This window comes from Acinetobacter tibetensis (assembly GCF_023824315.1).
GTDB classification, from domain to species: domain Bacteria; phylum Pseudomonadota; class Gammaproteobacteria; order Pseudomonadales; family Moraxellaceae; genus Acinetobacter; species Acinetobacter tibetensis.
Genome location: NZ_CP098732.1, coordinates 2189493 through 2247163 on the forward strand (window position 1 = coordinate 2189493; position 57671 = coordinate 2247163).

47 protein-coding genes and 1 tRNA gene (2 of these 48 cut by a window edge) are annotated in these 57671 nt (G+C 39.9%); 22 read left to right on the forward strand and 26 right to left on the reverse strand.

Translation table 11 applies throughout. The features are described 5' to 3' along the window. On the forward strand, positions 1-443 hold the final stretch of the coding sequence (locus M5E07_RS10730; RefSeq protein WP_252219158.1) for a sensor domain-containing diguanylate cyclase. 508 nt of this gene lie to the left of the window's left edge; the window shows 443 of its 951 coding nt (coding positions 509-951); the start codon falls outside the window, past its left edge; its stop codon occupies positions 441-443. Here M5E07_RS10730 and tsaA read toward each other — a convergent pair. Beyond that, entirely contained in the window at positions 429-1145 is a 717-nt protein-coding gene (tsaA, locus tag M5E07_RS10735; RefSeq protein ID WP_171304962.1) for a tRNA (N6-threonylcarbamoyladenosine(37)-N6)-methyltransferase TrmO, read from the reverse strand. The genes M5E07_RS10730 and tsaA overlap by 15 nt on opposite strands. Before the next feature lie 105 nt (positions 1146-1250). Here tsaA and M5E07_RS10740 point away from each other — a divergent pair, with 105 nt between their 5' ends. Beyond that, positions 1251-2030 carry a ferredoxin--NADP reductase gene (locus tag M5E07_RS10740; protein ID WP_116761667.1) on the forward strand — a complete coding sequence of 260 codons (780 nt, stop codon included), beginning with the start codon at positions 1251-1253 and terminating at the stop codon, positions 2028-2030. A 458-nt stretch (positions 2031-2488) separates the two neighbouring features. Here M5E07_RS10740 and M5E07_RS10745 read toward each other — a convergent pair whose 3' ends face one another. Continuing rightward, complete coding sequence (locus M5E07_RS10745; protein WP_252219160.1) at positions 2489-3055, reverse strand: TetR/AcrR family transcriptional regulator; 567 nt, start codon at positions 3053-3055, stop codon at positions 2489-2491. 259 nt (positions 3056-3314) lie between these two features. On the opposite strand from M5E07_RS10745, the gene M5E07_RS10750 reads away from it, so the two are divergent. Together M5E07_RS10750 and M5E07_RS10755 are read left to right on the forward strand one after the other, a co-directional pair. Beyond that, on the forward strand, positions 3315-4154 hold the full coding sequence (locus M5E07_RS10750) for a hypothetical protein (protein WP_252219164.1): 840 nt from the start codon (positions 3315-3317) through the stop codon (positions 4152-4154). Positions 4155-4261: 107 nt separating this feature from the next. Continuing rightward, a complete protein-coding gene (locus M5E07_RS10755; protein WP_252219167.1) occupies positions 4262-5050 on the forward strand; it encodes a DUF2071 domain-containing protein in 789 nt (262 codons plus the stop codon). 33 nt (positions 5051-5083) lie between these two features. Here M5E07_RS10755 and M5E07_RS10760 read toward each other — a convergent pair whose 3' ends face one another. Then, the gene (locus M5E07_RS10760; RefSeq protein WP_252219169.1) at positions 5084-5722 is read right to left on the reverse strand and encodes a cation efflux transmembrane domain-containing protein; all 639 of its coding nucleotides are present in this window, start codon (positions 5720-5722) and stop codon (positions 5084-5086) included. A 63-nt stretch (positions 5723-5785) separates the two neighbouring features. On the opposite strand from M5E07_RS10760, the gene M5E07_RS10765 reads away from it, so the two are divergent. The 3 genes from M5E07_RS10765 (at position 5786) to M5E07_RS10775 (ending at position 7917) form a co-directional block, all read left to right on the forward strand. Continuing rightward, positions 5786-6190: a Cd(II)/Pb(II)-responsive transcriptional regulator gene (locus M5E07_RS10765; RefSeq protein ID WP_044739419.1), complete on the forward strand. Its 405-nt coding sequence runs from the start codon at positions 5786-5788 to the stop codon at positions 6188-6190. Between the two features lie 80 nt (positions 6191-6270). Next, positions 6271-7665 (forward strand): prephenate-dependent tRNA uridine(34) hydroxylase TrhP, encoded by a 1395-nt coding sequence (gene trhP, locus M5E07_RS10770; protein ID WP_252219171.1) that lies wholly within the window; start codon positions 6271-6273, stop codon positions 7663-7665. 3 nt (positions 7666-7668) lie between these two features. Then, entirely contained in the window at positions 7669-7917 is a 249-nt protein-coding gene (locus M5E07_RS10775; protein WP_116761679.1) for a YfhL family 4Fe-4S dicluster ferredoxin, read from the forward strand. Between the two features lie 145 nt (positions 7918-8062). Here M5E07_RS10775 and ahpF read toward each other — a convergent pair whose 3' ends face one another. The 4 genes from ahpF to M5E07_RS10795 all read right to left on the reverse strand — a co-directional run bounded on the left by ahpF (position 8063) and on the right by M5E07_RS10795 (position 12655). Further along, positions 8063-9628: an alkyl hydroperoxide reductase subunit F gene (ahpF, locus tag M5E07_RS10780; protein WP_252219174.1), complete on the reverse strand. Its 1566-nt coding sequence runs from the start codon at positions 9626-9628 to the stop codon at positions 8063-8065. 138 nt (positions 9629-9766) lie between these two features. After that, complete coding sequence (locus tag M5E07_RS10785; RefSeq protein WP_252219177.1) at positions 9767-10696, reverse strand: hypothetical protein; 930 nt, start codon at positions 10694-10696, stop codon at positions 9767-9769. Positions 10697-10728: 32 nt separating this feature from the next. Further along, positions 10729-11847, reverse strand: a complete 1119-nt coding sequence (locus M5E07_RS10790) for a toxic anion resistance protein (protein WP_252219179.1) — start codon at positions 11845-11847, stop codon at positions 10729-10731. A 13-nt stretch (positions 11848-11860) separates the two neighbouring features. Then, entirely contained in the window at positions 11861-12655 is a 795-nt protein-coding gene (locus tag M5E07_RS10795) for a tellurium resistance protein (protein WP_252219182.1), read from the reverse strand. A 293-nt stretch (positions 12656-12948) separates the two neighbouring features. Here M5E07_RS10795 and M5E07_RS10800 point away from each other — a divergent pair, with 293 nt between their 5' ends. Continuing rightward, entirely contained in the window at positions 12949-15003 is a 2055-nt protein-coding gene (locus M5E07_RS10800) for a TonB-dependent receptor plug domain-containing protein (RefSeq protein ID WP_252219184.1), read from the forward strand. Between the two features lie 223 nt (positions 15004-15226). On the opposite strand, the gene M5E07_RS10805 is transcribed toward M5E07_RS10800, so the two are convergent. Both M5E07_RS10805 and hrpA read right to left on the reverse strand, forming a co-directional pair. After that, positions 15227-16342 carry a beta-ketoacyl-ACP synthase III gene (locus M5E07_RS10805; RefSeq protein ID WP_252219188.1) on the reverse strand — a complete coding sequence of 372 codons (1116 nt, stop codon included), beginning with the start codon at positions 16340-16342 and terminating at the stop codon, positions 15227-15229. Between the two features lie 30 nt (positions 16343-16372). Next, positions 16373-20296: an ATP-dependent RNA helicase HrpA gene (hrpA, locus tag M5E07_RS10810; RefSeq protein WP_252223789.1), complete on the reverse strand. Its 3924-nt coding sequence runs from the start codon at positions 20294-20296 to the stop codon at positions 16373-16375. Positions 20297-20799: 503 nt separating this feature from the next. On the opposite strand from hrpA, the gene ahpC reads away from it, so the two are divergent. Both ahpC and M5E07_RS10820 read left to right on the forward strand, forming a co-directional pair. Then, positions 20800-21363 (forward strand): alkyl hydroperoxide reductase subunit C, encoded by a 564-nt coding sequence (gene ahpC, locus M5E07_RS10815; protein ID WP_116761693.1) that lies wholly within the window; start codon positions 20800-20802, stop codon positions 21361-21363. A 198-nt stretch (positions 21364-21561) separates the two neighbouring features. Then, on the forward strand, positions 21562-21768 hold the full coding sequence (locus tag M5E07_RS10820; protein WP_016167443.1) for a KTSC domain-containing protein: 207 nt from the start codon (positions 21562-21564) through the stop codon (positions 21766-21768). Between the two features lie 59 nt (positions 21769-21827). Here the strand turns inward: M5E07_RS10820 and M5E07_RS10825 are convergent, their stop codons facing one another. From M5E07_RS10825 to M5E07_RS10840, 4 genes are all read right to left on the reverse strand, one after another. Continuing rightward, positions 21828-22430, reverse strand: a complete 603-nt coding sequence (locus tag M5E07_RS10825; protein WP_252219191.1) for an O-methyltransferase — start codon at positions 22428-22430, stop codon at positions 21828-21830. A 61-nt stretch (positions 22431-22491) separates the two neighbouring features. After that, entirely contained in the window at positions 22492-22713 is a 222-nt protein-coding gene (locus tag M5E07_RS10830) for a DUF1653 domain-containing protein (protein WP_131263751.1), read from the reverse strand. Positions 22714-22889: 176 nt separating this feature from the next. Further along, positions 22890-23984, reverse strand: a complete 1095-nt coding sequence (locus M5E07_RS10835; RefSeq protein ID WP_116761701.1) for a fatty acid desaturase family protein — start codon at positions 23982-23984, stop codon at positions 22890-22892. A 14-nt stretch (positions 23985-23998) separates the two neighbouring features. Continuing rightward, the gene (locus M5E07_RS10840; protein ID WP_252219194.1) at positions 23999-25066 is read right to left on the reverse strand and encodes a ferredoxin reductase; all 1068 of its coding nucleotides are present in this window, start codon (positions 25064-25066) and stop codon (positions 23999-24001) included. A gap of 138 nt (positions 25067-25204) precedes the next feature. Between M5E07_RS10840 and fabR the strand changes: the two genes are divergently transcribed. Beyond that, positions 25205-25900, forward strand: a complete 696-nt coding sequence (gene fabR / locus M5E07_RS10845) for an HTH-type transcriptional repressor FabR (RefSeq protein ID WP_116761705.1) — start codon at positions 25205-25207, stop codon at positions 25898-25900. A 76-nt stretch (positions 25901-25976) separates the two neighbouring features. Here fabR and rapA read toward each other — a convergent pair whose 3' ends face one another. The 8 genes from rapA to M5E07_RS10885 form a co-directional block, all read right to left on the reverse strand. Continuing rightward, positions 25977-28814 carry an RNA polymerase-associated protein RapA gene (rapA, locus tag M5E07_RS10850; protein WP_252219196.1) on the reverse strand — a complete coding sequence of 946 codons (2838 nt, stop codon included), beginning with the start codon at positions 28812-28814 and terminating at the stop codon, positions 25977-25979. 144 nt (positions 28815-28958) lie between these two features. After that, a complete protein-coding gene (locus M5E07_RS10855; protein WP_116761709.1) occupies positions 28959-29600 on the reverse strand; it encodes an RluA family pseudouridine synthase in 642 nt (213 codons plus the stop codon). A gap of 612 nt (positions 29601-30212) precedes the next feature. After that, a complete protein-coding gene (locus M5E07_RS10860) occupies positions 30213-30632 on the reverse strand; it encodes a GlcG/HbpS family heme-binding protein (protein WP_252219198.1) in 420 nt (139 codons plus the stop codon). A 64-nt stretch (positions 30633-30696) separates the two neighbouring features. After that, positions 30697-31998, reverse strand: coding sequence for a glutamate-1-semialdehyde 2,1-aminomutase (hemL, locus tag M5E07_RS10865; RefSeq protein ID WP_044739405.1), 1302 nt, complete (start codon positions 31996-31998; stop codon positions 30697-30699). A 41-nt stretch (positions 31999-32039) separates the two neighbouring features. Further along, the gene (gene thiE / locus M5E07_RS10870) at positions 32040-32660 is read right to left on the reverse strand and encodes a thiamine phosphate synthase (protein WP_131325766.1); all 621 of its coding nucleotides are present in this window, start codon (positions 32658-32660) and stop codon (positions 32040-32042) included. 136 nt (positions 32661-32796) lie between these two features. After that, entirely contained in the window at positions 32797-33201 is a 405-nt protein-coding gene (gene rnk / locus M5E07_RS10875; protein ID WP_252219200.1) for a nucleoside diphosphate kinase regulator, read from the reverse strand. A gap of 167 nt (positions 33202-33368) precedes the next feature. Beyond that, a complete protein-coding gene (gene glyA, locus M5E07_RS10880) occupies positions 33369-34622 on the reverse strand; it encodes a serine hydroxymethyltransferase (RefSeq protein WP_116761717.1) in 1254 nt (417 codons plus the stop codon). A gap of 156 nt (positions 34623-34778) precedes the next feature. Continuing rightward, entirely contained in the window at positions 34779-36005 is a 1227-nt protein-coding gene (locus tag M5E07_RS10885; RefSeq protein ID WP_252219202.1) for an alpha/beta hydrolase, read from the reverse strand. Between the two features lie 231 nt (positions 36006-36236). On the opposite strand from M5E07_RS10885, the gene M5E07_RS10890 reads away from it, so the two are divergent. The 3 genes from M5E07_RS10890 (at position 36237) to M5E07_RS10900 (ending at position 38231) form a co-directional block, all read left to right on the forward strand. Further along, positions 36237-36935, forward strand: a complete 699-nt coding sequence (locus M5E07_RS10890) for an exonuclease domain-containing protein (RefSeq protein ID WP_252219204.1) — start codon at positions 36237-36239, stop codon at positions 36933-36935. An 87-nt stretch (positions 36936-37022) separates the two neighbouring features. Next, positions 37023-37673: a hypothetical protein gene (locus tag M5E07_RS10895; RefSeq protein WP_252219206.1), complete on the forward strand. Its 651-nt coding sequence runs from the start codon at positions 37023-37025 to the stop codon at positions 37671-37673. A 213-nt stretch (positions 37674-37886) separates the two neighbouring features. Beyond that, entirely contained in the window at positions 37887-38231 is a 345-nt protein-coding gene (locus M5E07_RS10900) for a hypothetical protein (protein WP_252219209.1), read from the forward strand. A 375-nt stretch (positions 38232-38606) separates the two neighbouring features. Here the strand turns inward: M5E07_RS10900 and M5E07_RS10905 are convergent, their stop codons facing one another. The 4 genes from M5E07_RS10905 to M5E07_RS10920 form a co-directional block, all read right to left on the reverse strand. Then, on the reverse strand, positions 38607-39956 hold the full coding sequence (locus M5E07_RS10905; RefSeq protein ID WP_252219212.1) for a metal-dependent hydrolase family protein: 1350 nt from the start codon (positions 39954-39956) through the stop codon (positions 38607-38609). A gap of 60 nt (positions 39957-40016) precedes the next feature. Further along, positions 40017-40814 (reverse strand): trimeric autotransporter adhesin/peptidogylcan-associated protein TpgA, encoded by a 798-nt coding sequence (gene tpgA / locus M5E07_RS10910; RefSeq protein WP_252219215.1) that lies wholly within the window; start codon positions 40812-40814, stop codon positions 40017-40019. Between the two features lie 63 nt (positions 40815-40877). Then, complete coding sequence (locus M5E07_RS10915; RefSeq protein ID WP_252219218.1) at positions 40878-47642, reverse strand: YadA-like family protein; 6765 nt, start codon at positions 47640-47642, stop codon at positions 40878-40880. Beyond that, a complete protein-coding gene (locus M5E07_RS10920; RefSeq protein ID WP_252219221.1) occupies positions 47642-47761 on the reverse strand; it encodes an ESPR domain-containing protein in 120 nt (39 codons plus the stop codon). The genes M5E07_RS10915 and M5E07_RS10920 overlap by 1 nt, the downstream gene beginning before the upstream one ends. A 515-nt stretch (positions 47762-48276) precedes the next feature. Here M5E07_RS10920 and aspT point away from each other — a divergent pair. After that, positions 48277-49962, forward strand: a complete 1686-nt coding sequence (aspT, locus tag M5E07_RS10925) for an aspartate-alanine antiporter (RefSeq protein WP_252219226.1) — start codon at positions 48277-48279, stop codon at positions 49960-49962. Between the two features lie 54 nt (positions 49963-50016). Continuing rightward, entirely contained in the window at positions 50017-51621 is a 1605-nt protein-coding gene (locus tag M5E07_RS10930) for a bifunctional aspartate transaminase/aspartate 4-decarboxylase (RefSeq protein ID WP_252219229.1), read from the forward strand. Positions 51622-51921: 300 nt separating this feature from the next. Here the strand turns inward: M5E07_RS10930 and M5E07_RS10935 are convergent. Beyond that, positions 51922-51998: transfer RNA gene (locus tag M5E07_RS10935), tRNA-Arg, on the reverse strand. Between the two features lie 178 nt (positions 51999-52176). On the opposite strand from M5E07_RS10935, the gene M5E07_RS10940 reads away from it, so the two are divergent. The 6 genes from M5E07_RS10940 to mltB form a co-directional block, all read left to right on the forward strand. Beyond that, positions 52177-53112 (forward strand): ABC transporter ATP-binding protein, encoded by a 936-nt coding sequence (locus M5E07_RS10940; protein ID WP_252219232.1) that lies wholly within the window; start codon positions 52177-52179, stop codon positions 53110-53112. Continuing rightward, positions 53109-53882 (forward strand): ABC transporter permease, encoded by a 774-nt coding sequence (locus tag M5E07_RS10945; protein WP_116759293.1) that lies wholly within the window; start codon positions 53109-53111, stop codon positions 53880-53882. Before M5E07_RS10940 ends, M5E07_RS10945 begins: the two co-directional genes overlap by 4 nt. Beyond that, positions 53882-54697: an NADPH-dependent 7-cyano-7-deazaguanine reductase QueF gene (queF, locus tag M5E07_RS10950; RefSeq protein WP_252219235.1), complete on the forward strand. Its 816-nt coding sequence runs from the start codon at positions 53882-53884 to the stop codon at positions 54695-54697. The genes M5E07_RS10945 and queF overlap by 1 nt, the downstream gene beginning before the upstream one ends. 27 nt (positions 54698-54724) lie before the next feature. After that, on the forward strand, positions 54725-55375 hold the full coding sequence (locus tag M5E07_RS10955) for a hypothetical protein (RefSeq protein ID WP_252219238.1): 651 nt from the start codon (positions 54725-54727) through the stop codon (positions 55373-55375). 135 nt (positions 55376-55510) lie between these two features. After that, on the forward strand, positions 55511-56653 hold the full coding sequence (gene rodA / locus M5E07_RS10960; protein ID WP_252219240.1) for a rod shape-determining protein RodA: 1143 nt from the start codon (positions 55511-55513) through the stop codon (positions 56651-56653). A 19-nt stretch (positions 56654-56672) separates the two neighbouring features. After that, positions 56673-57671, forward strand: the 5' portion of a protein-coding gene (gene mltB, locus M5E07_RS10965; protein WP_116759297.1) for a lytic murein transglycosylase B. It continues 3 nt past the right edge of the window; 999 of the gene's 1002 nt are visible here — the first part of the coding sequence; it begins with the start codon at positions 56673-56675; the stop codon falls past the right edge of the window.

Below are 57671 nucleotides of genomic sequence, written 5' to 3' on the forward strand. Positions count from 1 at the left end.
TCACAGGTCTGTATAACCGTCGGGCTTGGGATCAGTTTATCCTTGCTGAAGAAGAACGCTGCCAACTCTATGGACATCCCGCCACAGTATTTATGTTAGATTTAAACGATCTCAAATTCATAAATGATATGCACGGACATGCGGCTGGTGATGAACTCATTCGTCAAACAGCGGTCGTTTTAACTGAAAGTTGCCGTAATACCGATATCATTGCACGTCTGGGTGGAGATGAATTTGCAATATTAACCGTAGAAAATGACTTAGAATCTTCCCAAGCTCACCAAAAACGAATCCTTCAAAACCTACAGGCAAAACAAATTAGTGCAGCAATTGGCTTCGCGCAACGTGACCCAAGTGATGGCATTCTTACTGCCTGCTTACAAGCCGACAAAAACATGTACCAAGATAAACTCAAGCGCAACTACGGCCTAAATGGACTCTAAGGTAATCACCTCTAAGCTTTGACCTTGAATGACAAAACTTACATCTAGCTGAGCAAATTTCATTTTATAAATTCGCTCACTATCTTCCTGATAAGCTGGTCTTGGGTCTAATGACAATACCTGATCTAATTCTTCAAATCGTGCTTGAGTTGTAAACTGCTGTGCCAACAATCGCTGCTTTTCTAATAGGGCTAACTCGGACCAATGTACGTTCATTCGTGTTGGTTCTTGTTGCGCATAACCACTTTGCGCCTCAAATACAGCATCAGAATAATGAATATAGGGTTTAATATCTAGAATGGGGGTTCCATCTAACAAATCACTCCCTGTGAGATAAACTCTGACAGACTTCCCCTCTTTTTTTACCGCTTGTAACTGTACAACAGATAATCCTATCGGTGCAGGTCGATACATGCTACGTGTCGCAAAAACCCCTATTTTCTTATTTCCCCCCAAACGTGGTGGACGAACTTGCGCACGGAACTGGTCTTTTTTATGCTGATTCTTATTGTCATGAAACTGCCAGACTAGCCATAGATGACTAAATTCTTCAATCCCTTCAAATGCAGCCAGATCATTATAAGGCGCTTGCATCTCTATATAAGACTGCACTTGAACCAAATTGGGCTGTCGTGGAATTCCAAATTTTTCCTGATACGGTGAGTGCATAATTCCAATAATGGGGAGCTGAATTTCAGACATAATCACTTTTTCTGATAAGTTCAATTAAATATATTCAGTTTATCGAGAATGATTTTAGATTAGAATAGCAAGCTGTTCTAATTTGATAATTTATTGAGACCTTTCATGGCTGCTTTTAACGTCGAAAAGATTACTCACGTACACCACTGGAATGACACGCTCTTCAGTTTTAAGACGACACGTGACACCGCATTACGTTTTAAAAATGGTCAATTTGTGATGATTGGTCTTGAAGTCAATGGTAAGCCACTTATGCGTGCTTACTCTATTGCAAGTGCAAATTATGAAGAAGAGCTTGAGTTTTTCTCAATTAAAGTACCCGATGGTCCTTTAACTTCTATTTTACAACAAGTCAAAGTTGGTGATGAACTTTTAGTTTCTAAAAAACCAACAGGTACATTGGTTCTTGATGACTTAAACCCAGGTAAGAATTTGTATCTTCTTTCTTCAGGTACAGGTCTTGCACCATTCTTGTCGACTATTCGTGACCCTGAAACGTACGAACGCTTTGAAAAAGTCATTGTTGTACACGGTACACGCTTCATTTCTGAATTGGCTTACCAAGACCTTATTCTGAATGAGTTACCAAACAACGAATTTTTCGAAGAACTTGGCATTAAAGACAAGTTAGTGTACTACCCAACTGTGACTCGCGAAGAATATCCAAACCAAGGACGTGTTACCACAGTCATTGAAACTGGCGAAATTTTTGAAAAGATTGGTTTACCACGTTTCAATCCAGAAACTGACCGTGCAATGCTTTGTGGTAGCCCAGCATTCCTTGATGATGTCGCTGCACTTTTAGATCAACATGGTCTTAAAGAATCACCACGTATGGGTGTTCTTGGTGATTATGTGATTGAACGCGCATTTGTTGAGAAATAATCCTCTTTTCAAGTTAAAACCGAGGAAATCCCTCGGTTTTTTTTATTTTTCAGTAAGTTAATTTTTACCTAAAATGTACAATTTTTAACCCAAAGCGCAAAATTTCGTCATAAACTCCAATAAATCGACTAAAAAGTGTTGTCGAGATCAACAAAAGTACCTATAATTCGAATCAAGAACAGACAGGTCTGTCTAGTTCTATATGTGACTTTGTTGAGCTGATGTAATTTATAATCAATCCAGAGGGTACTTTATAATAATTATAATAAACGATATAAGAAAGGAGATTCTAAGCTCCTCTAAAACATTAATATTTTAGACAGCTTCTGCTCGGGGCCGGCTAAAATATTAATATCAGGGAACTATCAGCGAGGCGTGAATACCATTTATGGTATTCACGCTTTTTTATTTAGATGCCTGCTCTAATTACTTCACTTATCCGTTAAATGGAAGTCTATTTAGACTTCCATAAGCTCAAGCTGAATCAGCTTATAGACTCGTTTCCAATACTCATCAATTTTAACTAAATTCTTGTCCATTTGAGCTTGTATGGTCATACCATCCAAAATACTTGCCAATAGGCTAGCAAGCTGAAAAGACTGGGTGATCCCTAATTTTTCCAGTGCAACCCGGATACGTTCAGTCAACCACTCTTTGTATTCCATTGCAGGTTGCATGGTTGAAGGATAAACCTTGGAAACCTCCTCAACTGCTTTTTGAAACATACATCCATTAAAATCGTCCATCTGAAACCAAGCGTGGTACCAGTAAAAAATGGTTTTAATATGGTCTAAATATTCTTCAGCCCGACACTGAGCAATTGCTGCATCTAAAGATTCTTGTAAGTTCATATTTCTACGGTGTAAGCACTCTTCAATTAGTTTCGCTTTAGAAGGAAAATATTTATAGAATGTCATTTTAGCGACACCCGATTCACTAATAATTCGATCAATCCCAATCGAGTTATAGCTATAAGAATTGAAAAGATGAAGCGCAGTACTAATAATGTCGTCTTTTTTGGACATGCTATTTACCTACCAAACTTATCTTTAAGCAGAAGTGGGTCAAAATGAAATAAAAAAAGGGCATCTTTTTTAAATAAAAAACATATGAGTTACATTATATCATTATTTAAATGTGATGACTGAGTTGATACGTAAAGTTTCGTATGTGTCTATTCTATAATAATAAATCAATAAAAGTGAAGCATGCTGTGTAAATCTTTATAGCATATTTAACTTTTTTTTAATATGATTAAATCATTCAAAATCTGACATCTCGAACATGAGTACACTTGCTTTTACACAATCAGAAAATGCGCGATTGGAAGCTTTAAATTTTATTCGGCATTCGGTGGAACCATCTCTATGGCATCGGCATATCGAGCAAGTGAACACACTCAAACAGTACAGTCTTCAACATCCATTATTTCAACAAAAAATTCTAGAACGCTTACATAACCAAGCGCTTTCACTTGAGCAGCTCAAGTTAATTCATATCAATTATTTCGCCGCAATTGTCAAAGTCTTTACCGATGCATTAAGTATGCTCATCTATCAAGCGTACCAACTAGAACAGCACCCAAACATTCATAGGCAGCAGCGTATTCATGCGAAGGCCTATGCACGTTACCTATTGTCGTTAAACCTGATTGATGAGTTAGGTTTTAACACCTATCAATTACCACTCAGTTCTCCAAGTAAATCGCATTTGGTTTATTTCATGGAATTACTTCAAGCTTTAGAGATTGATCCATTTAATGAACAAGAAGTATGTAATGAAGCGTACGAACTTGATCAGTTTATTCAATCACATTTAGACTCATACGAGCACTTGCTATTAATTTTAGCCTGTGCAGAATTACAAGTGATTAAATATAGCGAAGCATTACGTATCAATTTAGAGAAATATGATTCGCGCTTAACTGAAGGTTATTATGATTGCCACGGTATTGTTGATCATACAAATAGATTAGCCAATGATGATAATCATGAAGATGATATTTGGTCGCTTTTCACCCAAAGTTACCAAGGCATTCAAAGCAACGAATATCAGACTGTGGTACAGGAATATCTAGATCTTTGGGCAAAGTTTTGGAACAAAATGCATCTACTCAGTACATAATTTTATCTTGCCATGTTCACATCGACATATCTTTGGTCGATGGCTTTACGGCATAAGCGACTTTACTTAGAATAACCACAATTACAATAAACTTTCTAAAAAAATCAATGGTTTTTCCCAATCTAAAATTTGAAGATTTTTTACATCCACGCCCGAAACCGACTGGCATTGATGTGCAATGTAAATTACAACATTTTGCAATCATTACCTATGCCATTGACCCAGCATGCTTTAACGACATCATCCCGCCTCGATTTAAGCTTGATACCATCGAATATCAAGGTAAAGAGCAAGTACTCATGTCAGTTGTGCCATTTATCAATGTGGATTTTAGCTCTGCTGTTTTTCCTTTTCCCAATTTCAGCATGGGACAAACCGATTACCGCGTCTATGTTATAGATCAGCACACGCAAGAACGTTGCGTTTGGTTTTTAGGAACCACGTTAGATTCATGGACACTCATTGTCCCTCGCTATTTATGGCAACTTCCTTGGCAGTCCGCAGTATTCAATTTTGAATGTCATCAAGATGAGTACGGCTACTACAAGCAATATAAGATGCAAACCCAGTCGGCATGGGCAAATGCTGAATTACAACTCACACAATCCAAAGATGACCCTTGGAATTATACAGGCTTCCCAGATCTAGAAAGTCATTTGGTTTATCTGACTCATCCTCTCGCAGGTTTTTATCATCGTCGTGATGGTAAATTAGGGACTTATCGCGTTTGGCATGATCGTCTACAGTTAAAACCAGCTCAATTGCTTCATGCAAAATTTGACTTACTTGATCGACTGAATTGGGTTTCCTTTGAAGATCAACTGAATCCTTATAGTGTACTAATTGAACCGATCAATGAATTCACCATTTATCTGCCGCCACAAGTCATTCAGTGAAATAAAAAGAGAGCATAGCGCTCTCTTTACTCATTAACACTCTTCTAAGTTACTCACAGTTTTACTGCTATTACGCTCTGCCAATGCCTGTTTAATGACACGATAACCGCCTGTTAAACCGAGAATTGACATAATTAAAGCCACAATTAAATCAGGAATTAAGCTGCCTGTGCCAAACACACCAATTGCAGCAAAAATCACGGCAATATTACCAATCGCATCATTACGGCTACACAACCAAACCGATTGCATATTGGCATCGCCATCACGAAAAGCATATAAAATAAAAGCTGAAATCACGTTCGCAATTAAAGCTAAAACACCAATCATCCCCATCGTAATGGCTTCGGGAGGAATACCTTGAATATAGCTATACGCTGTTTTTGTGATAACGATTAGGCCAAAACTCGCCATCGTCAAACCTTTCAGTAACGCAACAGTGGCACGCCAATATAAACTTGCACCCAACACCGCTAGTGAAATGGCGTAATTGACTGCATCACCAAAAAAATCGAGTGAATCTGCCCAAAGTGCTGAAGAGTGCGCATACGCCCCACCGATCAGTTCAACAAAAAACATTGTCAGGTTAATAATCAGTGCAATCCATAAAGCTGTTCTAAATTTACTATTGGGTTTGACTGGTGCGGGTTCATGACTACAGCTACAAGCCATTTCCATACTCCTTGATCTATATTATGCTTATTTAAAACTATGGACTCGCTCTAAGGTCAAGCCATGCAGCATTATTTAATCCACCAACTCGCAAAAAAAACGCAATTACCTGTTGATACAGTACGCTTTTATGAAAAAAAGCATTTGATTATTCCTAGCTACCGTGCCGAAAATAATTATAAATATTATGATGAAGCAACCTTAAAACGGCTGCAATTTATCAAACAGTGCCGCGGCTTGGACATGTCACTTGCCGAAATTCAACAATTGATTGATCTCATTAAACAACCACAACAAGGGTGCCAAGTTGTCGATCAAATGATCGAACAGCATATTTTACAAGTGGAAAAAAACATTGCCGAATTGATCTCATTTCAAAGCCAGTTACAGGAACTACGTCAATCCTGTTCCAGCAATACCACCATTGATCACTGTCAGATTTTGAAAAATCTAGGTTTATCAGAATAAAACCGACTAATTTACTGGGTTGAATCCTTTTTTTATATCCATACAATAAAGACATATTATTTGTATGCCTTTATTTTGTCATGAGCATTCACCACGTTACCGAACTTCTCTCTCCTGCTGGATCTTTAAAAAACATGCGTTACGCATTTGCTTATGGAGCCGATGCGGTCTATGCAGGACAACCACGTTATAGCTTACGTGTTCGTAATAATGAGTTTGATCATGACAACCTCGCCATCGGGATTCAAGAGGCACATGATTTAGGTAAAAAATTTTATGTTGTGGTGAATATTCAACCGCACAACAGCAAGCTCAAAAACTTCATTCGTGATTTAGCACCTGTGATTGCCATGCAGCCAGATGCACTGATTATGTCGGACCCTGGCTTAATTATGATGGTACGCGAGCAATTTCCAGACATGCCAGTACATCTTTCGGTACAAGCCAATGCTGTGAATTGGGCAACCGTGAAATTCTGGAAAAATATGGGGCTGACTCGCGTGATTTTGTCACGTGAATTGTCCCTAGAAGAAATCGAAGAAATTAAAAATCATGTTCCAGACATGGAAATTGAAGTATTTGTGCATGGCGCATTGTGCATGGCCTATTCTGGACGTTGCCTCCTTTCAGGCTATATGAATAAACGCGACGCCAATCAAGGCGCTTGTACCAATGCCTGCCGTTGGGATTACAAACTGCACCAAGCTCAAGAAAATGAAACAGGTGATGTGATTCCTGTGCATCAAGTCAATGAAACCCAGTGCTGTAATAGTGATGCAGATGAACAACATGCTATAGCGCAAAATCAATGCACAGAACCTGTTTTACTACAACGTAATGAAGAAGATATGTTTGCCGCAGAAGAAGATGAACACGGCACGTATTTTATGAACTCTAAAGACTTACGTGCAGTACAGCATGTCGAGCGTTTGACCCAAATGGGTATTCATTCCCTCAAAATTGAAGGTCGTACCAAATCTTATTTCTACTGCGCGCGTACCGCACAAATTTATCGTAAAGCCATTGATGATGCGTTGGCAGGCAAACCCTTCGATCCATCGCTGATGTTACAACTGGAAGGCTTGGCAAACCGTGGTTATACCGAAGGTTTTTTACGTCGCCATGTGCATAGCGAATACCAAAATTATGAAACAGGTTCTTCACGTTTTGATCATCAACAGTTCTGTGGTGAAGTGTTAGAACGTCACAGGGACTACATTAAAATTGATGTGAAGAACCGCTTTGTGGTGGGTGACTCATTGGAACTCATGACCCCTCAAGGCAATATTCAATTTGTACTGACCGAAATTTTGGATAAAAAAGGCAATTCTATTCCAGATGCCAAAGGCTCAGGTCATATTGTTGATATTCCTATTCCTGCCGATGTCGATATGCAATATGCCCTGCTGATTCGTAACCTGCCAAACTCAGAAATCGATATTTCGGCTTCTTCACTGGCTTACGTGGCAGGTTAAGTCATGGCTTTGAGAATTACGGATGCTTGTATCAATTGTGATATGTGCTTACCAGAATGTCCGAATGAGGCGATTTTTGAAGGACAAAAAGTTTATGAGATTGATGTAGCTCGCTGTACAGAATGTGTCGGTTTTTATGAATATCAAACCTGTATGGCAGTCTGCCCGATTGATTGCATTGAAGTTCATCCTGAACACATTGAAAGCAAAGCAGTATTAGAGGAGAAATTTAAAGCGCTCAATATTATTTAAAAATAAAACTGTTTTGACCAAGTTATTGGGGGAAAACAATAAACAATAAAAAAAGGAACATCGGTGTTAGCGTCCTCAGTTCCTATAAAAAGTAAAAAGTTTAATAGCAAGCCAACATAACTCAGTGTATGTTGGCTCTTTTTTATTATTGACCAGAACGGATCATGTAATCAAAAGCAGATAGAGACGCTTTTGCACCTTCACCCGTCGCAATAATAATTTGCTTGTATGGGACAGTAGTACAATCACCCGCAGCAAATACGCCTTTCGCATTGGTCTCATTGCGTTCGTTAATCACAATTTCACCACGTGGAGTGAGTTCAACTGCGCTTTCTTTTAGGAAGTCCGTATTTGGTAATAAACCAATTTGTACGAAAATCCCAGATAACTCAACAGTGTGCTCAACATCGGTTGCACGGTCTTTATATTTCAGGCCTGTCACTTGAGCACCATCACCAATCACTTCAGTAGATAATGCATTCATGATCACAGTGGCATTTGGCAAGCTATTTAACTTGTCTTGCAACACTTGGTCAGCACGCAGTTTAGTATCAAACTCAACCAAAGTCACGTGCTCAACAATACCTGCCAAGTCAATTGCCGCTTCTACACCAGAGTTACCGCCACCAATCACGGCCACACGTTTGCCTTTGAACAAAGGGCCATCACAGTGCGGGCAGTATGCAACACCACGGGTACGGTATTCTGCTTCGCCTGGTACATTCATTTCTCTCCAACGCGCACCAGTCGAAAGAATCACTGTTTTCGATTCCAGTTTGGCACCATTTTCAAGTTCAACTTCAACCAAACCATTCGCTGTTTGATCTGCACCAGTAATTTTATTCACACGTTGCAAATTCATGATGTCTACACCGTATTCACGAACATGTGCTTCCATATCCTGTGCGAATTTCGGACCAACCGTTTTCTGTACAGTAGTAAAGTTTTCAATATCCATGGTATCCATTACCTGACCACCAAAGCGTTCAGCCACAATACCTGTTTTAATCCCTTTACGTGCTGCATAAATTGCCGCTGTACCCCCCGCAGGTCCACCACCGATTACCAAGACATCAAAAGCATCTTTAGCATTTAACTTGGCTGCTTCTTTCTCAGCAGAGTTGGTATCCAGTTTGGCAATGATTTCTTCCAACGTCATACGACCTTGACCAATATGCTGGTCATCTTGGAACACCATTGGGACAGCCATAATTTTGCGTTGTTCAACTTCTTCTTGGAAGAATGCACCATCAATCATGGTTGCAGTTGAACCTGGATTATAGATGGCAATCAAGTTCAAAGCTTGCACGACATCTGGACAGTTGTGACAGCTTAAAGATACAAACACATCAAAGTTAGATTTAATATTTAAACCTTTAACCTGATTTAACACCTCTTCAGAAACTTTTGGTGCGTAACCTGATACTTGTAACAATGCCAAAATTAATGAGGTAAACTCATGCCCCATTGGCAAGCCCGCGAAGTGTACACGGGGTTGCTCCCCTGCTTTGGCAATTGCAAAGCTTGGACGACGTGAATGTTCACCATCAAAGCGTGCGATCACTTGGTCTGATAACAGTGCAATTTCAGTCACCAGTTCTTTAATTTTTTCAGATTTTTCTGAAGCATCTAAAGACGCGATAATTTCAATTGGGCTTTCAAGACGTTCTAAAAGTGTTTTTAATTGAGCAGAAGTATTTTGATCTAACATTGCTAACGACTCCAGTGGAGAGAATTAAGTTGATGAAGACATCATAGTGAAAAACATAAAATTGGTAAAACAGTTTGTATTTATAAATACAATCGCTTTATTAGATAATAAATAAAAATCTTAAATAACATGAATTACTTATCTGACATTTTTTAAATTTTGCTCAATTCTACGTGTTCTTGCAGCAAAGTACCGCGAAAATGAATAGAGAATTAAGCTCAAAATAACATTTACTATAAATGCTGAAATAATCACAACTTGTAAAATATTTCCCCACTTTTGAGCCTGTTCAATTTTTGGAGAAATAGATTTTGCTAAAGGCGTTATCGCCTTACCGTAGAGTTGCTGCTGCATCGACCATAATTGTGAAGCACTAAAACCATATTGTATAAAATCAGGATCGCTTTTCTCGGCATCGACCAAAGTCAACACATAAGGAATGGCCGCATTTTCATCGGTAGGCGAATGTAACAATGCAATTTGCGCCAGCACGTAGGCTTTAACGGGCGGTGCTAATTGGGTGTGATCTAAATATTGGGCCAATTCACTTTCATGCAAGCTGTTTTTATACTCAATTGCAGTTGCATAAGGATCTGCTGCTTCATCATTCCAATCATATTGAACATAGGTCAGAGTGGACCAAATACATATAAATGCGACTATCCAGCCTACAAATTTCAATATAAAAGACTGAAAACGAATCGCAAAGAAGCGAATTTTCTTAAGAAAATAAATAACAAAAAAAGCGCCAATAAAAGCACTGGTCATTTTTAAAAACAACCAACCAAACCAAGACAATAAATTAAAAAAGTAATTTGGTGCTTGCCCAAACTGTGTCAACTCAGCATCTGCCGAGACAGGAATATGCAGTTGTTTGACCTCTGGGCTGATGCCAAACCAACTGTAAAGCATTTCCTGTTGTAGAAAATAACTGATCAAAGCCACAAGTGCCAAACTGGTTGTGAATATACACCACCCCATCAGATGTGTTTTTCGACGCTTTAAAATCTGCACACCTTGCTGAATATTGGCGGTATTGACTGCATATTCATCTTCTAATTTGGACAAGTGACCTTCCTGTAAAATACTGAAATAAGAATTTAGCGTTGATTTGACTCTAATACCAACTGGCTCAAATTACTTTGTAAATTACGTAACCGCTGTGCCGCCTCTTCTCGCTTTTGCATCCCTTCTTTTTGTACTTGGAGTACATCATTCACCGTTTGGATTAAGGTATTTTGGACGTGCTCAAGGGTGTCGATATCAATCACAGAACGCTGATTGGCACGCGCTGTATCGACAGAATTTTGATGGAGTAAATCGGCATTACGGCGTAATAAATCATTGGTCGCATCATCAATGGTATTTGCCAACTGCACACTATTTTTTTGCTCTTGTAAGGAAATGGCCAAACTAATCTGGTTTTTCCAAGCGGGTAATGTAATGTTTTTGATGGCATAAAACTTATCCACCAACATTAAATTATTGGACTGGATAATCCGAATCATAGGCAAAGTCTGCATTGCAGATTGCTGTAGCACCTGCAAATCACTGACTCGTTTCTCCAGATTATTCGATAGATGATTCAGATCGTAAATTCTCTGGGTAATGGTCTGATCTTGTTCTTGTGTAGTGAGTTGAGCAATTTGCTGCTGAACTTCATGCTGCTTGATCTTGCCCGCAGCCACATAAATGCCTAACTGCTTATATTCATCTTGTACTGAGTCAAACATGTGTTCGAGTGTTTTAACTCGGTCTTTTAAGCCAGATTGTGACGCTTCAATTTCTTTAACCAAAGCATCAATTTGCTCCTTGGTGGTATTAAAGTGCTGATCAAAACTCTGCTTCGCACCTTTGAATTTACTTAAAATACTGCCCAAAAAGCCTGAACTTTTAGACTGATTCAGAATACTGCTGCTATTTAATTGCTGTGCCACTTGTACAACTTGATTCAACTTTTGTCCCGTAGCATCTAAATCTTTGTTTTGCACCAAATTCAGCAATTCATCTGTATACGTCGACGTTTGAGTCGCAATGTGCTTACCGTATTCAGCAACACTCTGATGACTCATATCTTCCAATTCTTTGGTTGCAGTCATCACCTCAGCCAAATCTGAAGGCTGCAAACCTAGCTCTTTTAAATTAAGTTGCTGAAACTGTTGTTCCGCGATTTCTGGTGTCATGGCAACAGTTAAATGATTTTGCTCAGAATTGGTCATAATTCACCTAATTTTATGAAGAGTTCCCCGAAGGTTTCTCTAATGATTTTCTTAAAGTTTTAATCAGTTTTTCACGGCTATTATCTAGCTTTAATAGCTCGGAAGTCGAGTCTGTCTGTTGACTTTGTTTGATATGATATTGCCAAGCTGGAATTAACACCTGTTGCGCTTCGGTAAAACGGTCAAGTAAACCTAAAGACAGTTGCTGAGAAAGCTGTATTTGCTGCATGGCAATATCATTACTGGTCTGCACAGTTTGCAAACTATGTATTTTCTTGGATAAGCGTTCAGAAAATTGATCTAAAGGATGCTGCATACGTAGCATTTTCGGATACTCATGTACAAACTCTTGTGCCGCAACCACATAATTTGCCATTCTTAACCGTAAGCCTAGTAATTGCTGAAATCTTGATTGTGACTTCTGTATTTCTAAGCGTAATTTTTGACTTAAATGCTGGCAACGATCCAACAGTGTATCAAGATTTTTATAGTAATCGATTTGTCCTGAACCATGCTCAATGTCTATGCCAAGCCACTTCTGCAAAGCATTAAATCTGCGTTTTTTTAGGTATTTATTCGATTGAGTTAAGGCTTGAATAAGCTCTTCAATACTTTGCCTGAACTGTTGTGTAAGCAATGGATCAATGCCCTGCAACAACACAGCCTGAGCTTGAACAATCTGTTCAGCGTAATTCACCAATAATGCCGGATTATCAAAAATCGGCACCAATTCATTCCGTTGAATAGCTAAAATGTCCTGTCGATTGACCTCTATTTCAGATAAAGGAATCAGTTCAGTAACTTGCATTGCAATTTAGATCATGACCAGTACATCTCTGTTTTAACATAGCCATTAAAATTATCAACTCTGTATTTTTTATATCAAGGTAAAGCAGCCAATTGTCAGGATCTAAAATAAACAATAAATAAATTACAATCAGTTAAAAAAGCCATTCCCCGAAAATAACAACAAGCTAAACTTATATATTTATCAAACTGGCTAACTTTTTATTCGCCAAGAGAATAATTCAACAACTCCACAATCTTTCTCCATAGTTTTAGTTTAATCTTACGCAACATTACATTTGGAAACATAAAGTTATGGATGCGTTACAGCCTTCTTGGAAGTTTAGTGCACTTACTTTCGCTCTTTTGGGTGTCTCAATTACAGGCTGGGCTGCCGATAACGCACAAGTCGCTACAGCAGAACCTGTACAAGTTCTAAAGACATTAAAGCTCCAAGCAGACTCCTCAGCAAATAAGAATAACGATATTAGTGCCATTGCCAAAACCATTATCAATCGTGAAGAAATGCTGAAATATGGCGATCAATCTGTCAGTGATGCTTTAAGACGTGCGGCGGGTTTTCAAATGCCATCGGCTGCTGGCCCGCGTGGCCCCGGTGGAGCATCAGGTATGCGCTTCCGTGGTGGCGGTGCGCCTATTTTCATGATCAATGGTGAACCTGTACAAGGCGGGCCTCGCGGGGGTATGTCCATGATTGATACCCTTACGCCAGACATGATTGAGCGTATTGAAATTACCAAGCAGCCGAGTGTCACTCAAGCTTCTGTTGCCGCCTCTGCCGTCATTAATATTATTTTAAAAGAACCCTTACAAAGTTCACGTCTTGGCGGAACAGCTCGAGTGAGCTATGGATTTAACCACTCTGGAGCTTCAGAAGAAGAGCGCAAGAATATCACTTTACAGATGGATGGGCGTGATAGCCCTTGGTTATATAGCTTATCTGCCAATCAAAATTGGGATGACAGCACTTCAATAACGGAAACTCAAACAGCAAACCAAACTCGTGTACAAAAAAATGTCGCTGAACGTAAAGGCTCGATGATCAGTCCACGTCTTGAGTATGAAATTGATGACGAAAAGAAAATCGTGGCAGAACTGTTTTACCGCAATTATGAACGGGATGGATCACGTTCAGACCAAGTTCAGCAGGACAAAAATGACAGTATGCGCCTAAATACGCGCTTCGAACGTCAGGTGAATAAGAACTCGGACAAAGTCCGTCTGTCTTATGAAAAACAAAATGAAACTGAACTTACCCGCTCTCCACTTTCGTCCCTGTATATAGATCAGCAGATTGAAGAACTGGGTTTGGCATATGATGGTGTCCGCCAATTTGATGAACATCGTCAAATTAAGTTTGGCTTAGATACACATTCAAGCCGCTTAGAAAGTAATACAGCCGATACATTAGATGAACAGCGTTATGCGCTGTATAGCGAAGGCAGTTGGCGTTTTACCGATCAACAAACTTTGACCGTTGGTTTACGTCAAGAATGGATACATCGTACAGGTTTAGTCGATTATGACGACCAAAACCTTAGCCCAGTCGTTGCACATCGTTATGATTTTGATGATCATTGGTCACTTCAAACCAATATCAGCCAAGCATTTCGTAGCCCGAAAGCTGCCGATTTATTACCCGCAGTATCTATTTCTACAGACAGCGATGCAGGCAGCTTAAATAACCCTGACCGTGGTGGCAATCCATTTTTACGCCCAGAAAAAATCACAGCATATGAGTCCACTTTAGGCTTTAATACACCTGCGGGTGGTGTGAATGTGACGGGCTTCTATCGTCAAATTGATGACTATATTGAGTCGGTCATTCAACAAGAAAATGGACGTTACGTTAAACGTCCACAAAACCAAGATCATGCAACCACCTATGGTGTCGAGCTCTCTGGACGTTATGCATTAAAACAAAATGCTCAAGGGCATTCGTGGATGCTTAACGGTCAACTCTCGACCATTCGTGCCAAAGTTGAAGATGATATTACGCATCAAAATCGTTTAGTCAGTGATGTTGCACCCTATACAGCCAGTATGGGGCTTTCTTATAATTATCAGCCGTGGCAACTTTCGACCAGTGCCAATCTCAGCTATACCCCAGAGTTTACCCGTGCTTTAGAAAATCAAGCTTATGATCGTACCAGTAACGAACGAGTTAATCTGGACATCAGTGCAACTAAACGCTTTAAAAAGGGTTGGGCGACCACATTAAGCGCGCGCAACCTGTTAAGTACTGACTACAAAGAACGCCTGAATTATCAATCCGATGGCAGTCTGTATCAAGCACGTACAAGTCGAGCCATTCCTAGCGTATTGTTCAGCGTAGAAAAGAAATTTTAAATTATTCATTATGTGAATCTAAAAACCATCAAGTGACTGAAACGGCTTGATGGTTTATTATTTTTAAACTTATTTCATTTACTTAAAACACAATTGCTTGTTTCTCTTTTAATTCGACATAAAAAAACATCCTCTCATTATTCAAGCCAATAACCCTGAATATGAAAGGATGTTTTCAAATTTATAAAGCTAAGCCAAAAATGCAGGCTTCTAGGCTACAACATTAAGCAACGTGCTTTTGAACCAAAATTGATCCTACAGAATAACCCGCACCAAATGAACATAGTACGCCATATTCACCATCATTCACTTCGTGTGCAGAACGATGTAATGCAATAATCACACCCGCAGAAGAAGTATTGGCAAACTCATCGAGAATAATTGGAACTAAAGCGGGGTCTGCTTCAGCAGCTTCTTTACCTACAACTAATTTCAGAATTAGTTCATTCATGTTGGCATTGGCTTGGTGTAACCAGAAACGCTTTACTTGACTCGGCAAGATGCTGTTCTTTTCCAACTGAGCTGTAATCATTTTTGCCACAAGTGGACAAACTTCTTTAAACACTTTACGTCCATCTTGACGGAATTGTTTGTCATCACGTGAAGTGAGTTCAGAACCGTTTAAGAAGCCAAAGTTATTACGAATGTTGTTTGAAAATTGTGTAAATAAGTTGGTATCTAAAATTTCAAAGCCTGTTTTTGTCTCGGTATTTTCAATAATTGAAGCTGTTGCAACATCACCAAAAATAAAGTGGCAATCACGTGAACGGTAATCCGTATGACCTGAAGTTAACTCAACGTTTACTAACAACACACGGCGCGCACCCGACTTAATGGCATCATAGGCTTGTTTTAAACCAAAAGTTGCCGCGGAACATGCCACATTCATGTCATAGGCATAACCTTGAATACCCAGTGCCGTCTGAATTTCAATCGCAACCGCTGGATAGGCACGTTGTAAATTTGAACATGCCAAAATCACAACATCGATGTCTTCTGCAGTCACACCTGCATTTTCCATGGCTTGCTTTGCAGCAATCACGCCCCACTCTGCCTGAATAGATAACTCTTCGTCACTGCGCTCAGCTAAACGTGGGCGTAAACGGTTTGGATCAAGTACACCTGTTTTTTCAACCACATAACGGCGTTTTACACCAGACGCCTTTTCAATAAATTCGGCACTAGAACCACGGCGTGCTTCTAACTCGCCTGCTGCAATTTGCTCAGCATGGTCTTGGTTATACTGTTCCACATAAGCATTTAGACTTTCGACTAGCTCTTCATTGGTAATGACGTGTTCTGGGTGGAACAAGCCTGTACCTGTAATACGGATGCCCATGTAAAACTCCTTCTCTGAATTCGCTCAATTTTAACCGATACTAAGACGTTCCCATAGCTTTTGTAGCCGTGTCGCAGAAATAGGCATCTTGGTTTTCATCGGTTGAGAAAACAGCGAAATACGCAACTCTTCGATCATGAAATACAATTCTTTCAAACGAACGTCATTTTTATATTGAAATAATTTATCCATCCACGGATCAATCTGCCCAATGGCAGCAACATCTCGCTGTAGATTATTGGGCAAACGATCCAAACGCAATAGCAAAGCGGCTAAATAACGTGGATACTCAGTCCACACATCTACAGGTTTGCTATAGACAAAATTCGCCAACTGCATTAGGTCTAACTGATCTTCAATATCATCCATACTACGGCCAAAAATATCAGCATCTAGCATTAATAATTTCTGACGTATGTTCTGCCACTGAATAAAAATATCACTCATTATTTTTAACGCCTGTTGACCATGCGTTAAAAAGTTTTGCTTAACCGTTAAGAGTAATTGCTGAAATTCAGCTTGATTAATTGGCAGATCAGTAATCGCCAATTGCAGCGTTGCATAGACCAGCATCTGTTCTAACTGTGCTTTGTCCCCCAATGGCGAATATGCCAATGCCATCGGCTTGGAAATTTGCTTTTTCAATTGACGAACCAAATCCCCCAATTGTAAATGCATCAGATGAATAATCCCCTCACGATGCTGCTTAATCGCTTCATTCTGATCATTAAAGGTCTGTATCACAACGCCTGAATTATCTTTAGCATCTAAATTTGCAAAAACTTTAACAGGAACCAGTGCTTGATATTGTTTGACCACAACCCCTGTGACTTTATGCGAAGCTTCAAACACAAAATCTTCTGGGAAAGTTTGGAATTGTCCTTTGGCTTGCTTGACGGGGCTATGGGTTTCAGTACGGCAGCGTGCTTTTAATTCAGCTAAATTACGCCCCTTCTCAATCACACGCCCTTTTTCATCAATTACTTTAATAAAAGGCAGCAAATATTGATCTATTCTTTCAAAAGAAAAATCTTTTTCGGTAATCTGCTCGCCACGGAGTTGAAATGCCAAGAAGCTAAATAAATGCTCACGTAGGTGTACCGCATCTATACGCTGCATTAATTTTTTTGCAGTATCAGGAATCGGGACTAAATTACGACGTTTATCTTTTGGCAACGCTTTTAATAAGGCTTCAATTAAGTCCTGTCGCCAACCTGGAATTCCCCAAGACCAAATGTTTTCATCCACTTGTGGTAAAGCCTGCACAGGTATTTTAACCGTAGCCCCATCTTCATCATGGCTTGGATCAAAACGATAACTCGCGGCTAAACGCAACTCACCATTATGCAAATAATCGGGGAACTGTTGTGTGGTTGGACGATCATTCAGCCACAATGAATCATCTTCTACATACAAGAAACGAGGTTGTGTGGGCTCAATGGTGGCACGCCAATCTTCAAAACTACGACGACTGGCAATTTCAACAGGTACTTTTGCTGCATAGAACTGATAAATCGTTTCTTCATCTACGACCAAATCACGTCGACGCAATTTGTCTTCGACCCGCTCTACCTCTTCCAATTTTAATAAATTATGTTTTAAAAATGGCGGAAGTATGCCCAGATTACCTGTCGTCAAAGCATCTCTAAGAAAAATTTCATGCGCCGCAAGATGATCAACCTTTTCATAATTGATCATTCGTTTTGGCTCAATAATCAAACCAAACAATGAAATCTGCGCATAAGCATTCACAATGCCCGCTTTCTTCGACCAATGCGGTTCAAAATAATGGTATTTCAATAAATCACGAGCAGCCAAAAGAATCCATTCAGGTTCAATTTTGGCTAAGGTACGCAAATAAACCTGTGAGGTTTCCACCATTTCAAACGCCATAATCCACGGCGTATTGCTCTTATGTAAAGTTGAAGCCGGAAATACACGTGCTTTCTGTTGGCGGACTGCCATAAAGACATTACGTTCATCGGTTTTATTGGCAATAAACGACAATAAACCTGTTAATAAAGCACGATGTAAGTTTTCATAACTGGCTTTTTTATCATTAAAGGAAAGGTTTAAGCCTTTGGCCAGATCCAACAATTGTTCATGCGTTTTCTTCCACTCACGTAGGCGCAACCAACTTAAAAAATGTTGATGTGCGAAAGTACGACGCTTGTTCTCACTCATGGACTCAGCAGGATCATGTATCGCTTCCCACAACTTCAAATAAAACAGGAAGTCTGAATCGGCTTCACGGAACAAGGCATGTTTTTGATCTGCCTGCATTTGCTTATCCGCAGGGCGCTCACGAGGATCTTGTACCGCCAAAGCCGCCACAATAATCAACACTTCATTTAAAACGCCAAAATGGGCACCGCCTATAATCATACGGGCTAGTCGTGGATCAATTGGCATTTTTGCCATCATCTGCCCGACTTTGGTCAATGAATCTCCCCCAACCCCTCTTTTAGAAAGAGGGGCATTTTCAAGCCCTCCTTTATCCAAAGAGGACTTAGAAGGATTTTTCTCAGTCATTGCACCCAGTTCAACCAAGAGTTTACGACCATCATTCACAAGCCTGTGATCTGGCGGTTCAATAAAATCGAAGGCTTCGAGCGAACCTAAACTCAGACTTTGCATTTGCAAAATAACAGAAGCCAAATTGGTACGTTTAATTTCAGGTTCAGTAAATTCAGGACGACTTAAAAAATCTTCTTCACTGTATAAACGAATACACACACCCGGTGCGATACGTCCACAACGCCCTTTACGTTGATTAGCTGCTGCTTGAGAAATTGCTTCAATGGGTAAACGTTGCACACGTGAACGATAGTTATAGCGTGAAATACGGGCAAAACCACTATCAATCACATAGTGAATATTCGGTACAGTCAAAGCGGTTTCGGCAACGTTGGTCGCAATAATAATGCGTCGACCACCACCTGAAGAATTAAAAATCTTTTGTTGATCTGCCAAAGCCAACCGCGCATAAAGCGGTAAAATTTCAGTATGACGTGGACCATATTTCTGCAAGGTTTCTTGTAATTCTCGAATTTCCTGCTCGGTACTGGCAAAAATTAGAATATCAGCATGTTCAGGATGACCTTTTTCCTGTGCATCTTGAAAACATTCTTCTACCGCTTGTACTACCGCACGTGGCAGATTCTCTTCAAAATCATCAAATTCATCATCATCACTCCCACCGATGCTTAACTCGGAAATTGGACGATAACGTACTTCAACGGGAAAACTTCGGCCTTCCACTTCAAAAATGGGCGCGCCATGAAAATATTGGCTAAAGCGTTGTACATCTAAAGTTGCGGAAGTCACAATGACTTTTAAATCAGGGCGTTTTGGCAATAATTGCTTCAAATAACCCATAATAAAATCAATATTCAACGAGCGTTCATGCGCTTCATCAATAATGATCGTATCGTATTTACTTAAATAACGGTCATGAGAAAGCTCCGCCAGCAAAATACCATCTGTCATTAAGCGCACAATCGAGTCTTGCGAACCCTGTTCATTAAAACGAACTTTGAAGCTGATGGATTCTCCGAGTTTTTCGCCCACTTCTTCAGCAATACGCTGTGAAACGCTACGTGCGGCCAAACGACGTGGCTGAGTATGGCCAATCATGCCTGTTAAGCCACGCCCTGCTAACATGGCAATTTGGGGTAACTGTGTGGTTTTACCAGAACCTGTTTCACCTGCCACAATAATGACTTGGTGCTGCTGAATCGCAGCCATCAATTGTTCAGCCGACTGCGTAACAGGCAGGTCTTGATTCAGTTTAATTTGAGGCAGACGGGCAAAACGCGCACGCACTTTAAGATTGGACTGTTCAAACAGTTCCTGATATTGCTGTGGATCACCATCTTTGCTACGGCGTAGTCGATTTAAACGATGACGGTCGCGGGCCATAACCCATTGATCGATATTTAAATGACTTTGCACAGATGAGTTATCCCAGTAAAAATTTGAATCGTCCATTTTACGCCTTAAGCTGCCATAGAGAAAGCATCTTCAACGTGATCGCCAATCTGGGCATGAAATATGGTTATATTTCACTCCATTTAATCATTTCATGGCTAAAATTAAAGGCTTAATACTAAAGCAGAGTAAAAGCGTCTTACGCATTTTCGTACTTGAATTTGTCAGAAAAATAGACAACTACACCAACATAAAATATCTTTTTTCAATTTTAGCCTTGAAATTCAAGCCAGATGGCTGCATGTTGAATAACGATCTAAATACGACAATTTGATTGTGACGTATTGTCATTTTTTCATCATCAAATTCATTTGTAATAAATGGTGATGCTATTGATTGAAATGGTGTTTAAATTACTCATTCGGTTTTTCCGATGCTTGTGATGTAAAAATACTGTTTCAGCAATAATTAAAAATTCGATATTCTACTTCCAAATTCAAAAACTAACCTCAATCATGGAGACAATGATGAGCTTAATTAATACCGAAGTTAAACCATTTAAAGCACAAGCTTACTTGAACGGTCAGTTCATTGAAGTTACAGAAGCTGATCTTAAAGGCAAATGGTCTGTAGTTTTCTTCTATCCAGCAGACTTCACTTTTGTATGCCCAACTGAGCTTGGTGACCTTGCTGACAACTACGCTGAATTCAAAAAATTAGGCGTTGAAATCTATGCAGTTTCTACTGACACGCATTTCACACACAAAGCTTGGCACGATTCTTCTGCTGAAATTAAGAAAATTGAATACCCAATGGTTGGCGACCCAACTTGGACGCTTGCTAAAAACTTCGAAGTATTAATCGAAGCTGCTGGTCTTGCTGACCGTGGTACTTTTGTGATCGACCCAGAAGGCAAAATCCAAATCGTTGAAATCAACGCTGGTGGTATTGGCCGTGACGCTCAAGAACTTCTTCGTAAAGTTAAAGCAGCTCAATACGTTCACGCTCACCCAGGTGAAGTATGCCCAGCTAAATGGAAAGAAGGCGATGCAACTCTTGCTCCGTCTATCGACCTAGTAGGTAAAATCTAATTTTCTAAATTAGATTGAATCAAAAAAACCACGCCTTAAGCGTGGTTTTTTTACAATTAAATTTCATGTAACTTTATTTAGAAAATATTTGAAGTCCCTGTAATTTCTGCTATACATTGAAGTAAGCCTTTTGTTTTATTTACGTTGAATTAAACAGAAAGGCCCATTGAGTTTATTCACAAATTCAAGGAGGTATGTATGGGAATAATGCTTGCCGTGACTTCTTGGAAATACAATGCGACTTCAAGATACTTAAAAATTTTTTATAATAATGGTTCTGGAGAACTCTACCATCCTGTACCCCAATTTGTTTACGCCAATATGCTACGTTGTAGTGATAAAGCCGCTTTTGTACATAAATATCTAGAATACGACTTGCACTTCACACGCATTACCATCCAATAAATAACAATAAAAAAAATCAGGGTAAGCCCTGATTTTTCATACGAAGTCTGCGTATGCGCTTAAACATCATAATCTTTAGCGGTAATCACCAATAAACCCGCACCTAAAGACAAAGTCGATAACAAATAATTGCCCTCTTCTTTTACCAAATGGGTAAATGCTTTCACTTCTTCTGCATGTGAAATGACATTATCAACAATCAACACTCCGCCTTGTTTAGACAATAACCGTTTTAAATCTGACCAATAGTCCACATAGGCATCACGTTCTGCATCAAGTAGAATCAAATCATATTTTTCGGTACATTCTGCTAAATAATCTTTGGCATCTCCCACCCAAAACTGGATTAATGAGTCCAAGCCAAATTCTTGCGCAAACTGCTGTGCCTGCTGACTGCGCGTAGCATCAATTTCTAAGGTGGTGAGCTGTCCTTGCGTGACTTGTAAGGCATCTGCCAGCCACAAGGTGGAATAACCTGTCGATGTTCCAATTTCTAAAACTTTCTTCGATTTCTGGATCCGAATTTGCATCGCTAAAAACTGGGCAGAATCTGGTTCAATATTGCGGTAACGCTGTAATCGATCTTTTTGAGTGTCATCATGCTTTTTAAAAGAAACATATAAATCATTTATTCTTGCTTTAAATTGTTGGCTCAAACTCATCGAGACATTCCATTTTTAAATTGGCTATACGTTAAATTTCATTATTTATTTCATGTTCTATTCATATAGCAGTTTTTTGTATCAAATTAAAGCGAGGAACCGTTTTCCCATCGTCTAAAGTGACTTGCTCGGTAAACATACTTAAAGGACGCACCCATAAAGAATAATCGCCATATAAACATTGATAGACCACCAACTTTTCTTCAGTTTCACTATGTGTTGCGACAGAAAACACCTGATACAACTGACCTTTATAGTGCTGATAAATACCACGTTCTAACATCGCTGGACTCTACAATAATCTGTGATGTCTCATGCTAAATCATTCAATCTGATTTGGAAATTCAATCTATTGAAGATATTGTATTTTTATTCTGATCTAATCCAAAACTATCCAGTAAAAAACTGGACTTGAGGAGACATAAAAAAACCACTTCCGAAGAAGTGGTTTTTATTCAATTATTTCTTGAATGGAAATGCATATTTCACGATACGTTTAATCACACTGCCGTATTGTTTTACCAAACTGGCATTATTGTAATTCAAACCATATTTCTCGCACACTGCTTGTACTTTAGGCGCCATTTTACGGTAACGACGCGCAGGTACATCAGGGTACAAGTGATGCTCAATTTGATGACTTAAATGTCCTGTTAAGATATGGAATGCTTCTGAACCCGTTAAGTTTGAAGAACCACGAATTTGACGCATATACCAGTGACCACGGCTTTCATTTTGCAAAACTGTTTTCGGGAACACTTCTACGTCTTTAGTAAAATGACCACAGAAAATCACACTAAAAGTCCAGATATTACGAATCCCGTTTGCCACAAGGTTCCCTGTAAATACAGGCAATGCTGCTGGACCTGCAATCAATGGAAAGAATACATAATCCTTGAACAATTGCTTGCCAATTTTGCGTTGTAACGGCTTCCACTCTTCTTTCAGTTCTTGTTTAGATTTACGTCCAAACCAAACTTTACCAATTTCAAGATTCTGAATGGCGACGCCCCATTGGAACAACAAACAAAATGGAATGCTATACAAAGGCTGTAATAAAAAGCCTGGTTTCCAACGTTGTTCTGGGAATAAACGTAATAAACCATAACCAATATCATCATCCATACCTTTAATGTTGGTATAAGTATGATGTTTATAATTATGGGTTTGACGCCAGTTGTCAGCGGTTCCAACAATGTCCCACTCGTAATTTTGACCACTAAATTTAGGATCATTCATCCAGTCATATTGACCGTGCATGACATTGTGCCCTAATTCCATATTTTCCATGATTTTGGCAAAGCCCAATAAGCCTGTACCCAAAATCCATGCTGGCGGGAACCAACCTGCAAATAAGCAGGCACGACCAGCAATTGAAGCATACTGTACCGTTGAATAAACACGGCGGATATATTTGGCATCTTTTTCGCCAATATCATCCAAGACTTCTTGTTTAATCGCGTCTAATTCACGCGCCAATTCATCTAACTCAAATTGAGTAAGTTCACGATTTTTTGGGTTCTTAAAATATTGTGCTTTTACAGGCATATTCATGATATTGAACTCTCTTATAAATCAATCACAAGATCTGTTTTGGCAGAACTTACACACAGTTTTAATGGATTACTTGGCTCGCTATTCTGTTGACCATTCAACATGTCTTGGGTTGAGCCTTGTACTTTATTACATACACATTTATGACAAACACCCATACGGCAACCATAGGTTGGTTTGACATTGGCGTGTTCCAATCCCACCAAAATGGATTGTCCGCGTGGAATTGCAACCACTTTGTTGGATTTGCTTAAAGTCACATTCACAAAGCCCGTATCATCATTTGCTACAGGCGTCATGCTAAAGGCTTCGCTTTGGAACAGTTGCGCTTGAGCAAAAAGCTGCTCCGCTTGCTGTACAAAACCTGAAGGACCACAGGCATAGACGATTGACTGATCAATATCTGTCAATGCATCCACCTGAGCTACATTTAAGCGTGCATCTGCATTTTCTTCTTGGGTATAAAACACGTGATAAGAAAATTGCGGATATTGCTTCGCCCATTGTTCAAAATACGATTTGAATGCGAAATCTGCATAATGTTTTACCCAATACATCACATGTACTTTACGCTCACGTAGTTGCTCTAACTGCGTTAAAGCAGTCAATAAACTGTACATTGGGGTAATACCACTACCTGCGGCCAACAAAATCAAGGGTTGATTTTGTGCAGGCAACAACATATCGCCATAAGGTTGGCCAAATTCAAGTACATCACCGACTTGAGCTTGGTTGATCAACCAGTTACTGACTTTGCCTTGCTCCACTTTTTTAACCGTAAGCAATACATGCTGGGCATCAATTTGAGTCAAACTATACGTCCGCTCATAACGTGCACCTTTCACATCCACCATCACAGGATGATGCTGACCCGCTTGACCCATTTTGAAATGACGGTTGACTGCTATCGTCAAACTGACCATCTCTTCAGCAGTATTGTCCTTTTGAACAATCTTGCCGAGGGCTTGGCCAACCGACCAAAGGGGATTGAGTTTTTGTAACCAGAAATTCAACGAGTGCTGATCAACAACACTGTCGACTAAAAAATTAAGGGGAGAATTTGATTTTTTTAGCATGAACATCTTCAAGACCACGCAATTGACTTTTAATTATTATACACGTGTATATATATTTGTATATATATTCGTATTTTTTTATTCATTTCCCATCACAAGCAGTAAAGGCTATAATGCAAAAAAGCATTTAATCTATTGAAAAATATGAACCAGCCTTCGATCAAAACAAAACACGATACTACGACTCATGACCTTAGTACGGCACATGAACCCGTTGTGGTACGTTCTGTCGGTCGTAAAGCTACCATTACGAAAGATGAATTATTCCAAGCAGCACTCAAACTGATTGGACCACAGAAAAGTATTGCCTCTTTAAGTCTACGTGAAGTTGCGCGTGAAGCAGGTATTGCACCTAATAGTTTTTATCGACATTTCAAAGATATAGATGAGCTTGCCATTGAACTGATAGACCGTTCAGGGAACGTATTACGCCAAATTCTGCATGAAGCACGTTTACAAGCGATCAAGCAAAGCAGCATTATTCGTAGTTCAGTTGAAGTGTTTATTGAGCAGTTAAATACCGATGAAGGCAATTTAAGCCTGCTATTACGTGAAGGTTATACAGGCTCTGCCTCGTATAAACTTGCAGTAGATCGACAGCTCAATTATTTCCAGCAAGAACTGAAAGATGACCTGATTCGTCTAGAACGTCTCAATCACAGCAAAATGGCACACCCTGACTTAGCAGCCAAAGCCATTACCCAACTGGTGTTTAACATGGGAGCCAAAGTCATTGATTTACCGAATGAAGAACGTAAAGCAATGGCAGAGCAAACTATGATTATGATTCGTATGATTTTGGAAGGTGCGCGTCATTTGGATGAATCACAAATTCATTAAATACATCAGCAGTTAAAATTCCCAATAAAAAAGCACCCTCAGGTGCTTTTTTATTGGCTAAATCGAAAGTTAAACCTTAAGGTTTAACCACAACCAATACTTGAATGGCATCTGGAGTTACAGATAAACCCTCCAATAAAGCAATGCCTTCTTTTTGCAATTTTTGCAAGCGTGTAATTTCGTCTTCACGGATACTTGGATTAAATTGCTTCAAGTAGCTTAAACGGTCAATTTCATATTGCCATTTTCCACCATAAATTTCTTTGGCTTGCTGCTTCATTTCTGGCAAAGCAGTTTTGGCAATATTCAAAGCTTGTTGATAACGTTCTTCAATCACATCACGACGCGCTTTCACCACCTGACGGCAACTATTACTGTCTAAATGATGTAAATACGGCTTAAGAATGCTTGGTTCAATCTTCATCGATAGATCTTGCCCAGTTTCACTGAGTAATACGCGAATCAATTGCTGTGGCAAGCTTGAAGGTAAGTTCAATGCTTTCGGTGCAATAACATCGACCTTGAACCAAACCTCTAACAGAATTGAACCTTGTTTTAATGCATTCGACTTTAAAATCGCGACATTGGTGCTACCAAAGGCCTGCGTATTGATCATTTCCATAACACTTTCAGTGAATGGATGCTCTAAAGTCAAATATTGTGCATCTTCACGGACTTGAGCTTGATCGCGATAGAACGTCGCAGTCATTCCGTCTTCGTCCAAGGTTAAGCCCTGAACTTGCATTTGATCTGTCGGTTTAATAATGACTGTACCATTGCTTTGCTCATCAAAATCAATGTTGGTTGAAGCCATAAAACGCTTCATAAACATTGGCAAAGTGGTGTTGTCATCATAATCTTCAAGTGCTTGTACAATTTCTTGCGCCACAATCGGACGGCATGAATTGTATTCAAGTAAGCGGTCACGCCCTGCTTGTAATTCCGTTTCTAATGCTTCACGTTGTACGCTGACTTCTTCAAGCAAATCTTCAAACTGTTGGCCCATATCGGTCAGCAAACAGTCTTTTAAATGAACAATAAAGTTTTCTTGTAGCGTTTGTGCCGTCGGTGAAATATTACTAAAAATATTCAGCGCTTCGTTATACCAACGGAACATACGCTCTTGTGCAGTACCTTCTAGATACGGCACATGAATCTGAATACGGTTTTCTTGACCAATACGGTCTAAACGACCAATACGCTGTTCCAACACGTCTGGGTTGGCAGGCAAGTCAAATAAAACCAAGTCCGAAGCAAACTGGAAGTTACGGCCTTCTGAACCAATTTCAGAACAGAGTAAAATCTGCGCACCATAAGAATCTTCAGCAAAATATGCCGCAGCTTGGTCACGCTCAAGCAAGCTCATGCCTTCATGGAACATGGCGGTACGAATGCCTGCATGTAAACGCAACGCATTTTCCAAAGCTTCTACCACAGGACCGCTACGCGCAATCAACAACACTTTTTTGTGTTTTAACTGGGTACGTAGCATTTCCATGAGCCAACCCACACGTGGGTCGAATTCCATCCACGAACCATCAAGCTGTGCTTCTTCAGGCCACATTTGCTCACGCAATTTGCCATCTTTCGACCAGTTTTCTGGTGCAGGTAATGGTGCAGGCTGACAGTCACGACCTGGGAAGCCTTGAATCGCTTCACGGGTATTACGGAATAAAATACGACCTGTACCATGACGGTCAAGTAGTTCATGAATCGCACGGAAACGTTGTTCTGGTTCATCCGTAATACGGTGACCCAATAACTGTTCAATTGCCGTTAAATGACTGTCTTCTAGCGGTAAATCAGACATCAGCACTTCTGCAATTTTTGCAGTATGTTGATACTTTTCCTCTTCATCCAAGAAGCGCTCTAATGAGCTAAAACGTTGCGGATCAAGCAAACGTAAACGAGCAAAGTGGCTTTCAACACCCAGTTGCTCTGGTGTTGCCGTTAACAATAATACGCCTGGTGTTTGCTCAGCCAACTCTTCGACCAGATCATAACGATCATTGCCACCGTCTTCCTCATTCCACATTAAGTGATGAGCTTCGTCCACAACCAACAGATCAAAACCAGCTTCCAACGCCTGTTCGCGCAAGTCGTCATGGTCAATCATCAAGTCAACGCTGGCAATAATACATTGCTCAGTCAAGAATGGATTGAGTTCAGGGTCGTGTTCTTTAATAGACGCGGTACGGGCCAAATCAAAAATAGAGAATGCCAGATTGAAACGACGGCGCATTTCAATCATCCACTGATACTGTAAAGAATCAGGAACTAAAATCAGAATACGTTCAGAACGGCCTGTTTTTAGTTGTTGATGGATAATTAAACCCGCTTCAATGGTTTTCCCCAGACCTACTTCATCTGCCAGTAAAACACGCGGTGCAAAACGCTTGCCTACTTCGTGTGCAATATAAAGTTGATGCGGAATTAAACCGACGCGCGCACCGACCAAGCCTCGTAATGGGCTACTTTGCATATTGGCTTGCATGAGCAATGCTTCAATACGTAGGTCATACCATTCTTTATAGTCAATTTGGCTTGCCAGTAAACGATCTAAAGGCTTAGATAATTGAATTTGAGCGCCAATACGGGTTTCATTCAAGGTTTTACGTTCTTGCGTACCATCTTCTAAGCTACGCACGACAGCGTAACGTACCACACCATGATGATGCTCCAATGACTCGACCAGCCATTGCGTTCCTTCCTGATCATGCACTTCATCATTCGTATTAAATACGATACGAGATAAAGGGGCATTGTTTCGGGCATATACTCGCGTTTCGTCGCTTTTTGGGAATAAGATGCTAATCGATCGTTCATCAACGTCAATTAATACCCCTAAGCCAAGCTCTGTTTCTGTGTCAGATAACCAACGTTGACCAATAGCAAACTGCTGCAATTTTTCCACCTTTATCTCAAATGTAGACCAAGAAATAATTGCTCAAAAGAGAATATTATTTGAACAAAGTTTCATGGCTTTAAGCAATATATTTTGACATAAAGCTCACTAAAAAAGTGGGCTTATTCGAATCTGAAGCGTATTTTTTTCGCCTTAAAACGGTACCGGGCAGTAGAATTCAACTAACTGCTCTGTTTTAGGATGTAGAAAGCTTAAACGCTCTGCATGTAGGCACAAGCGATCCAATAACAGTTGCTCTGGCGTGGCATACAACGTATCACCTACAATAGGATGTCCCAAATATTGCATGTGTACACGGAGCTGATGCGAACGCCCTGTAATCGGTGTTAGTTCTACACGAGTCACAGGCTGACCTTGCATTTCAAAATGTTCGGTCGCCTTCCAATGAGTTAGGGCTGGCTTGTTGTGACTTGGGTCAGCAATATGCAACGGAGGACGTGATGGATCATACACCACAGGTACATCCACAGTTCCCTCACCTTGCAAGTGTCCAGCCACCACGGCTTGATAAATTTTTGACGTTTGGCGTTCTTGAAACTGACGTGAAATTCGGTTTTGTCCGAATTTAGAAAGAGCAAAGACCAAAATACCCGAGGTATCTCGATCTAAACGATGAATCAGCAAGGTTCTCGGCTCTTCTTGGAGCAACCGATTAATCACACAGTCTTGTAAGTCAGCCGTTTTTCCTGGCACTGTAAGAATCCCCGCGGGTTTATGGATTACCATAAAATCCTCGTCACGGTGGATCAGATGTTCATTCAGAAATTGACTCAAGAGATATTCCAAGCTGACTGTGCAAACAAGCGGGCAATAATAAGAAGCTCCCTTATAAATTACAATGCAAAAATCGACAAAAGTCAGCGTTTTTTACGATTTTATCCAAAAAAGTTCGATTTCACTCACATTCAGAATTATGAGTCCTGCACTGAATCATTTTTTGACAGTTATACTTTTCTTCACAACTTGATGATGAATATGGACATGATTGGCGCGACATAATTTACCTAAACGCATCACTATCATAAAATCAACAGCATAGGCTTTTAAAGCCTGCACCAAATCTCATGCAAATGATTCCCCACCCAACACTGCATCGATAGTATCACTCTCAATGCAAATTTACGTACTCATTCAATCAGTCGGTTCTAAAGGTTTCATCTCCAATAGTTTCAACCCAGTATATTCACTATAAATCCCAAATAGGAGTATCGAGTGCTTGAGCGTTGTGAATTGAATGCTAAATCTTTAACCCCAATTGACTTAATAACCTAATCGAGAGTTCTTAGCTAGAGTAAACCTATGATCAGTTAACTTTTAGATAAAACTCAGCATTGATTACGCTTGAGAAAATTCACGCCAAATCATTTGAAGTATGAAATAAAAATCTTAACCCTGAACCTGTACCAGAAATTTTTGAATGGCATATTGAGCAATTTCTGCATCCTGAAATGATTTAACACCTGAAATTCCTATCGCCCCGATGAGTTCCCCTTGATATAAAATGGGTTCACCCCCCTCAAGCATTCCCGAAAGACTTTCAACGGTCAGGAATCCGTCTTGTCCATTACGAATTAAATCTTCAAATAACTTAGTCGGACGTTTACTGATGGCCGAACATTGCGCTTTTTCATGACACAATCGCGCAGTCATTGGAGATGCTCCATCCATACGCTTCATACTCAACAAACAGCCTGTTTCATCAACGATCGCGATACTCACTGCAAAGCCATGTTGTAAAGCATACGCATAGGCTGCATTTAAGATCAATTCAGCATCAGCCAACTCTAAACAATATTTGGTTTTCATCAATTTTCCTTACATAAAAAAGCCTGCAACATGGTCACAGGCTTTTTTGAACAATCACTGCGTCTTATGCTTTCATTTCAGCAAAGGTTTCTTTTGCAGCTTGAATGGTAAATGCAATATCTTCATCACTATGTGCACTTGAAATGAAGCCTGCTTCAAATGCCGATGGCGCCAAGTTCACGCCACGGTCTAACATCCCATGGAAGAATTTACGGAATGCAGCTACATCACATTTCAGCATTGAATCGAAACTGGTGATGTCTTCTTGATCGGTAAAGTAAAGACCAAACATGGCACCCGCTTGTTGGGTTTTGAAAGGGATACCAGCAGCATCCGCTTCTTGCTGTAATCCCGCCAAAAGCTTTTCTAATTGAGCTGTTAAGTTTTCATAGAAACCAGGTTGGCGTAAATGTTTGAACATTTCAATGCCTGCACGCATTGCGAGTGGATTACCCGACAATGTACCCGCTTGGTACACTTTACCTAAAGGTGCAATGCATTGCATGACTTCACGTTTACCGCCAAAAGCACCTACTGGTAAACCTGCACCAATAATTTTACCTAAAGTGGTTAAATCTGGAGTTACGCCATAATGTGCCTGTGCCCCACCGAGTCCAACACGGAAACCCGTCATTACTTCATCAATAATGAACACCGAACCATGTTCATCACAGACTTCACGGATGGCTTGCAAGAAACCTTCGACAGGTTTTACCAAGTTCATGTTGCCCGCTACAGGCTCTACAATCACACCCGCAATTTCAGCACCAAATTTGGCAAAACACTCTTTTAAGGTTGCAATGTCGTTATACGGCAAAGTTAAGGTATGTTTGGCAAAATCGGCAGGTACGCCCGCAGAAGTTGCCTCCCCTTCACCTGTCGTCAATAAGCCTGAGCCCGCTTTAACCAATAATGAATCTGAATGACCGTGGTAACAGCCTTCAAATTTCACAATTTTGTCGCGTCCTGTATAACCACGTGCCAAACGAATCGCTGTCATGGTTGCTTCAGTACCTGAATTGGTCATACGCACCATTTCAATCGATGGCATAATTTCACAAATCACATCGGCCAAAGTGGTTTCATGTACTGTTGGTGCACCAAAACTCAAACCATCCACCGCAGCCTCTTGAACCGCTTTAATAATGGCTGGATGTGCATGTCCAAGAATCATTGGCCCCCAAGAACCAACATAATCCACATAGCGCTTACCATCCACATCAAACAAATAAGCCCCTTGCGCTTTTTCAATAAAGATGGGTGTACCGCCCACACTATTAAATGCACGTACAGGCGAATTCACACCACCTGGAATATGTTTACTGGCTTGTTTAAATAGTTGTTCTTGCTTTGGAGATAAACTCATGAATTTACTCAACCTAAATAGAAAATAATCGACTTACAACATTATGCAGTTTTAGCAAATAACTGTGCCCATGCATGCACACGGGATGGGATGTCAGCTACGTTCAATGCTAATATATCACTAATTACCGCGCAAAGGTCCGCACCTTTGGTGATCACAAGCCCTGAATTTTCAACGCTTAAACCACCAATTGCACAAATAGGCACTGCAAATTTCTGCCTCGCCTGAGCAATCACTTCAATACCCACATTCCCTGCTTCTGGCTTGGTTGCGGTTGCATAGACGGCACCAAATGCCACATAAGTCGCACCTTCCGAAATCGCCTTTTCTGCTAAGGCTAAAGAATTTAAACAGGTACGCCCAATAATGACGCCTTGTGGTAGGCGAGCAACTGCATCAGCAATTTCACCATCATCCTGTCCTAAATGCACACCCAATCCGTATTGTTGTGCAAGAGCCAAATCATCATTAATTACAAATGGTACAGCATACTGCTCGCATACTGCTTTAATTTGCTCAACTTCTACTGGCTGATCTGCCTGACTTATTTTTTTACGGCGATATTGAAGAATTGCAATCTGTCCGGTTGCCAAAGCTGCGTGTAATTTTTCTAGCAATACATTTAACGGATCATCATTGGTAATGAGGTATAAACCACGCATAAAAACGCCTTTCCACAACGGTTTAAAGAATCAATCTAGAGATAAATTCTAAGATTTCATAAAAAAGCCATCATAGCATTATGATGGCTTTTCGGCAGATGAGATTTGCCCAATTTTAATGCATTCATTGGGGTACTTATAAATAATTACCTTCTCGTTCAGGTTGATACAATACACGTTCGATTCTAACCTTCATTAAATGTCCATCAGGTTGTGGCCATTCAATTTCCTGCCCCTCAGCGAGTCCCAGAATTGCTGCACCTACAGGAGCAAGCACATTCACCTGTCCTTTATCTCCACGAAAATCATGCGGATAAACCAAGGTGATTTCTGTAGCCGTTGTGTCTGGCGTAATGGTCACCAAAACACGTGCATTCATGGTCACGACATTGGCAGGAACATCTTGCGGAGCTACAACATTTGCACGCGCCAACTCCTCTTCTAAATGCTCCATGGTTGGCGTTAATTTTGATTGATGCTCTAACATAGTTTCTAAACGATTCATATCTTGTTCAGAAATGATAATAGTTGGTTTGTCCATAAAACCGTCCTTCTCAAAAATTCATGTTCTAAATTTTGCTTTGGTATGTTCTTTATTTTCACATGCTGAATTATTTATAGCAGAAAATGAAGAACGGTGAAGATAAGCATTTTGTATAGATATAAAAAAAGCCCCCCTTGAGGGAGGCTTCTCAAGCATATTGCTAATTATTTTGCATATACAGGGAATTTAGCACATACCGCTGCAACTTTTGCTTTTACGATTTCGATAACTGTTTCACTGCCTTTCGAATCAAGAATGTCAGCAATCCAGCCCGCCAATTCGCGAACTTCTGCTTCACCAAAGCCACGAGTCGTTACTGCTGGTGTACCAATACGAATACCAGAAGTAACAAACGGAGAACGTGGGTCATTTGGTACTGAGTTTTTGTTCACAGTAATGTGAGCAGCACCCAACCAAGCATCCGCATCTTTACCAGTAATGTCTTGTTTGATTAAAGATAACAAGAACAAGTGGTTTTCTGTACCACCAGAAACAACATCATAACCACGAGCAATTAATACTTCAGCCATCGCTTGAGCATTTTTAACTACTTGTTGTTGATATTCTTTGTATTCAGGTGCCATCGCTTCTTTAAAGCAAATTGCTTTAGCCGCAATCGCATGAACTAATGGACCACCTTGGTTTCCTGGGAATACTGCTGATTGAAGTTTTTTCTCAATTTCTTCATTCGCTTTTGCTAGGATTAAACCAGAACGTGGACCACGAAGTGTTTTGTGAGTCGTAGTAGTCGTTACGTCAGCAATTTGCACTGGGCTTGGGTAAACACCCGCAGCAACTAGACCAGCAACGTGCGCCATGTCTACAAATAGGTAAGCACCCACTTTATCCGCGATGTCACGGAAACGTTGCCAATCGACGATTTGGCTATATGCAGAGAAACCAGCAACGATCATACGTGGCTTGTGTTCAACTGCTAAACGCTCAACTTCTTCATAATCGATCTCGCCAGTTTCTGGGTTTAGACCGTACTGAATTGCATTATATGTTTTACCAGAGAAGCTAACTTTAGCACCGTGAGTCAAGTGACCACCGTGAGCCAAGCTCATACCTAAAACAGTATCGCCTGGGTTAAGAAGCGCTAAGTAAACAGCAGAGTTTGCTTGTGAACCTGCGTGTGGTTGCACGTTTGCGTAATCTGCACCAAAAAGCTCTTTAGCACGGTCAATTGCTAATTGTTCAATTACGTCTACATATTCACAACCGCCATAATAGCGTTTGCCTGGGTAGCCTTCTGCATATTTGTTAGTGAGTTTTGATCCTTGAGCTTCCATTACTGCTGGTGAGCAATAGTTTTCTGATGCGATTAACTCAATGTGAGCTTCCTGACGAGCGTCTTCGTTAGAAATTGCTTGAGCTAATTCTGGATCAAATTCAGCAATAGAGATATTGGCAAACATTAGCGAGGTCCTATGTATTTAGGGCTTTTAAGCCGTGCTAAGATTGGCGCGTATTGTAGCACGAAGTTTGCAAATATTGAGAATGATGTTTGCTCAGTTTTACATAAAAAAAGCTCATGTTGATAAAAAACATAAGCTTCTTTTGTTCAACTCAACTTATTGAATTGGCATTAATGTTTGTACATCTATCAAAATATTCGGAATATTTAGCACATAAGCCGTACCATGATCCCAAGTCGTGTTGGTTTTATAGGTGATTTGCGAGTTTTTAGCCGCATCTCCACTCAGCAATGTGTCTGTAGCAACTTTTGGAACAGTAGTATCCATAGCACCTTGATAAATAATAATAGGCGTACTTATTTTAACCTGAAGAGGCTGTGAATCTGTATTTAAGAACTTTTTCACTGGAGATAAGGTCATAAAACCACTTTGTGTTCGTGGGTAATTGGTAATATCTCCAGCATGCGTTTGTGCATAAGCTTGCATACCTAAACCAAATTCCTGCCCTAAAGAGATATAACAATCCGTTTCAGCATTATCGGCAATTTGGTCGGTTGGAGACTTAAACACTTGGCTGTATTGCAAGCTTGGATTTGGATTACGTAAGCCTGCTGTAATTAAAGCTGTAAATGTATCTAAGGAAGCCAGCGTGGTAATTTTATCGGTTAAATTGGTTTGTTGAGCCGCAAGACTCTCGCCTGCCAGCAAAATCAACTCAAGATTGGACGCAGGTGCAACCGCCACAGTTCCTTTATAGTCCAGTTGTGCTCTAGACTGATATTGCGCTGCACTCAAAGCAGCATGTCCACCTTGTGAATGCCCGACAGTCATCCAACGATTCGACACTTTATTACCCAAATAATTTCGCGCTGCCACAACGGCGTCAGTAATTGAAAATGCCTCGCTTTTTACATTTAAGAAAGGATGTAATTCCTTATTGTCTGGCTCACCCAGCCCTTCGTAATCTGGAGCAACCACCACATAACCTGCTGTTAATAAACCATCAATCATCGCTTTAATATAGCTATTTAATTGACTACGACTAGGCGCACAAATATCCGCAACTCCGGTAGTTCCATGTGCCCAAACCACAATTGGCCAACCTTTCGCAGGTGGTGCTGTTTTTGGTGTAAAGACCAAAGCCGTAGCTTGCACTTCTTCATTATTAATGCCGAGCATTTTATAAGTCATGACCACACTTTCACCCGCTGTCGCAGACATGTCGGTTAGGTTATAAACTGTGGGTGTAGAAACAACAGGATTTGCAATGTTGTTTTTGGGAATATTATCCCCCGAATTATAAGCATCATGATCATCATCATGACACGCACTTAATAGCATAGCCGTACTGGTCAAAACGGCGATCAACATTCTTCTCTGCATCGTTTATGTCCTTATTCAGTTTTTATTGTTTTTTTGCTTCATTTTCAGCAACGTTTTATTTTTACTCTTTTTTATCATCTTGTTCAATTTTATTTCAATTTGGACAACATAAATCTTAAACATCTTTCAGCATTAACCTTCCGCAATCAAAGCCCATCGACACATTAAATTTGTTTCATAAGTCCCGAAAATGTTAAATTGAGGCATTCTGCTGCACTTTAGGATTTTTATATGCATGCCATTATTTTGGATACAGAAACTCATACCTTAAATGGTCAACCCATCGAAATTGCATATGCACCTATTGAAGTCGAAAATGGCAAACTGACTCTAGATAAGTCCAAATTATTTGACCAACTCTATAGCGTGGATGAACCAATCTCTTTTGCAGCTATGGCAGTACATCATATTTTAGAATCTGACCTAATCGATCAACCTCACTACAGTAGCTTTATCCTCCCAACCGATACACAATATATTATTGGTCATAATGTTGATTATGATATTCACGCCATTGAAAAATGCGGTGTCGATACCAGTTCAATAAAAGCAATCTGCACATTAGCGCTAGCGCGTCGTGTATGGCCCGATGCTGAAGCGCATAATATCTCAGCGTTAATTTATATGATCAGTAAAGGCAGTGAAAAAGCCCGAGAAATGATTAAAAAAGCACATCGTGCAGACATGGACATTATTCTGACGGCCAACATTTTAATGCACATTGTTCATCAACTAAATATTAACAGTATTGAAGAACTTTATGCCGCTTCTGAAGATGCGAGAATTCCACGAAGCATTAACTTTGGCAAACATCGCGGTACCAATATCACAGATCTGCCTGCGGACTATATCCAGTGGTTACTCCGTCAAGATGAGCTTGATCCCTACTTACGTAAGGCATTAGAAAATGTGAATTTGGTCACAGTATAAATCTATGATTTGTAATTAAATTTTAACAATAGTGTAATTTTTACGCAGTATAGTCTGCTTAATTTATCTCATGGAATAAATTAAGACATGATTCACTATTCTAAAACACAATTAGGACATGACGCACTAAAACAACGTAGCTTGCAATTAAATGCAAGACAGCGTCGCTTGCTGGTTCTTATCGGAACTGAAGATTTCGACTCCATGAACGAAATCTTCAAACAGCGCCTTGCCCCACCAGAACTGATTGAACAGTTGAGTGAAATGGGGCTAATTATGGCTTCAAGTATTCGGTCTTTGGCTGAAACAACCGATCAAATTCAAACTACATCGCTTCATACAGCGCAGCAAAATGCTTTTACCCATCGTCTAACGAAAGAACCTCAACAGCCTATTCAATTAGAAATTACTGAACCTAGACCACAAGCTGTACGACTCAGTGAAGAACAAATTGTTCAACCTAACCCATCTATAGAAGTTGAACCTAAATTTGAAGATTTAGTCGCTCTGGATTTTGATGATGTCAAATATTTAATGGCGCAACTGCTGCAAAAATACTGCGGACTCATGGCAAAACAACTAATTCTACGCATTCAAGGATCAGAGGATATTCGTGCGCTCAAATTATGCCAGATGCAATGGATTACCCAGTTACAGGAAACTCGCATTCCGCCCAAAGAACTGAATCGAATTTTGCATCAAATTAATTTTTCACTGCAACGGCTTAATCCAGCGTGAAAATTTAAGACTTATTTTGTTTTAAGCCATTCTAAATAATGTTTTATCTATGCATAAACGAATTGAGAAATCATCTGATAAATCAATTAATTGGAACTAAACAATCAGTTAATATGCCTAATGTTAGGATTATTTGTATGTCCTGTTTCCACCTAAGTCATATAGTTTTAAACCTAATTTTCAATGAAATAGAGCTATTTAGGTTCTGAAATAATGCCGCACATTTTAGTTTTTCATCCAGATGATCATCCTGCACATCTTAAAAAAGTCGGCAATTGGGTCATTACCTTTCCACCTGATTCGCCTCTGGAATGTACTTCACAATTAATTATTCGCAGTGTAATTCCACCGCAAATGGACAAACAGTGGCAACTGCAAAGTTTAGAGATTCAGCAAACTGAAGTCATCCAACACTGGGAAATCATCTCGATATCTTATTTTGATGGAACACATTTGAAAAAGTTAAATTCTGAACAATTCAATATCGATGCAGATAAAATGATGAATGGTCTGATTTTAGAATTGAAAAAATATGATGTGTACGTCGAGTTGCAATAAAAATTAAAGATTTATACTTGTTATAAGTAAGGCAATAAATGCTGTCGTAAAATATAGAACCTTAAAACAGCAAGAACTCGCATTTCTGCGAGTTCTTTTATGTTGGATGGCTAGTGCTGATTTTTTATTTGAACTTAACGTTGCAAATTCAATTAGCTGTCAATGATCCGTCCAACTACTTCGTAGCTCTTTGTGTTGCTAGCTACTGTAGTTTCACTATAAGTCTATGCCATATATTTGGCAAGTCACTGTGACATTTCAAAACAACTTATATGCAAAAAACACATTGAATAATTATTAATCAAGTGATCCAATAGATGAGCTTTAAAATCCACATTTACACGTCGGTTTACCCTAATGCAATTCATTAGATTTTCACTTAATTAAATTTTTATAAATAACACCATCTTTCATAATCACGAGAAAATTACTTTCTGGGTTAGCAATCAACTGAATATTGTCTAATGGATTTCCATTTACTAGTAATAAGTCAGCTAAAGCACCTTCCTCAATGACTCCAAGTTTTCCAGCATAAGGACTTCGTTGCCCAGATAAGCTTAGCAGTTCTGCATTTGTTGATGTTGCCATGCGTAATACTTCTGGGGGACTATACCATTTAGTCATAGTTGTAAGAATGGCTCCTTGATTTTTAGTTGCTTTAGAGTCAAATAAAATGTCAGTTCCCCATGCTACTTTCAGCTTATATTTTTTTGCTAATTTAAATGCTGTGTCTGTCCCTGTTTGTACCTCTATTTGCTTCTCTCTAGCTTCACCTTGTTGTGGATTCGCAAATTCATTATCAATAAATGCCTGCCCACTGAGCCAAGCTTTCTTTTCAGCCATCATTTTTGCAGTCGGTTCATCCATTAACTGAGCATGCTCAATAACTTTTACGCCGCCACGTAAAGCGGCTTGTATCGCACGTGGGGTATATGCATGAACTGAAACATAGGTTCCCCAATTTTCTGCTGCATTAACGGCTGCCTGAAATTCTTCTTCACTATACTGAGCAACATCGATTGGGTCATATTGTGAAGATACACCGCCTCCAGCCGCCAATTTAATTTGACTGGCTCCCAACATTAATTGCTCTCTAACTCTTTTTGTCACCTCATTCGGTCCATCTGCAATGACCCCACCACCAATTTGTTCTCCACGACTTAATCCCCCTCCTCCTGAGGATGGAATATCATAAGTCATTCTAAAATCACCATGTCCACCGGTTTGCGAAATCATGGCACCAGATGGCCAAATGCGCGGTCCTTCTACAATCTTCGCATCAATTGCTCGTTTCAAAGAAAAAGTTGGACCACTCATATCTCGTACACTAGTGAACCCTCGCATTAAAGTATTTCGTGCTTCTTGCGCTGCGTTGAAATTGAAATCTGCAACTTCAGATGTCAGAAGCTTAGAAACTGGCATTGCAGCCATCATGGCATGCCAATGTGCATCAATCAAACCCGGCATTAATACCTTTTGAGAGCCATTAATAATTTGTGTATGAGCATTCGAAGGTATATTGCTCTTAGAGATCTGTTGAATTTTATTGCCTCGAATCAAGACATTCATTGGAGAAGTTACTTTCTGTGACTTTCCATCAAAAATTTGAACATTTTGAAATAGAACTTCTTGTATATCATCCGACATAGGAGACTCCGCAAATGCAGTTGAAGTAAATCCCAAGAAACTAACGACAATGGCACACATTCTTTTTTTTGTTTCCATAATCAAACCTCTCATAAGTTATAATTGATGATTAAATAATATGTTTTTATAAAGCATGTCTTACCAATCTACATTCACACGTCGATTAGGACCCAAGCAACTAATTAGATTTTCATTACGCTGACTACCATCACACTGCTGGTACAAATCAGTTTTATTGTTCGCTTTGATTTTAATCCGTTGTGGAGCAACACCATATTGAACCAGTAACTGGGCTACAGTATTGGCACGTGCCCGAGAGAGCTTTTGATTATAATCATCTGAGCCTAATCTATCTGTATAGCCAGACACAACAACTTGACTGGTCTGACTGGTTTGATTAATCAGATTTGCAAGTGTGCTTATGGAACGCTCACCAGTCACTATTCCTGCTGCATCTGAGCGATCAAACTCAAAAAGAATATCAATTACACTCTCTGTTGTGTCTACAGTTTGAGTCACTGGTAATTCGGGTTGAGGCTTCGCAATCTGCTCGGGATACTTTACGAGTTTTTCACAATCTTCGCCTTTCCAACTTAAACGTTCTGATAACGATTTTCGATCAAAGTCGACTCTTAACTGACATCGTTTATATTGTTGTGTATTCGGTACTCGAATATCTAAAACATAGTTCCATGTTTTTGGACCGAATATACCTTCATTAAATTGTGGATCACCTAAAATATGCCGAAATTGATTTTTATCCAAACCCACATCAAGTCGTGCAATATCATTCACGTCATAACGTTTAACTTGTTTTAAATAACTTTTTTTTAAATCCGGAAAACTAACTTGCTGTCCCGTTGACACAACCGTTTCCGCAGCCATAGTCGATAAGGGAACACATAGCATCACACTATAAAGAAAGGTTTTTTTCATAGCAGTTATTCTCATTCATATTCTAATTAAAATGGACAAAACTTGAGAGCCTCACTGAGAGGTCTAATCAATCACACCACTAAATCCAATACGTACACTTGGATCCCCCTGTGATGCCGCAGCCATGCCTCCAGTAAATGACCAACGCCCATTATCGGCTGTCTTACGCAAGGTGACACCAACCGCATTTTCCCCACCATGGTATGCAGCCCCAGCAGCATAAGTGAATTTTCCTGCTACAAATGGTGCACCTTCCATTGCCATAGCTGCCGCAATACCTGCATTTGCCTTTTTCTCTACATCATCAATTCGCCCATTGGTGTTATAGAATATCTGGTCGATTCGATCTCCTAAATTGGTAATTCTGTCGCCCAAATCAATATCGGCTTGATTGAGTGCGCCTAAAGCATCACCTACATTATGGTATGTCCCCTTGTTTACATTATAAGTAGGGGCTGTGAATTGTCCGTTTTCATATTTTGCGCCCCCACCTAATGAGGTCGTAATATATTGATTTGAAGTATTCAGTTGTGAGCCGTTCACAGCATCTTTAGACGTGCTTAAAACCTCTCCAGCCGCCACATTGGTAATTTTTTTGTTGCCTGCATTAATACCATTTTGGTCAATCGTGACGTCTCCAACTTTGACGGTATTTGCAGTGACAGTATTAGAAGTAACGGAATTAAATTTCACATCGTCCGCTGTGGCTACAACAAACTCTTTACCACCTGCACTGTTCTTAGTCTCAGTCACTGTAATATTTTGACCCGAAACAACTGTAGAATGCTGCCCAGCCTTTTGATTAATTGAGCTAATGGCATCATTAATATTGGTTTCACCTGTTCCTCCAATATTAACAATGGTATTACCATCTCCACCTTGGAATGCTCCATCACCAATAATGTCATGGATTTGGCTACCATTCACGGCGTCTTTACTGTTCTGTGCGATACTACCCTCTGCAACATTCGTTACCTTATTTCCAGCTGCATCAATGCCATTTTTGGTAACGCTTGGCCCACCAGTAATTGTAAGTCCATCATTATTAATAACAGTATCGCCTGTAGTTACACTATCAACTTTAATATCTTTAGCGAGTTCAACACTGACGTTATTTCCGCTATTACTTATATTAATATTTCCGTCTTTATTGCCAAAATCTACAGTATCCTCAGACTTTACTTGACTGCTATTTGCTCCATTGGTTGTTAAGTTCCACCCTTTATTGGCTGTTTGTATACTGTCGCTGACCGCTTTAAGTTGGTCCTCTGTAGCAGCCTGCCCACTGACATAATTATTTGGATCGAAAGTTTTATTGGTTAATCCACCAATGGTTCCTGTTGAGCCATTTACAATGACAGGGTTTGCTCCACCTACAATAATCTGCGTAGGCCCTAGTTGAGTTTGGAACAAACCATTGCTGAGATTAATACTGCCTGCACCAATCAAACTACTATTGGTTCCATCGCTGACTAATGTTCCATCTGTGGTACTGGTATTGGTTTTATTGCCATCTTTTAGCTCAACTTTGCCATCAGTGACCTTACTTTTTCCAACCGTTAAACTACCTGCACTGGTTAGATCAATATTTTTAGATAATTCGACTTGGACTTTTCCACCTGAAACTTTGGTACTGATATTACTATCTGCACCAATCACCTCAATGCTTTCCCCCAACGTCTTGGTTACGGTATTACCATCTTCCGCGGTTAAAGCAAAGCCCGCATTGTTTAAACCTGTTTGGATTTCTTTAAGCTGTTCTTCTGTGGCTGCACGACCTACAGTCGCAAAGTCACCACTGGTTGTGGTTTTATTGGTTAGACCAGTAATCTCACCAGTATTACCATTCACAGTCACAGGATTTCCACCTGTTGCAGGTCCAATTTTTACAACTGGCTCTAGCCCAAAAGTAATGCCATTACTGCCTGTATTGGTAATTTTAATATTGCTATCTGTTGCACTAAAATCAACATTTTCACCAAGAGCAATGGTGTCTTTAGCGCCAGTGTCTGCATTCGCACTGACTGTAAAACCTTTATCGATAATCTGTTTAATTTGACTGCCGTTTACAGCATCCATTGAACTATCTGTAATATCACCCGCAGCAACATTGGTAATTTTATTGGTTCCCGCATTTATACCTGTCACTGTCACACTTGGTGCATTCGGGACCGCACCACCACTTGAGTTCACGAAGGTTAAGCCTTTGCTGTCAATAACCGTACCCCCAGCATTAACACTATCGAGCTTAATATCTTTGGCAAGTTTAATGGTCAGTTTATTATCGGTACTGTCTGCTACTACTCCAATATTGTTATCCGTCAGATTAGCTTCAACTGACTCTCCACCCACAATACTTAAGCGTTGACCCAATCTCCGATCGACATTTACACCTGCATTGTCACCCACAAATGTAAGCGGCGTTGCCAATTGATCTTCTGTTGCAGCCCGCCCAGACACATAATTAAGTGGATCAAAGGTAGTATTGCTCAAGCCTGTAATCGTGCCATTTTTGCCATTAATTGCAATGGTTGCACCACCTGGCAGACCACCAATATTCACGACTTCCGCCAATTTCAAATCAAGGTCAGCCCCGATATTACTAATCAAAAGGTTATTGTCACTATTTGAGAAATCTACAGTCGCATCAGGTGCAATATTGGTACTACTGCTTACATCTTTATTGGTCGTTAAATTCCAGCCTTTGTTGGCATTCTGAGCAGTGTCATTCACTAATTTAAGTTGTTCTTCTGTCGCTGCTCGTCCAACCGTTGCAAAATCTGCTTCCGTTAGCGTCTTATTGGTTAATCCAGTTAAAGTACCTGTTGTGCCACTAAGCAGTACATTATTGGTCGCATTTTTTAAATTAATACTACTGGCATTACTGGTGTTACTGTCTGCTCCAGAGGTCATCACGTTTTGGGTCGATGTGCTTATATTACTGTTATTTGCACTGTCTCTAATTTCAACCTGACCATCGGTCACTTTAGTTGTCCCGACAGTTAAACTCCCTTGCGCTGTAAGGTTTACATCCTTCGCCAATTTAAGTTGTAAAGTATCTGTACCATCTGCTACAACACCAATATTGCCATCGGTAAGCACTCCTGTGGCACCCCCTTTAACATTGAGTTGCTCTCCTAATTTGCGGTCTACCTTGGTACCACTATCACCTGCAAAACTCAGTGCAGTGTCAGCCAAATCCGTAATGGCTTGATTGGTTTGATAGAGCTGACTGCCATTAATGGCATCTGTACTTGAACTACTAATCCGTCCTGCCGCAACATTGACAATGGTGCGTTCAGAGCCTACATCTCCCACACTCACACTTGATGAGATGGTCGGAGCACCCGCAAAATTATAGGTTTTGCCATTAATAATCATGGATGGTGTCGCCACATAGGCAGCAGAGACTGAATTGTTGCCTAAAACGACTGCATTTTCATGCGAAGCCGTTGCAGATTTACCAAATACAGATGCGCCCTTTGCAGTCACAGAAGCACTGTTTCCTATAGCAACTGCATCTTCCTGAAGTGCTGTTGCACTTGTACCTATAGCGACAGAATTCAGTGCATTTGCATTGGACTGTTTACCTAATGCAATTGCATTAACGCCATTAGAAGTCGCATTGTTACCTATCGCGGTTGCATCTCGAGCACGACTAATGCTGTTTACCCCGAAAGCAATTGCATTTTCACCAGAACTTTCAGCATTTTGACCAATTGCCATCGCTTTGGCAGCAAAACTCTTTGATTGTGAACCGATTGCTAAACCATCTTGTGCCGTACTATTTGCATCCGATCCTATAGAGGTTGCACTAATGCCCGAAGCTTTAGCATTATCCCCATAGGCCATGCTATCTTCTGCACTTGCATTAGCAAATCGTCCCAACGCTACACCCTGCGCACCACTAGCTTTGGACTGGTATCCTATTGCAGTCGCATTGTCTCCTTGCGAAAGTGCTTGACGACCAATCGCAATACCTTGGTTCGCGGTATTCACCTCCGCATCACTCCCGATCACAACGGCATAATCGGAATTGTTACCATCTGCTTCGGAACCTTTCCCAATCACAACACTATCTTCACCTCGGCTTTCACTATTTTTACCAAAGGCAATATTATTTGTACCTGATGCTACGGCAGCATCACCAATCGCAATCGATGAAATTCCGATTGCTCCAGTTCCTGAACCGATAGCAATCGCTTGCTCTCTGGCCGCAATCACTGAATTACCCAAAGCAATACTATTGGATGCAGTCGAAGATGTACTCGCACTTGGCCCAATGGCTAAAGAATTAGTGCCTTGAGCACCAGTATTGTTTTCGTTATTTAAATCAGTTGTATTGACAGAAAAATAATGCGGTCCAGCCTCTGCGACTGCATTTTGCAACTGCCCTAAATTCACCGCAGAAGTTAAATCGTTTTCATCTGCTTTCACATTGCGAATAATGGTTCCATCTGTACCGACCAAATTCACCACAGATTTATCTGAGTTATACAACACGGCATCGGGTACGATACCTCCAATTTGTCCACTACCGAGTAAATCAAACGCATCTTGAATGGTGGTTGGAAGTTTACTTGTATCACCTGTAGATGGATCTATAACATTCACTTGTATGAGTGGAAGTGTTCCATCACTACTAATACTGGCAGGGTTACCACTTGAATCTGTTGCGCCCATCACTCGAATAATATCATTCTGCAATGCTTTAATTTGATTGACGGTCACAGCATCTTGTAGATCTGAGCCATCTGCAACATTGATAATGCGACGGAGTGTATTACTACTCCCGACCGATACAACGTTATATCCCCCCACACCTGCAGAAGCATTAGTGATATAACCATTACCAAATGAATTCACATCCGCAATACTTCCAGCACCTAATGCGACATCATTTTGTCCGGCCAATGCATCAGACCCTAAAGCAACACCAAAGGTTCCGTTTACAATAGCGTCATACCCTAAAGCAGCACCAGCTTGCGCTACAGTGGCACGAGACCCCACAGCAACACCCAAACTATCTGAGGTTGTTGAGGAGCCAATCGCTACTGAATTCTGTATAGTTGCATTTCTATCCGTATTACTTTGATAACCAATTGAAATATTTTGATTACCAGATAAATTTGCTCCTGCTTCTGTCCCTAAAGCAATGTTGTAATCCGAACTGGTTGTATTCACACTAGAATTACTACCAGCCCCAACACCTATAGAAATCGCTTGATTACCACCAATATTTTGCCCTGCGTTTGCACCTATCGCGATATGCCCATTTCTATCTTCAGTTCCTGAGCCAACTGAGCCTGATCCTGCCGAACTACCAATGGAAACACCGTCTGATACACTTGATTTTGCACCATTCCCTAAAGCAATTGCATTGGTACCAGAAGATGTCGTTTGATTACCAATTGCAACACTGGAACTTCCACCCGCAGAAGCCGAATTCCCTATTGCATTGGCATTTGTAGAAGCTGAAGCTAAAGTTCCGATCGCATTCGAATTCGATCCAAAGGCATTCGCTCCTTTACCGATTGCATTTGCATTGGTCCCTGTTGCCTGAACTGCATCACCAATCGCTACACTAGATGGCCCCCCTGCCAATGCTGATGCACCTAATGCAAGGCTTTTATCACCCACAGCCATATTGGCGCCATTTTGTAAAGCGGTTAAAAATTGTGTTACTTGGTCTGGAGAAACAGCCACTCCATTAATTTCAGAGATTGTACTGGTATCCGTACCTGTTGCCGTGACAGGAATGCCATTAATTGCAATAATTTGAGTATTTGAAACATTATAAGTTGGTGTAAGTGTACGTGCCTGACCACCATTACCAATAGAGGTTGAATTGGTGCCTAAAGCACCCGTTTCTTTACCGAAGGCAATAGAGTTGTCATTAAGTGCATTTGCTGTATCACCGACTGCAATACTGTTCAATCCTGCTGCATTTGAGAAATGCCCAACTGCAATCGAGGAATCACCAATTGATTTTGCAATAGGACCAATGGCAACAGAATTCAGCCCTGTCGCCTCTGAATCAGCTAAGGTGGAATTACTATGAAAATATTTTATACCCTGCCCACTCTGAAACAGTAAATCATTAATTTGCCCACCTGTAACAGCATCACTTGAACCCGCTGCGATATCCCCATCTGCAATATTAGTCAGCTTATCTCCACCAAGATCCAAACCATTTGCTGTACTAGACACAGTGGTATTATTGGTTGTATTGCCAATTTTTACCGTATTAAATTCAGGGTTATCGACCGTTGCAATTGAAATACTGGTGCCTGTATTAGTCACAGCAATATTCTTTCCATTCACAAAATTCACGGTATCAGATGATTTGATAGCGGTTGCACTACCACCATTCGTTTGCAAACTCCAAGTTTGATCTTTTAGCGCATTCAAATCTGCTGTGGATGCTTTGGTTGCCAAACCTGTTGAGGCATCATTCACTTGATTATTCAGAGTATTTAAATTGTTTTGAGTTTGAAGTAAATCTGATTGAGCAGCCTTAGTGGCTAATCCAGTACTTGCATCATTGACTTGATTATTTAAGGTATCAAAATCTGTTTGAGATACCTTGGTTGCTAAACCTGTTGAGCTATTATTGACTTGATCATCTAATGTCGTTAGATCGTTCTGCGTTTGTGTTAATTCACTACCCACTGTTGATAATGACACCCCATTTGCAACAACGTCCCCTGTAGAAGTTAAAGTGCCTGTTAAGGTAGTATCCCCGACTACTGATAAATTACCATTAATGTTCAAATCTTCATTAATATCTTGTGCTACTGCAACACCAGAACTCAATAATGACAACATTAAGACCGAGTTTGTAATGAGTTTATTTGCTGAAGATTTTTTTTACCTTTTGAATTTTCAGAAACTACAACCCAAGCTCCCAAAATACCACTCCACACCAACTTATACACTTTATTCATATTTTTACCTATATACTTATAAAACGTCTTTGATTTATTAGAAGAAGCAAATTTTTATAGATAATAAAATGCACAACTCCTTCATCTTTTTCTTTATTATTTACCAAATGATACATTATTCAAACAAATTAACAATAATAAAAGCTTACTTAAATTATTTAATTTAATTAATAATCAATAACTTATACTGTGTTCTCCTCCTGTTTACAAAGTGTATCTTCATATTTAGATCAATGAAATTCAAAAATAATTATAAGCTCAAAAAATAACATGAAATATAAATTAATTATGTTTATCAATTATTTAAAAAATATAAAGTTTTATAAAACCCATCTAAAAAACAATTATCTAATTAAAAATCAATAATTAACAAAACCATTAAATGAAATAAAACTTTTTAAATGAAATTGTAAATTTATTTGCTTAACACCTATTCGCAGAGTATTTTTAAAAGCACAAAAATAAATAAATTTTAATAAACAACATTAACCAAATGATAAAGTGAGACTATCCACATGATTGAATGGTTACAAAATGAATTAAAGCATAGTCCTGAAATACTCTTATTTTTATCCCTTGCAATTGGTTTTTGGATTGGTCAATTCCAATTTGGAAAATTTCAATTTGGAGGCGTGGCAGGTTCATTACTTGTCGCTGTTGTATTAAGTCTAATTGGTGTCCCTGTCGATAATGGAGTTAAAGCTCTTCTATTTGCACTTTTTATTTATGCGGTAGGCTTCGAAAGTGGTCCCCAGTTTTTTAAATCGCTGGGACCACAATCAATAAAAGAAATCTTACTTGCGGTATTTATGGCCATTAGTGGACTGATTACTGTTTTGCTGATGGCAAAGATTTTTAATCTAGATAAAGGTTTAGCTGCTGGTTTAGCCGCAGGTGGAATGACGCAATCTGCAATTATTGGTACTGCTGGTGATGCCCTGTCTCGACTAGACTTACCACTTGCAGAAATTCAAAAACTCCAAGCGAATGTCGCTATTGGCTATGCCGTCACCTACATTTTTGGATCTCTGGGCGCAATTATTATCTGTGTGAATATCTTGCCGAAATTCATGGGGCGAGAAATTCACGATGATGCTTTAAAAGCAGAAGCTGAACGCCTTAAAGGTGCTTTTGAACTCGCTCCAGGTCAAGAGCTTGCCATACCTGAAATTGTCGGTCGTATTTATAAAGTCCAACAAGCAGCGGGACAAACGCTAGCAGAAATTGAAACCCAAACACCAAGCTTGACTATTGAACGGTTAAAACGAAAAGATAAATTTATTGATGTGAGCCCTGAACTCTCACTTCAAACTGATGATGTCGTACTTGTGGTGGGTCGTCGTGCCAGTGTAGTTGCCGCCGCTGATCATATCGGGACCGAACTCCAATCCTCAGCAGGAATGGAAATGGTCATGGAAACAACAGATATCATTCTTAGAAACTCTAAATATATTGACCGAACACTGGGTGATGTTAAAGCCAATACCCCTGCTTATTTAAAGCATGGCATTTACGTTCTCGGTATTAAACGTAATGAAGAAGCTCAACCTTTAAGTGATGACACGATTCTTCGCCAAGGCGATGTTGTGACAGTTTATGGGACTAAAAGTGATTTAGAACGTTTAATCAAAGAAGCCGGTAAAGCATTACCAGAAAGTCTTAAAACAGACTGGATTTTTCATGGTGCAGGTCTAGTGGTGGGCTTATTGATTGGCTTATTTGTCATTCGTATTGGAGATGTCCCTCTCACACTCGGTGCAGGCGGTGGCGCATTATTATCGGGCCTTTTATTTGGTTGGCTACGTAGTCGAAATAAAGTTCACGGCAATATGCCTTTAGCCGCATCACAACTGCTTAAAGATTTAGGTCTTGCAGGCTTTGTCGCTGCCGTCGGCTTACAATCAGGTTTACAAGCAATTCAGACCATTAAAGAAAGCGGTCTGTCTTTATTTATGATTGGTGTCGTTGTCACTCTAGTGCCTTTAATTCTGTCCATGTTCTTTGCACGCTATGTGCTTCGTTATGACAATGTTGCAGTTATGGCAGGTGCCCTTTCGGGTGCGCGAAGTGCAAATCCAGCATTCGGTGGAGTACTAGATAAAGCTGGAAACTCTATTCCAACCGTACCATTTGCCATTACCTATGCATTAGCAAATGTATTTTTGACTTTACTCGGACCACTCATTGTCGGTTTGGCCTAAACAAGTTTTTATATCTAAAACACTTACACTTCACGATAATTAAGGAGACACCCCATGGGGAATGTTGATTACTCAAAATATGCAAAACTAAGCCCATTTGAACTCAAAGATGAACTCATTGCATTAGCTTTAAGCCATACAGATCGTATGATGCTCAATGCGGGTCGCGGAAACCCAAACTTTCTTGCAACCGTACCACGCCGTGCTTTTTTTCAGCTTGGTTTATTCTCGGCAACTGAGTCTGAATTTTCATTTTCCTATATGCCAGAAGGGCTAGGTGGTTTTCCTAGAGCCGAAGGGCTACAATCACGCTTTGATCATTTCGTACTAGAAAATCGAGACAAACCTGGTGTCGTCTTTTTGGGTAAAGCAATTTCCTATGTCCGTGATCAATTGGGGTTAGATCCAGATGCTTTCTTACTGGAGATGGTTGAAGGTATTCTCGGTTGTAACTACCCCGTACCAGACCGAATGCTTAAAGTCAGTGAAAAAATTATTAAAGAATATATTTTACGTGAAATGGGTGTTCAAGGAATGCCACAAGAAGGATTAGACCTATTTGCAGTTGAGGGTGGCACAGCTGCAATGGCGTATATTTTTAATTCACTGAAAGAAAATAAAATTATTTCTACTGGGGACCGAATTGCAATTGGTTCTCCAATTTTCACCCCTTATTTAGAAATCCCAAAACTCAATGATTATCAGCTTGAAGAAGTGCTTATTGAAGCAGATGCTAACCTTGGCTGGCAGTATCCAGAATCTGAATTACGTAAATTAGAAGACCCCTCTATCAAGGCATTCTTTTTAGTTAACCCAAGTAACCCTCCATCTGTGAAAATGAGTGACGAAGGCTTAGCGATACTGGCGGATATCGTCAAAAAACGTCCAGACCTGATTATTCTTACAGATGACGTATATGGCACATTTGCAGATAACTTTAAATCCTTATTTGCGATATGCCCAGACAATACGATTTTGGTTTATTCATTCTCGAAATATTTCGGAGCTACAGGTTGGAGACTCGGTGTAATTGCACTCAGTAACAACAATATTTTAGATCAGAAAATTGCCAATCTCTCTAAAAAAGATAAACTGGAACTCGAAGAACGTTATTCATCTTTGACCACCGATCCATCGAGCATCAAGTTTATTGATCGCCTTGTAGCCGACAGTCGAAATGTCGCCTTAAATCATACTGCGGGCTTATCAACGCCGCAGCAAGTTCAAATGGTACTTTTTGCATTATTTAATATGATGGATTCACGTCAAAGCTACAAAAAAGCGGTGAAATCCGTGGTTCGTGAACGTGATGCCACTCTGTATCGTCAACTGGGTGTTGAAATTCCACAAGACCCAAATTCTGTCGATTATTACACATTGGTGAATTTGGAAAAAACCTCTCGCACCTTATATGGCGATGAGTTTGCTGAATGGATTATGAAAAATAAGAATCCAACAGAATTATTATTCCGTGTTGCGGATGAAACAGGTGTCGTACTTTTACCAGGTTCTGGCTTCGGCGTTCAGCATCCATCTGCTCGAGCATCATTGGCAAATTTAAATGAGTTTCAATATGCAGCCATAGGAACATCTTTACGCAAATTTGCCGAAGAAGCCTATGATGAATTTAAAAAAGCCAATAAGAAAAAAGCGAAGTAGTTTCACGCTTTTATTGTAATATTTAAAAGATGGCTTAATGAATTGATGATTAAGCTATCTTTTAATATGTAGAATTTCTTTACCACAAAATAAATTATTTCAAAGCATCAATTATGTGCCTAAAAGGATTTCGAAATATTCCCGAAACGGCAAAATTTAGCTCACGTATTAAAATGACTAAATGCAAGATCTAAAGATTTAAAAAAACAAGGACTGGAAAATCTCACAAAATTTAGCATGAAATTTTATTATTAATTTTACGCTTAATCATTATTAAGCTATTGATTTTATAGTGATATATGGTGCGGCCAGCGGGAATCGAACCCACGACCCCAAGCTTCGGAAACTTGTACTCTATCCAACTGAGCTATGGCCGCGCGTGCACATCATAGCAAAAAAATAAAGAAGTGAAAGCAACTATATATAAATCATTCATTTTTATGATTAGAGTTTAATCAATGTTCTAAGCATGCAACGCAGTATTCCCTGTAATTTACTTGGTTTATTCATCAAGATCGCTCACAATAGTCACACTCTATATGCTGTGAGAACTTCATGACCGATGCATTACTGATCAGAGATTTGTCCAAAACTTATCGTAATGGCTTTCAAGCCCTTAAAGGAATTAATTTAACCGTGCCAGAAGGTGAGTTTTATGCGCTTCTTGGACCGAACGGTGCTGGCAAATCGACGACCATCGGCATCATTAGTTCTTTAACCAAAAAGACCGCGGGCACTGTCGAAATTTTTGGCCATAATCTCGATACACACCCATCACGTGCCAAGCAGTGCTTAGGTGTTGTGCCACAAGAATTTAACTTTGGTCAATTTGAAAAAACATTCGATATTTTGGTGACTCAAGCAGGCTATTACGGTATTCCTCGTAAAATTGCAGAGCAACGTGCCGAACATTATTTAGAAAAATTAGGGCTTTGGGAAAAACGAAATACCCAAGGTCGTATGCTGTCAGGTGGTATGAAACGCCGCCTCATGATCGCACGTGCCATGATGCATGAACCAAAACTTTTGATTCTGGATGAACCTACTGCAGGTGTCGACATTGAACTGCGTCGTTCAATGTGGGATTTCCTGACTGAAATGAATGAAAATGGTACATCCATCATTCTAACGACCCATTATTTAGAAGAAGCTGAAATGTTGTGTCGCCGTATTGCTATCATCGACCGCGGCGTGATTAAAGAAGATACCTCCATGAAAGCATTCCTCAATCAATTACACGAAGAATCCTTTATTTTTGACTTGGCTGAACCAATTCAACCCCTACATCTTGATATTATTGGGGTACGGTTCAATTTAATTGATCCCGTCACGCTTGAAGTCACCATGGACAAAGCCCATACCTTAAACGAATTATTCCAGTTACTTGAAGCACAAGGTATTCAGGTTCGTAGTATGCGCAATAAATCTAACCGCCTTGAAGAACTGTTTGTCAGACTTGTGGAGAAAAATTTGGAGGGAGCTACACCATGAATATGACTCAAATGCGTGTTGCCCTTTTCACATTAGTACATAAAGAAGTTCGCCGTTTTATGCGCATCTGGCCGCAAACACTATTACCACCAGCCATTACCATGAGTCTATATTTTGTGATTTTTGGTAATTTAGTCGGTTCTCGTATTGGGCAAATGGGCGGCTTTAGCTATATGCAGTTTATTGTGCCTGGCTTAATTATGATGGCGGTGATTACCAATAGCTATGCCAACGTTTCCTCCAGTTTCTTTAGTGCCAAATTCCAAAAAAGTATTGAAGAATTGATTATGAGTCCTGTCCCTTTACATTTAGTCCTTTGGGGCTATGTCTTGGGCGGATTATGTCGTGGTGTACTGGTTGGGATTATTGTGACTGCCATGAGTCTGTTTTTTACTGACTTATATATTACCAACTGGTTTGTGACTATATATACAGTGATTGTGACCTCATTATTATTTTCATTGGGGGGTTTTATTAATGCTGTTTACGCCAAATCTTTTGACGATATTTCTATTATTCCAACATTCGTACTGACTCCACTAACCTATTTAGGCGGTGTGTTTTATGCGATTAGCGCACTTAGCCCATTTTGGCAAAACCTGTCTTTAATTAACCCAATTGTCTATATGGTTAATGCCTTCCGTTTCGGAATTCTTGGTCATAGTGATGTGAACGTTTCGATTTCACTCACCGTGGTTACTTTATGTTGTGCTGTGCTTTACGGTATAGCGTATTATTTACTTTCTCGTGGCTCAGGAATGCGTGAATAATGAGTGTAGAACTTTCTTTACTCGGTAAAGACACCCAATATCCATCAACATATCAACCAGATATTCTTTTTCCAATTGCACGTGCTCAGGCACGTTCAAGCTATGCCCATATTGAGGGTATTCAACAGGGTAAAGACTGGTGGCATGTATTTGAAATTTCTTGGCTCAATGCTCAAGGTATTCCTCAAGTTGCGATTGGTCGCTTAACACTGCCAGCTTCTTCGCCCAATTTAATTGAGTCCAAATCACTCAAGCTTTATTTTAATAGTCTGAACTTTACCCAATTCGATTCTGAAGCCACATTTATAGCTACAGTAGAAAAAGATTTATCTGCGGCTGCGGGCGCTACAGTAACAATTCAATTGTTCCAAGTGGATGATTTAGCCATTTATCAGCCCGAAGGCATCTGTATTGATGACTTTGTTCCTGAACGTCTGGAAAATCAACCCGATGCTTCCCTACTCAGTTTCGATCATGAAAATACAGACAACCTAGAAGTACAACTCTATTCACATTTACTGCGTAGTAACTGCCCTGTGACAGGTCAACCCGATTGGGGTACGGTATTTATCCGCTATCAAGGTAAAAAGCCTTGTTATCACTCACTTTTAGCCTATATTATCTCCTACCGCCAGCATAATGGTTTCCATGAGCAATGTGTTGAACAGATGTTTGCCGATATCTGGCAAAATCTACAACCTGAAAAGCTTATGGTTTATGCAGCTTATACCCGCCGAGGTGGTTTAGACATCAATCCTTGTCGTGTATCGGATTTAACATGGATGCCTCGCCCAATTCGCTTGGCGCGACAATAAAATGAATAATACTGAGGTTAAATAACAATGCCTTTTTTTGGTTTTGTCCCTTCTGAAACACTATTAAATAGTATTCAAACTGGTCAGCAAAAGAAAAATTCGAGTGAAGTACTCTACCCTTTACGTGACCAAACTGCTTTATTGATTAATGACGAAATTATTGACGCCATTTTAACGGAGTTAGTCCGTCGTTTTCCGCCAAGTGATAAACGTGATACTGCCGAGAAATTAGCAGGTTACATTAAATCAACTGTCGCAGTGTTATTGAAGCAACTTCTAAGTAAAGCTCCAAATGATGTGGTGAAACAATCGATTGAGTTTTCTGAAAAAAGCTTGTTTAAAGATGCACAAGGTCAATATCGCGTAGGTGAAAGTTTAGATGCCAGCTTGGTGACTAATTTAAAGACCACATTTGCTGATATTCGTACAGGTGGCGATACCAATAAAGCCGTTTTGATCGAATTATACAAACAGTTCGCAGAAGCCACTGTACGTCATTTCATGAATGATTTTAACAAAACCCTCGATTTAGGCATGATTAAGCGTAAAGCGGCAGATATCGGCTCTGCGGCGGTCATTAAAGCCGTACATATCGCAATTGATAAAATCTTCCCACATTTAACCAAGGAAGAATTGATTATTTTGGCTGAGTATCACGATACGTTGTTCCATCATTGATAGAAATTTAAACTATCGAAAACCTAGCTTTTGCTAGGTTTTTTATTGCTAAATATTGATATACAGCATCCATACACAGGTATAAGGTAGCAGGCGCAAAATACGACCTAAGACTTTATTCTACAAATATCTTCCATGACTACTCTTCCTCAGTCCAAATTCTTACGTCATGCACCCCGTGACGGTTTAAGCACAACTTTATTGCCATCGAAATGGCACAAATTACACTTAGATCCATGGTTATGCCTCTATTTATTGCTTACAGCACTATTAGGTTTAACTGTGCTCTATAGTGCTTCCGAACAAGACTGGAGTCTAGTGTCGAAACAAGCCATCAGTTTTGCGATTGGTTTTTTCACCATGTTAGGTTTGGCACAAGTTCCGCCAAAGGTGTATCAATCTTTTACACCTTATCTATATATAGTGGCACTGTTGTCACTTATTGGGGTCAAACTCTTTGGGGAAGTTCGTTTAGGTGCACAGCGATGGATTGATATTCCAGGACTGGGCAGTGTACAACCTAGCGAATTTATGAAAATTGCCATGCCCTTGATGATTGCATGGTTTTTATCTCGGCGGCCTTTACCCCCTAAAATCAGTCAGATTGGCATTTGTTTAATCTTTATTGGCATTCCCTTTATTTTAATTGCTGAACAACCCGATCTTGGTACTTCATTACTGGTGCTTTCCAGTGGGATCTTTGTTTTATTCCTCAGTGGCTTGTCTTGGCGTTTGATTGCAACTGCAATCGGACTCGCAACACTGATTATTCCTATTGCTTGGCAATTTTTACTGCATGATTATCAACGACAACGCGTTTTAACCTTGATCCATCCCGAAGCCGATGCACTGGGTACGGGTTGGAATATTATTCAATCAGAAACTGCCATAGGTTCTGGTGGAGTTTTAGGTAAAGGATACCTCTTAGGCACTCAATCTCACTTACATTTCTTGCCTGAAGGTCATACCGATTTTATTATTGCTGCATTTTCTGAAGAATTTGGGCTGATTGGTATTATCATATTGATTATACTGTACTTTGCAATCATTAGCCGAACGTTTCAAATTGGATTAAACAGTTTTCATAACTTTGGACGTTTAGTGGCAAGCAGTTTTGCTTTGTCATTTTTTGTATATGTCTTTGTCAATGCAGGCATGGTCAGTGGTATTTTACCGGTAGTGGGTGTGCCTTTACCTTTTATGAGTTATGGCGGTACTGCAATTATTACTTTAATGGCCACTTTTGGCGTTGTGATGTCAATTCATACACATCGATAATTTTTGGGATTTAACCTATATGACGAATTTGTCTATTTATAAAAAACTGAAGCGTTTATCTTTACTTATTGGTGCTTTTTCAATTACCAGTTTTTGCCAAGCAAATGATTTTGCCAATGATCCCCAATACTCCAGTTTCAAACAAAAAACCATGCAAAGCTATGGTTTAACTGCTGAACAAGTCGATTGGGCAATGAATGGCTCACGTAATCTTCCCAACATTATCAATATTATGAACCGACCTGGTGAAAGTAAGCCATGGTATGACTATAAAACCAATTTCATGTCGGAAAGCACTATTCAACGTGGCGTTCGATTCAAAAATCAATATGCAGATACCTTAAACCGTGCGGAACAGCAATTTGGTGTTCCACAATCTGTGATTTTAGGCATTTTAGGGGTAGAAACAGGTTTTGGTGCCAATAAAGGCAATTTCATCACTCGAGATGCCTTAGCAACCCTTGCATTTGGTTATGAACGTCGTGCTGCCTACTTCCAAGATGAGCTGTCTGCACTGATTGCATGGACTTATAAAGATGGTGTGCCGGCCAACTCTGTCGTAGGGTCTTATGCAGGTGCAATTGGCTATCCACAATTTATGCCCAGTAACATTCCTAAATATGGCGTGGACTACGATGGAAATGGACATGTTGACCTAAGAAATTCAGCAGTCGATGCGATTGGTTCTATTGCAAACTATCTCGCGCAACATGGTTGGCAAAGAAATCAACCGATTGGTTTTGCGGCGCGTTACACAGGTTCGACACCTGATGCCATTATTGCCAAGAACCTTGAACAACCGACCCCTTATGGCGTATTAAAATCACAGGGTATTTCACCCATCAATCCAGTGGTACAAATTGATGATTTAGATATGATCAATGTCATTCAACTTCAAGAAAATTATGGTTCAATTTACTACATTACTTACCCGAATTTTCAAGTCATTACCACTTATAATAAGAGCCGTATGTATGCCACTGCTGTGTGGCAATTAGGTACTGAAATTGCTAGCCGC

Bases quoted from the DNA above. Each gene is read 5' to 3' on its own strand.
- M5E07_RS10900 (WP_252219209.1), top strand. From the start codon at position 37,887: ATGCCGCACATTTTAGTTTTTCATCCAGATGATCATCCTGCACATCTT.
- M5E07_RS10940 (WP_252219232.1), top strand. From the start codon at position 52,177: ATGACCGATGCATTACTGATCAGAGATTTGTCCAAAACTTATCGTAAT.
- thiE (WP_131325766.1), bottom strand. From the start codon at position 32,660: ATGCGTGGTTTATACCTCATTACCAATGATGATCCGTTAAATGTATTG.
- M5E07_RS10760 (WP_252219169.1), bottom strand. From the start codon at position 5,722: ATGGCTTGTAGCTGTAGTCATGAACCCGCACCAGTCAAACCCAATAGT.
- M5E07_RS10895 (WP_252219206.1), top strand. From the start codon at position 37,023: ATGATTCACTATTCTAAAACACAATTAGGACATGACGCACTAAAACAA.
- M5E07_RS10795 (WP_252219182.1), bottom strand. From the start codon at position 12,655: ATGCAAGTTACTGAACTGATTCCTTTATCTGAAATAGAGGTCAATCGA.
- trhP (WP_252219171.1), top strand. From the start codon at position 6,271: ATGAGCATTCACCACGTTACCGAACTTCTCTCTCCTGCTGGATCTTTA.
- rodA (WP_252219240.1), top strand. From the start codon at position 55,511: ATGACTACTCTTCCTCAGTCCAAATTCTTACGTCATGCACCCCGTGAC.
- M5E07_RS10835 (WP_116761701.1), bottom strand. From the start codon at position 23,984: ATGAATATGCCTGTAAAAGCACAATATTTTAAGAACCCAAAAAATCGT.
- M5E07_RS10745 (WP_252219160.1), bottom strand. From the start codon at position 3,055: ATGTCCAAAAAAGACGACATTATTAGTACTGCGCTTCATCTTTTCAAT.
- M5E07_RS10805 (WP_252219188.1), bottom strand. From the start codon at position 16,342: ATGGGCATCCGTATTACAGGTACAGGCTTGTTCCACCCAGAACACGTC.
- M5E07_RS10790 (WP_252219179.1), bottom strand. From the start codon at position 11,847: ATGACCAATTCTGAGCAAAATCATTTAACTGTTGCCATGACACCAGAA.
- M5E07_RS10840 (WP_252219194.1), bottom strand. From the start codon at position 25,066: ATGTTCATGCTAAAAAAATCAAATTCTCCCCTTAATTTTTTAGTCGAC.
- M5E07_RS10920 (WP_252219221.1), bottom strand. From the start codon at position 47,761: ATGAATAAAGTGTATAAGTTGGTGTGGAGTGGTATTTTGGGAGCTTGG.
- M5E07_RS10755 (WP_252219167.1), top strand. From the start codon at position 4,262: ATGGTTTTTCCCAATCTAAAATTTGAAGATTTTTTACATCCACGCCCG.
- hemL (WP_044739405.1), bottom strand. From the start codon at position 31,998: ATGAGTTTATCTCCAAAGCAAGAACAACTATTTAAACAAGCCAGTAAA.
- M5E07_RS10830 (WP_131263751.1), bottom strand. From the start codon at position 22,713: ATGTTAGAACGTGGTATTTATCAGCACTATAAAGGTCAGTTGTATCAG.
- M5E07_RS10930 (WP_252219229.1), top strand. From the start codon at position 50,017: ATGGGGAATGTTGATTACTCAAAATATGCAAAACTAAGCCCATTTGAA.
- M5E07_RS10765 (WP_044739419.1), top strand. From the start codon at position 5,786: ATGCAGCATTATTTAATCCACCAACTCGCAAAAAAAACGCAATTACCT.
- M5E07_RS10890 (WP_252219204.1), top strand. From the start codon at position 36,237: ATGCATGCCATTATTTTGGATACAGAAACTCATACCTTAAATGGTCAA.
- tpgA (WP_252219215.1), bottom strand. From the start codon at position 40,814: ATGAAAAAAACCTTTCTTTATAGTGTGATGCTATGTGTTCCCTTATCG.
- M5E07_RS10820 (WP_016167443.1), top strand. From the start codon at position 21,562: ATGGGAATAATGCTTGCCGTGACTTCTTGGAAATACAATGCGACTTCA.
- aspT (WP_252219226.1), top strand. From the start codon at position 48,277: ATGATTGAATGGTTACAAAATGAATTAAAGCATAGTCCTGAAATACTC.
- M5E07_RS10955 (WP_252219238.1), top strand. From the start codon at position 54,725: ATGCCTTTTTTTGGTTTTGTCCCTTCTGAAACACTATTAAATAGTATT.
- glyA (WP_116761717.1), bottom strand. From the start codon at position 34,622: ATGTTTGCCAATATCTCTATTGCTGAATTTGATCCAGAATTAGCTCAA.
- M5E07_RS10905 (WP_252219212.1), bottom strand. From the start codon at position 39,956: ATGGAAACAAAAAAAAGAATGTGTGCCATTGTCGTTAGTTTCTTGGGA.
- M5E07_RS10800 (WP_252219184.1), top strand. From the start codon at position 12,949: ATGGATGCGTTACAGCCTTCTTGGAAGTTTAGTGCACTTACTTTCGCT.
- M5E07_RS10750 (WP_252219164.1), top strand. From the start codon at position 3,315: ATGAGTACACTTGCTTTTACACAATCAGAAAATGCGCGATTGGAAGCT.
- M5E07_RS10740 (WP_116761667.1), top strand. From the start codon at position 1,251: ATGGCTGCTTTTAACGTCGAAAAGATTACTCACGTACACCACTGGAAT.
- tsaA (WP_171304962.1), bottom strand. From the start codon at position 1,145: ATGTCTGAAATTCAGCTCCCCATTATTGGAATTATGCACTCACCGTAT.
- rnk (WP_252219200.1), bottom strand. From the start codon at position 33,201: ATGGACAAACCAACTATTATCATTTCTGAACAAGATATGAATCGTTTA.
- M5E07_RS10860 (WP_252219198.1), bottom strand. From the start codon at position 30,632: ATGAAAACCAAATATTGTTTAGAGTTGGCTGATGCTGAATTGATCTTA.
- M5E07_RS10825 (WP_252219191.1), bottom strand. From the start codon at position 22,430: ATGAGTTTGAGCCAACAATTTAAAGCAAGAATAAATGATTTATATGTT.
- queF (WP_252219235.1), top strand. From the start codon at position 53,882: ATGAGTGTAGAACTTTCTTTACTCGGTAAAGACACCCAATATCCATCA.
- fabR (WP_116761705.1), top strand. From the start codon at position 25,205: ATGAACCAGCCTTCGATCAAAACAAAACACGATACTACGACTCATGAC.
- M5E07_RS10775 (WP_116761679.1), top strand. From the start codon at position 7,669: ATGGCTTTGAGAATTACGGATGCTTGTATCAATTGTGATATGTGCTTA.
- M5E07_RS10945 (WP_116759293.1), top strand. From the start codon at position 53,109: ATGAATATGACTCAAATGCGTGTTGCCCTTTTCACATTAGTACATAAA.
- ahpF (WP_252219174.1), bottom strand. From the start codon at position 9,628: ATGTTAGATCAAAATACTTCTGCTCAATTAAAAACACTTTTAGAACGT.
- M5E07_RS10915 (WP_252219218.1), bottom strand. From the start codon at position 47,642: ATGTTGTCATTATTGAGTTCTGGTGTTGCAGTAGCACAAGATATTAAT.
- M5E07_RS10885 (WP_252219202.1), bottom strand. From the start codon at position 36,005: ATGCAGAGAAGAATGTTGATCGCCGTTTTGACCAGTACGGCTATGCTA.
- ahpC (WP_116761693.1), top strand. From the start codon at position 20,800: ATGAGCTTAATTAATACCGAAGTTAAACCATTTAAAGCACAAGCTTAC.